This window comes from Syntrophales bacterium (assembly GCA_023228425.1).
In the GTDB taxonomy this organism is placed as follows: domain Bacteria; phylum Desulfobacterota; class Syntrophia; order Syntrophales; family UBA2210; genus MLS-D.
In genome coordinates this window covers 1-55007 of the sequence record JALOBE010000019.1, presented here as the reverse complement: position 1 = coordinate 55007, position 55007 = coordinate 1, and the positions used below count along the sequence as shown (strand labels likewise).

The 55007-nt window shown below is 55.2% G+C and carries 44 protein-coding genes, 1 tRNA gene and 3 pseudogenes; 32 read left to right on the top strand and 16 right to left on the bottom strand.

Annotation, left to right across the window (positions count from 1 at the left end; translation table 11 throughout):
- Positions 1–293 precede the first annotated feature (293 nt).
- The 7 genes and pseudogenes from M0Q23_08195 to M0Q23_08165 form a co-directional block, all read right to left on the bottom strand.
- Positions 294–3500, bottom strand: coding sequence for a DUF3883 domain-containing protein (locus M0Q23_08195; protein ID MCK9528601.1), 3207 nt, complete (start codon positions 3498–3500; stop codon positions 294–296).
- A gap of 249 nt (positions 3501–3749) precedes the next feature.
- Positions 3750–4214, bottom strand: coding sequence for a hypothetical protein (locus M0Q23_08190; GenBank protein MCK9528600.1), 465 nt, complete (start codon positions 4212–4214; stop codon positions 3750–3752).
- A gap of 82 nt (positions 4215–4296) precedes the next feature.
- A pseudogene (locus M0Q23_08185) lies at positions 4297–4520 on the bottom strand (tyrosine-type recombinase/integrase).
- A 562-nt stretch (positions 4521–5082) separates the two neighbouring features.
- The gene (locus tag M0Q23_08180; protein ID MCK9528599.1) at positions 5083–5643 is read right to left on the bottom strand and encodes a hypothetical protein; all 561 of its coding nucleotides are present in this window, start codon (positions 5641–5643) and stop codon (positions 5083–5085) included.
- 279 nt (positions 5644–5922) lie between these two features.
- Positions 5923–6116: pseudogene (locus M0Q23_08175) on the bottom strand (tyrosine-type recombinase/integrase).
- A 179-nt stretch (positions 6117–6295) separates the two neighbouring features.
- Complete coding sequence (locus M0Q23_08170) at positions 6296–6913, bottom strand: nucleotidyl transferase AbiEii/AbiGii toxin family protein (GenBank protein ID MCK9528598.1); 618 nt, start codon at positions 6911–6913, stop codon at positions 6296–6298.
- Positions 6879–7214: a hypothetical protein gene (locus tag M0Q23_08165; protein ID MCK9528597.1), complete on the bottom strand. Its 336-nt coding sequence runs from the start codon at positions 7212–7214 to the stop codon at positions 6879–6881. Before M0Q23_08165 ends, M0Q23_08170 begins: the two co-directional genes overlap by 35 nt.
- A gap of 154 nt (positions 7215–7368) precedes the next feature.
- On the opposite strand from M0Q23_08165, the gene M0Q23_08160 reads away from it, so the two are divergent.
- Positions 7369–7518, top strand: a complete 150-nt coding sequence (locus tag M0Q23_08160; protein ID MCK9528596.1) for a hypothetical protein — start codon at positions 7369–7371, stop codon at positions 7516–7518.
- A gap of 172 nt (positions 7519–7690) precedes the next feature.
- Here M0Q23_08160 and M0Q23_08155 read toward each other — a convergent pair whose 3' ends face one another.
- The 3 genes and pseudogenes from M0Q23_08155 to dcm form a co-directional block, all read right to left on the bottom strand.
- On the bottom strand, positions 7691–8926 hold the full coding sequence (locus M0Q23_08155) for a type II restriction endonuclease (protein MCK9528595.1): 1236 nt from the start codon (positions 8924–8926) through the stop codon (positions 7691–7693).
- Positions 8923–9369 (bottom strand): DNA mismatch endonuclease Vsr, encoded by a 447-nt coding sequence (vsr, locus tag M0Q23_08150; protein MCK9528594.1) that lies wholly within the window; start codon positions 9367–9369, stop codon positions 8923–8925. The genes M0Q23_08155 and vsr overlap by 4 nt, the downstream gene beginning before the upstream one ends.
- Positions 9366–10442 (bottom strand): annotated as a pseudogene (dcm, locus tag M0Q23_08145) (DNA (cytosine-5-)-methyltransferase). Before dcm ends, vsr begins: the two are co-directional and overlap by 4 nt.
- A 664-nt stretch (positions 10443–11106) precedes the next feature.
- On the opposite strand from dcm, the gene M0Q23_08140 reads away from it, so the two are divergent.
- From M0Q23_08140 to M0Q23_08125, 4 genes are all read left to right on the top strand, one after another.
- Positions 11107–11256, top strand: a complete 150-nt coding sequence (locus tag M0Q23_08140) for a hypothetical protein (protein ID MCK9528593.1) — start codon at positions 11107–11109, stop codon at positions 11254–11256.
- A 157-nt stretch (positions 11257–11413) separates the two neighbouring features.
- Positions 11414–11806 (top strand): nucleotidyltransferase domain-containing protein, encoded by a 393-nt coding sequence (locus M0Q23_08135; GenBank protein MCK9528592.1) that lies wholly within the window; start codon positions 11414–11416, stop codon positions 11804–11806.
- Positions 11799–12233, top strand: coding sequence for a DUF86 domain-containing protein (locus tag M0Q23_08130; GenBank protein ID MCK9528591.1), 435 nt, complete (start codon positions 11799–11801; stop codon positions 12231–12233). Before M0Q23_08135 ends, M0Q23_08130 begins: the two co-directional genes overlap by 8 nt.
- Positions 12234–12856: 623 nt before the next feature.
- A complete protein-coding gene (locus tag M0Q23_08125) occupies positions 12857–14947 on the top strand; it encodes a tetratricopeptide repeat protein (protein ID MCK9528590.1) in 2091 nt (696 codons plus the stop codon).
- A 95-nt stretch (positions 14948–15042) separates the two neighbouring features.
- Here M0Q23_08125 and M0Q23_08120 read toward each other — a convergent pair whose 3' ends face one another.
- Positions 15043–15426 carry a type II secretion system GspH family protein gene (locus M0Q23_08120; protein ID MCK9528589.1) on the bottom strand — a complete coding sequence of 128 codons (384 nt, stop codon included), beginning with the start codon at positions 15424–15426 and terminating at the stop codon, positions 15043–15045.
- A 737-nt stretch (positions 15427–16163) separates the two neighbouring features.
- On the opposite strand from M0Q23_08120, the gene M0Q23_08115 reads away from it, so the two are divergent.
- The 12 genes from M0Q23_08115 to M0Q23_08060 all read left to right on the top strand — a co-directional run bounded on the left by M0Q23_08115 (position 16164) and on the right by M0Q23_08060 (position 32056).
- Positions 16164–18053: a hypothetical protein gene (locus M0Q23_08115; GenBank protein ID MCK9528588.1), complete on the top strand. Its 1890-nt coding sequence runs from the start codon at positions 16164–16166 to the stop codon at positions 18051–18053.
- Positions 18050–18604 carry a hypothetical protein gene (locus tag M0Q23_08110; GenBank protein ID MCK9528587.1) on the top strand — a complete coding sequence of 185 codons (555 nt, stop codon included), beginning with the start codon at positions 18050–18052 and terminating at the stop codon, positions 18602–18604. The genes M0Q23_08115 and M0Q23_08110 overlap by 4 nt, the downstream gene beginning before the upstream one ends.
- Before the next feature lie 47 nt (positions 18605–18651).
- Positions 18652–19149 carry a general secretion pathway protein GspB gene (locus M0Q23_08105; GenBank protein ID MCK9528586.1) on the top strand — a complete coding sequence of 166 codons (498 nt, stop codon included), beginning with the start codon at positions 18652–18654 and terminating at the stop codon, positions 19147–19149.
- Between the two features lie 6 nt (positions 19150–19155).
- On the top strand, positions 19156–20802 hold the full coding sequence (gene pilQ / locus M0Q23_08100; protein ID MCK9528585.1) for a type IV pilus secretin PilQ: 1647 nt from the start codon (positions 19156–19158) through the stop codon (positions 20800–20802).
- 40 nt (positions 20803–20842) lie between these two features.
- Positions 20843–22579: an AAA family ATPase gene (locus M0Q23_08095; GenBank protein ID MCK9528584.1), complete on the top strand. Its 1737-nt coding sequence runs from the start codon at positions 20843–20845 to the stop codon at positions 22577–22579.
- Positions 22580–22629: 50 nt separating this feature from the next.
- Positions 22630–24345 carry a GspE/PulE family protein gene (locus M0Q23_08090; protein MCK9528583.1) on the top strand — a complete coding sequence of 572 codons (1716 nt, stop codon included), beginning with the start codon at positions 22630–22632 and terminating at the stop codon, positions 24343–24345.
- 77 nt (positions 24346–24422) lie between these two features.
- Positions 24423–25643 carry a type II secretion system F family protein gene (locus M0Q23_08085; GenBank protein MCK9528582.1) on the top strand — a complete coding sequence of 407 codons (1221 nt, stop codon included), beginning with the start codon at positions 24423–24425 and terminating at the stop codon, positions 25641–25643.
- A 620-nt stretch (positions 25644–26263) separates the two neighbouring features.
- On the top strand, positions 26264–27664 hold the full coding sequence (locus tag M0Q23_08080) for a sigma-54 dependent transcriptional regulator (GenBank protein MCK9528581.1): 1401 nt from the start codon (positions 26264–26266) through the stop codon (positions 27662–27664).
- Positions 27665–28843: 1179 nt separating this feature from the next.
- On the top strand, positions 28844–29008 hold the full coding sequence (locus M0Q23_08075) for a hypothetical protein (GenBank protein ID MCK9528580.1): 165 nt from the start codon (positions 28844–28846) through the stop codon (positions 29006–29008).
- Positions 29009–29012: 4 nt separating this feature from the next.
- Positions 29013–29867 carry a 3-hydroxyacyl-CoA dehydrogenase NAD-binding domain-containing protein gene (locus M0Q23_08070; GenBank protein MCK9528579.1) on the top strand — a complete coding sequence of 285 codons (855 nt, stop codon included), beginning with the start codon at positions 29013–29015 and terminating at the stop codon, positions 29865–29867.
- Between the two features lie 323 nt (positions 29868–30190).
- Complete coding sequence (locus M0Q23_08065) at positions 30191–31342, top strand: acyl-CoA dehydrogenase family protein (protein ID MCK9528578.1); 1152 nt, start codon at positions 30191–30193, stop codon at positions 31340–31342.
- A gap of 417 nt (positions 31343–31759) precedes the next feature.
- Positions 31760–32056 carry an integration host factor subunit alpha gene (locus M0Q23_08060; protein MCK9528577.1) on the top strand — a complete coding sequence of 99 codons (297 nt, stop codon included), beginning with the start codon at positions 31760–31762 and terminating at the stop codon, positions 32054–32056.
- 9 nt (positions 32057–32065) lie between these two features.
- Here the strand turns inward: M0Q23_08060 and M0Q23_08055 are convergent, their stop codons facing one another.
- The 3 genes from M0Q23_08055 to mnmA all read right to left on the bottom strand — a co-directional run bounded on the left by M0Q23_08055 (position 32066) and on the right by mnmA (position 35686).
- On the bottom strand, positions 32066–32686 hold the full coding sequence (locus M0Q23_08055) for a hypothetical protein (protein MCK9528576.1): 621 nt from the start codon (positions 32684–32686) through the stop codon (positions 32066–32068).
- A complete protein-coding gene (purB, locus tag M0Q23_08050) occupies positions 32676–33983 on the bottom strand; it encodes an adenylosuccinate lyase (GenBank protein ID MCK9528575.1) in 1308 nt (435 codons plus the stop codon). Before purB ends, M0Q23_08055 begins: the two co-directional genes overlap by 11 nt.
- Before the next feature lie 614 nt (positions 33984–34597).
- Entirely contained in the window at positions 34598–35686 is a 1089-nt protein-coding gene (mnmA, locus tag M0Q23_08045) for a tRNA 2-thiouridine(34) synthase MnmA (protein MCK9528574.1), read from the bottom strand.
- A gap of 874 nt (positions 35687–36560) precedes the next feature.
- Between mnmA and M0Q23_08040 the strand changes: the two genes are divergently transcribed.
- The 5 genes from M0Q23_08040 to M0Q23_08020 all read left to right on the top strand — a co-directional run bounded on the left by M0Q23_08040 (position 36561) and on the right by M0Q23_08020 (position 42643).
- Positions 36561–38672, top strand: a complete 2112-nt coding sequence (locus tag M0Q23_08040; GenBank protein MCK9528573.1) for a ribonucleoside triphosphate reductase — start codon at positions 36561–36563, stop codon at positions 38670–38672.
- 1 nt (position 38673) lies between these two features.
- Positions 38674–39366 carry an anaerobic ribonucleoside-triphosphate reductase activating protein gene (locus tag M0Q23_08035; protein MCK9528572.1) on the top strand — a complete coding sequence of 231 codons (693 nt, stop codon included), beginning with the start codon at positions 38674–38676 and terminating at the stop codon, positions 39364–39366.
- A gap of 808 nt (positions 39367–40174) precedes the next feature.
- The gene (locus M0Q23_08030; protein MCK9528571.1) at positions 40175–41188 is read left to right on the top strand and encodes a KpsF/GutQ family sugar-phosphate isomerase; all 1014 of its coding nucleotides are present in this window, start codon (positions 40175–40177) and stop codon (positions 41186–41188) included.
- 11 nt (positions 41189–41199) lie between these two features.
- Positions 41200–41781: a thioredoxin domain-containing protein gene (locus M0Q23_08025; protein MCK9528570.1), complete on the top strand. Its 582-nt coding sequence runs from the start codon at positions 41200–41202 to the stop codon at positions 41779–41781.
- Positions 41765–42643, top strand: a complete 879-nt coding sequence (locus M0Q23_08020; GenBank protein ID MCK9528569.1) for a CoA pyrophosphatase — start codon at positions 41765–41767, stop codon at positions 42641–42643. The genes M0Q23_08025 and M0Q23_08020 overlap by 17 nt, the downstream gene beginning before the upstream one ends.
- Positions 42644–42732: 89 nt before the next feature.
- On the opposite strand, the gene M0Q23_08015 is transcribed toward M0Q23_08020, so the two are convergent.
- Together M0Q23_08015 and M0Q23_08010 are read right to left on the bottom strand one after the other, a co-directional pair.
- The gene (locus M0Q23_08015; GenBank protein MCK9528568.1) at positions 42733–43023 is read right to left on the bottom strand and encodes a helix-hairpin-helix domain-containing protein; all 291 of its coding nucleotides are present in this window, start codon (positions 43021–43023) and stop codon (positions 42733–42735) included.
- Positions 43024–43408: 385 nt separating this feature from the next.
- Positions 43409–44737 carry an amidohydrolase gene (locus M0Q23_08010; protein ID MCK9528567.1) on the bottom strand — a complete coding sequence of 443 codons (1329 nt, stop codon included), beginning with the start codon at positions 44735–44737 and terminating at the stop codon, positions 43409–43411.
- Between the two features lie 191 nt (positions 44738–44928).
- Between M0Q23_08010 and M0Q23_08005 the strand changes: the two genes are divergently transcribed.
- From M0Q23_08005 to M0Q23_07960, 10 genes are all read left to right on the top strand, one after another.
- Positions 44929–45016: transfer RNA gene (locus M0Q23_08005), tRNA-Leu, on the top strand.
- A gap of 782 nt (positions 45017–45798) precedes the next feature.
- Complete coding sequence (locus M0Q23_08000) at positions 45799–46512, top strand: hypothetical protein (GenBank protein MCK9528566.1); 714 nt, start codon at positions 45799–45801, stop codon at positions 46510–46512.
- A 61-nt stretch (positions 46513–46573) separates the two neighbouring features.
- The gene (locus tag M0Q23_07995; GenBank protein ID MCK9528565.1) at positions 46574–47140 is read left to right on the top strand and encodes a hypothetical protein; all 567 of its coding nucleotides are present in this window, start codon (positions 46574–46576) and stop codon (positions 47138–47140) included.
- Between the two features lie 280 nt (positions 47141–47420).
- Entirely contained in the window at positions 47421–48653 is a 1233-nt protein-coding gene (locus M0Q23_07990; protein ID MCK9528564.1) for an outer membrane beta-barrel protein, read from the top strand.
- Between the two features lie 53 nt (positions 48654–48706).
- Positions 48707–49576 carry an SLBB domain-containing protein gene (locus M0Q23_07985; protein ID MCK9528563.1) on the top strand — a complete coding sequence of 290 codons (870 nt, stop codon included), beginning with the start codon at positions 48707–48709 and terminating at the stop codon, positions 49574–49576.
- Positions 49577–49635: 59 nt separating this feature from the next.
- The gene (locus tag M0Q23_07980; GenBank protein ID MCK9528562.1) at positions 49636–51909 is read left to right on the top strand and encodes a polysaccharide biosynthesis tyrosine autokinase; all 2274 of its coding nucleotides are present in this window, start codon (positions 49636–49638) and stop codon (positions 51907–51909) included.
- Positions 51910–51933: 24 nt separating this feature from the next.
- Positions 51934–52914 carry a UDP-glucose 4-epimerase GalE gene (gene galE, locus M0Q23_07975; GenBank protein MCK9528561.1) on the top strand — a complete coding sequence of 327 codons (981 nt, stop codon included), beginning with the start codon at positions 51934–51936 and terminating at the stop codon, positions 52912–52914.
- Between the two features lie 702 nt (positions 52915–53616).
- Complete coding sequence (locus M0Q23_07970; GenBank protein ID MCK9528560.1) at positions 53617–53850, top strand: type II toxin-antitoxin system Phd/YefM family antitoxin; 234 nt, start codon at positions 53617–53619, stop codon at positions 53848–53850.
- A complete protein-coding gene (locus M0Q23_07965; protein MCK9528559.1) occupies positions 53847–54242 on the top strand; it encodes a type II toxin-antitoxin system VapC family toxin in 396 nt (131 codons plus the stop codon). Before M0Q23_07970 ends, M0Q23_07965 begins: the two co-directional genes overlap by 4 nt.
- A gap of 508 nt (positions 54243–54750) precedes the next feature.
- Complete coding sequence (locus M0Q23_07960; protein ID MCK9528558.1) at positions 54751–54924, top strand: DUF4258 domain-containing protein; 174 nt, start codon at positions 54751–54753, stop codon at positions 54922–54924.
- Positions 54925–55007 lie beyond the last annotated feature (83 nt).

Sequence of the window (55007 nt, the reverse complement as noted above, 5' to 3'; positions counted from 1 at the left end):
TGTTTTTGCTTTCTGATTGTCTTGGTTTCATTTGTGTAATTTGCAAGAAAAATGAGGGTTAATGGTTAAAATCTTGCAAATTACATAGCATTAAAAAGATATATTGTCAAATAATATTCGCCGGTTAGAAGGTTCTTCAGAGGCGACTAATTATACTGAACTATCGACAAATAGGGTGTCAAACTTCGGTTTACAAAACCCGCCTCCTTCTTTCAGGGCAAATGAAACCTGTTTACTACTAATTATCAAATAGTTATACACACTCACCAGTGTGCGAAAGTTGAGTTAAGAAATCAAATCTTAAATTTAACGGAAGAAGCAATGAGTTTACTTTCTCTCCATTGTTTTATGGGATTCTGAATAACCATTTCAATTTTGATTTCTTTAGATTTAACGTTGGACACGATATAGAAGAAATACTTTTCTCCTGCTTTGCCAGCAAATCTGAATTGCGTCTCTGTAACTTCAAATAATTCAGGTTTATTACTGACTTTGCCTTTTACTTCGATAAATTCAATTGCTTTGTTATCTTTCTTGATTCTTATGTCGTATCCTCTTCCCTTTTCACTTTTCTCATTTAACCATTCTATAATTATGTCGTCAACATCTTTATACTTATTATACAATTGCCAAACGACGTACTCCTCCGCCCAGCGGCCATATATTTTTTTGTTGACCTGACTATCCATTTCTCCATTATCACGATTATAGCCTGTGCCTTGATGCTCGTTATCTTCTGAATCTTCTTCTGTGCCGGGTGTTTGATTTTCCAGCCCATTTAAACCACGATTACCCGTTGGCGTAAATGTGTTTGGCTCTGGCACCCTACGTATCTCTGTATCCTTTGTTTTATATTCTCGTATCGGTATTTTTGTGGACTTTTTCTTTTCATATTCGCTAAGCTTTATTTTAAGTTGTTTTATTTGTGCGTCTTTTTGACTTAATTCTGCCTCTTTTTTAGATAATAGCCTATCAACTTGTTCCTTTGTATAAGTTTCAGGCTTAAGCCCTAATGCTTGTACCAATTTACTAACATTATCGTGATCCCTGTCATAATGACCATGCAAATCTTCAAGGGCTATTTCAGAATTCAGCCTCTGAATTAGATTGCCCTGTCTATCATATAGCCAATACCTTTCCTTCAAATATTTGCCTACCTTTGATTCTAATGTTTTCTCTTTAGGTATTTCACGTGGATTATCATTATCATAATTACCACGCAAAGAACGTTGATATAATGCAGATCTGATTTTACAGGTTGTAATGTGCGTAACCTTTGTCAGAGCAATATTCCATATTATCTTTGATCTCCCTATGTTAATATTGTCTAGCGCATAATCTAAGCCTTCAATGTAAAAGTCGGGCCGGAACTCCCTTGGCTCAAATTCCACATATTTGTGATAGTCTTCGCATCTATAAATTTGCTTGTTGATTTTTAAGGGTTCGATATACTTGATTTGATTTGATACTCCTATGGCAGATAAAAACCCTTCGAAATCATTTTTCTCATTCGCATAATGTCGACATATCTCTTCATATACAAAGTAGGCTTGGTTATTGCCCTTAAACCATATTTCTAGTTCTTTGTTCGGCAAATACACTTCATTAGGCTTTCTAAACAGCACATTCCCGGTATTTACATTCTGAGATTTAATCAAAAAGAGAGATTTCATTGTATCAACGAAGTTACCGTTCTCGTCCGGCTCATTTCGATATTCCCGATATGCTTCACGGGCCATCAATATATCTTCTAAGTATTTATCAAGTTCCACATTGGTTCCTTCATCGGCATATGTCGGGGCAATATACTTTTTGAATTCTGCCATCTTATTCGGTCTTTTCAAGCCAAGACTTGTTAGAAATTGTTTTGCCTGCTCATCCTTGGTCAACGCAGGTTTAACTACATCAAAGTAGGGTTTCGACTCTGATGGTAACCAAGCATGAGGATTGCCCTGTTCGTCATAGGGATTAACATGTTTATTGTCACTCAAACGAATAATAGGCCTTTTTTTCCATATTCCATCTGTTTGATTATCCCACGGATGTATCTCCCATGGATTCTTCTGCCATAGTCGTTTTTGATTAGTTAATAATGTCTGATAAAAGCTCGTAATCCATTGATCGTTCTTTCTTTTTATAAACTTTTTTGTAAATAGTTTAGCAAATTTTTCAAATCCAATATCTTCAACGTTCAAATGTTCCTTCAAATACCTATGCACATCTCTTGTGCTTTCTTTTGTAGAAGTAATTTCACTATTGATCCAATATTGCCTACCGAATAGTTGTTCTGTATCTGTTGCGTTCAGCAATTCAATCAGTGATGAATTTTCCGCCATTAACACATCCCTGGCGGCGGCAAAGCCGGAATTCTGAACAGGCAACAATCTGTTCTTTGGGTTAATCATAAACGATTTGATTGTCTCAAAAAATATTCTGTATATTTTATTTTGAATATCTTCTTTAAGTGGAATTATATTTGAGTAAAAAGATACATTAAGTAAATTCGGATATTGTTTCTGAATAAATAATATGCTATCCGCAGCTAACCGTGACAACTCTTCCAACACACTAGCATCTTCATTGTTTTCAAGCTTTATATTTTCCCGATTCGCTGTTGTCCTGAAAGGAGCATTAAGCAAAAAGTTGAGATGTGTTTCTTCTGTAGTGGGGAAGTAGACGTGCAACTTACGATTTTTTAGGGGGATAATCCTATTTTGAACGGGATCATAACCATAAACTATATCAATGTCTAGATTCTTGCCGCCTATCTGTATCTTTCGTTGAAAAACCAAGTATTGTTTAGATTCCCCTGATAATGCATTTCTTATTTCTACTTTTTTGTAATTAAGGTCATTGCCCTTAATTTCATCCAGTGATATTTTACTTAAACAAGGAACTTTGGTTGTTTTCTCGTCTTCATGCCATGTAATTGAATCAATATTGGGTAAAAATAGTATACTCTCAAATTCGATTTCATTAAGGTAGGAATATATAATCTCTTGTTCAAAACCTTTCTTGAACGGCAAGACAATTGAGGTATTATGAATATTATCATTCCGAGGTAGACTGATAGGTATTCTAAATTCAACTATTTTAAAATGAAATGTTCCAGAATAAATATGAGGTTCATCCGTAATTTGATAGACTGACTTGAAACCAATACCAAAGGTTCCAATGTCATCATTTTTTTTTGTAGAAACTCCAATCCCAGTAATACTAATTACATCCTTTAGATCAAAGTCTTTACCAGAATGTGTTAATTCTAATTTGTCACTGGAAAGTCTGAATATGACGTCAGTGTGCTTGGCCGCTTTTCGTGCTGCATCTTGGGCGTTTTGTAACAACTCGTCAATGAACCGAGCAGGGTTACTGTACATATCCTCAGTCAGTATTCTTTGAATTCCGTCATGATCTCCACCGGCTCGTTCGATCTCAACTTGCCTCTGCCTAATCTGTTGAACTTCCTCAAGAGTGTTTGCGTCTTTAATATCGCCTATCATAGTCCAGTACACCAACAAATATATGGTTGAATAATATGATCCGCATCGGTTTTCCCGGAGCTTATCTCAGTTGATTCATTCTAAAATGGCAGGGATTTCCTGACTCTGATAGTAGATAACTTGCTTTAACCTTCTATTAGAGTGATCAATTCACTAATTGACTTCCATGGCCTTGCACGATGAAGCATCCGGTGACAATTAGAATAAACAATAGCACAAGATCTCCCAAAGTTGTAGTTTTTGATTCTATCAATTCAGATAAAGGTTTGCGGTGGTGGCATTCTGCAAAGCCATAGCCGAGTTCTCAATAAACGACAAAAAAATCAAATCTACATGCTTCACAAGATAATGAGCCAGATTCTTCAAGAACCTTTTTCTTTTTTTCTGAACTAACTTTGGATTTCTCTCTCGGCGTTTATGCAGCTGTGTTAAAATCCTTCCTTCTGGGAATTCTTCCTCTTCCTCTGCGGCAGCATCGACTTCATCTTTGGGGGGTGAAACATATTGAGAACCATTACGAATAGCTGTTGCTATAGAGCTGAGGCACTTATGATCTTGTGCAAATTCATTCCAAATGACTTTCTCTGATTTGCCGCCACGCTGAAGCCCCGCACCTTTATAGCTTGGGTCAAGCCGCAAGAAATTACATAGCTTCATGTAAACGCCATTTGCATTTCTGAATTTATTGTCGACGGTCTTTTCAAACTGAGCCACCCTGTCCTCATGACTGGCCCATTTCCACTCCCTCCTTTCCGGCTTTTTCACGGAGCCTGTAACTGTTGCCCCGCATGCCCCCTCACGCCTGGCCGCCACGGTTCAAAACGTGCGTATACACCATGGTTGTTTTACGTCCTTGTGGCCGAGAAGCTCTTGCACTGTTCGAAGGTCGTATCCATCTTCAAGTAAATGGGTCGCGAAAGAATGTCTGAAGGTATGGCAGACAGCTCTTTTTGTGATTCCTGCCTTTCGCACCGCATTGCTGTCCGCCTTTTGGATGATGGATTCGTGCACATGATGCCGTCCCTGCTCACCGGTCCTTGGATTTTCCCAACGGTTTTCCTGGGGGAATACCCATTGCCATCCGGCAATTCCCTAACCGAAAATTGCTGGTCCGGCTTCCCTTCAAATCCTAAATCTTTTACGTGTGCGAAGACGCTTTGAGGGAATGTGATCCGGTCTTATATTTCTACCACCATCCGATTCCTCAACGATTCCAAGATATTGAATGTAGCCATGGTTCCGGCGTGAATCTCCCAGAAGAGGATCGACACCGGACACCCCTCCTTCACCTCCCACGGCAGACCGATCCCCATCTCGGATAGTGGCTCTGCACTTATGGGTCGGCAGCGGTATCGTATACGGTTGGCGCGGCTTGATGTGTCTGTGGTTGTATCGCCGTCGCCGTTATCGTTATCGGTTTAGGCAAGACTGTGAGTGTGTGGCAGATTCAGGTAAAATCTATGGCAAAAAAGGAAAGGGATTGCAAGGTGTTTTTAAGAATCCCGGAGGGACATCGCGTCCCCGAGCCGGTTACATCGGGAGTAAGTTAAATAGGTAAGTACGTCCCCCCTATGGGTTCCTGTTAGAAGTTAAGCGCGGACTGGCTTGACTGCGCGATTTCCCTGAGCTGAGACTTAAGGCCAACTTTCTTTTTTATTACATCGAGATTATCAGGAGAACAATTGGCCAAAAGTGCCTCCAAGTCGTTCAGGGAGGTTACAGAGATAAAAGTTTTTTTTGGAGAGAAGTAAACCAAAGATTTCTTATGTCTCTTAAGTAGCTCTATCACATTGTTAATTGTTCCTGAACTCTTTCCATCCCAAAGCATTAGGCCGTAATCCGCACCTTCGGCCATTTCTACATCCTTGTATGTGTAGAACGCTCTTCCGGCAATTCCAGATGGGACGTCAACGTTGTGCGTCGGCCATGTTCCTAAATTATTACGACATTTGGGCCCAGAGCAAAAGACCACAACGTTTTCATATTTCTGTTCGGAAAGGAAGGATTGAATCGCCTTGTCGGCACCGTCGGCATCACCAACAAAGACTCGGTAGGACCCTGCAATGATATTTCCCAACCGCTCTCGGACTTGGTCATTAAGTCGCCCAAGTTTTCGAGAGCCTGCTACGAATACGGATGTCATCTCTTGCTCCTTGTCTTTGTCATCGTTAGTACAAAGACATCTTTGACGCCCAGGTAAGTGCTACTCAAGGTGTGAACGTCGAACGCGAGCCCACGCTTCCAATTTCCCTCCAGCTGAATCGACACGTCTGACTCCTTCTTCTTGACTTCCGAGAATGTTTACACAGTTTCTTTATAAGGCGCCGCGCTTGTCCGATCGCGGCATATACCCCCGGATGCCGATCGACGATGCTTCCGTACATTCAGGGTGTTACGTCATCGTTGACACATATTCGGCGGTTTATATGGTTTCTATATAAGCCCCGCATGGTACCTCCTGCAATCCATCCACAGGACTTCTCACGCCTGTGCCGCCGCGGTTCAAAACGTGCGTATACACCATGGTTGTTTTACGTCCTTGTGGCCGAGAAGCCCTTGCACTGTCCGAATGTCGTATCCATCTTCGAGCAAATGGGTCGCGAAAGGTGGTTGTATCGCCGTCGCCGTTATCGTTATCGGTTTAGGCAAGACTGTGAGTGTGTGGCAGATTCAGGTAAAATCTATGGCAAAAAAGGAAAGGGATTGCAAGGTGTTTTTAAGAATCCCGGAGGGACATCGCGTCCCCGAGCCGGTTACATCGGGAGTAAGTTAAATAGTTAAGTACGTCCCCCCTACTAGAAGCCGGTTGTTGCCACGTCTCTGAGAAATTGCTTGATTTCACTGTCAGGCACCGGTTGTGCGACAAAGGCGATCTTTTCTGAATAGTCGATATCGGCGAAGTAGCACAGTTGCTCACGGAAAAGCTTCTCATTGAAAAAAGCGCCGAACAGATCCTTTGAACGCATGGAAACCTGGTGAAGGGAAAAGTGATCCCTCAAAAGAAAGTACAGGTCCACATAGTCTTTCCATTTTGCCCTGCCGCCGAGGGCTAGCGCCTTCATTGCCGCAAGGGTGAGGAGATCGGGAAGGTCAATATAGTCTTCGAATGTGACTGACTTTTCAATGTCATAGGGAAAGGAGCAAAAGGTGACTTTTACGCCGTCGATCACAAGGTGAATCTGGTCGGAATCCTCAAAGAGAAGATCGGTGACCAGGCGGTTATGGTTGTCGATTGTTTTCTTGATTGATTGCTTCTTTATTCCCCCTGTCGTGAAAAGATCGAAATCGATTGATCGGCGATGTCCGAGATAAAGGGCAATAGCCGTGCCGCCCGCCAGATAATAGTCCCGGGCGAACGCTCTGAGGAGAGGCAGAAGCTCAGTCTGATCCGGATTCAGTATTTCTTTTCGCATGCCTCTGAAAGTAGAGCCTGAAAAAGTTAATCGTTCTGGGGCGGTAATTGGTTCGTTGTCCTGAAACCTGCCGGTAGAATATGTCAGCCACCGTGTCGACGCCCACTGTGTTGAAAAGTAGCCGGATCATTTCTTCATCACCGTTGCTGAGTACGGCCTCGACAACTGCCTCGACGCTCAAGCCGGCCCTGTCTTCCCTGGGAACCCACCAGAACAGGTGGCCGACCACGGGAAGCAGTATCTTGAGATTGTCCGATGATTTCAAGTTGTTCTGATTCAGATCCATGCCTGAACCTATCACGCCGCCTACCATAAGGCAAGCTGTTCATGGGCCGGCAACGGCCGAAGGTTTGGGAATGATAGCACAAGAGCTACAGATGCCGGGCGACGGAGCTTTCTTTTTACAACGACGCGCCTGAAACAGCAATGGCCTGTGCCGGTCCGGGCTGCAGGACGTGATTGATCAGGCGAGTGAAGCGACGAGGAATCCTTTCTCTTCCGTGGCGGCACGGGCCCATGAAAAAGAAGGCTGTGTCGGCTCCTGGTTGTTTCGCTGTTTTCTGGTGGTCCGGGTTGTTCTTGACGCCTTCAGAGCCGGTCTGTGACCCGGCCGGGCCGGGGACGGCGCGTCCCAGAGCCTGTTACATCGGGAGTAAGTTAAATAGTTAAGTACGTCCCTCCAGGGTCCGTCCCTCCAGGGTCGGCCCGGTGCGGACCCGCACGCCGGGTGGTGTGGGGGCTGGGGGGCGCATCCCACCGGCTGCCCGATTAGAGCATTTATCCATGATCTCTCTGTCGTTCCATAACAAGATCCGTAAACGCTGTTACATCCATTAGCCAGCTTTGTTGTTCTTCGGAATATGTAGAGTGCAACATACGCGGGAGAACCAACTGCAAATTCTTTGACTGCATTCCATCAGTTTGGCCTTTGCTTATCGCTGCCTCCAGTGTGAGCAGATGCTTCCTTTCAATGCGATCTGCCTCAGCGAGTATTTGCCGCCACCTGTCCTTGCATGATGATTTGACTCCCAGCATCGTAAGGCGTAAAGAATCAAAGTTTTTGTCGTGATATTCATTTTCCCCTGGAAAAATAAAGTCTGGCTTTGATTTGTTCTCGGTAACAGGCGTTCGTGAATAACGAACGCCGCATTCCCTGAACATGATTTCCAGATGATTCTCAAGCGCAAGGCCGGCACGGCTTTTTCTACGATTTTGTACAGACAAGGAAAATGATATAAACCCGTCTACATCACCATCAAATCCCTGCGACAGCCTTTCGCCGATAATATGTTTTTCGAGAGTACGAAAAAGTATTTCCTCTCTTTCCATCCAGGCCATAAGAACTTCATCGCGATCATCTTGGGCCTGAATATCAGACAGCGTGCTTCTGGCGAAGGCTGAAAATTCTCTGGTTGTCGGAAATCCACCCGAAAATTTCCTGATCATTTCATCAAGATATGTGTCTTCTGAAATTTCGACCGGTATTCCAATGCTTTCCAGAATAAATCTGGACGCAAACTCGATACGATCCTGTTCCGTTTCGAGTTCATCACGGACAGAAAATCCCGGATGAGACAAGTCTGAAACACCAAACAGCCACAGAATCTGCTGAGATATTGTTGTCCCGGCTTCCGCAACGATTGAAAGCAGTGTTTTATCCGGTCGTTTTGCAATTACAAGGATATCTCCCGCATTCCCGCATTGTGAAACAAGATTTGTGGGGAAGTAGAGCCTGTACTCCCGTCGCATTACTCCACGTTCCAGGCGGGCCCTTTGTCTGGCGTCATACCATGTAAGAAACCCTTCTTCCATAACAGGCTCATCTTCGCTATCCGTCAGATACAGAAATTTTGCCGGATACCTTTCCTTCCCCTCCGGTTCGCCGAGGATATTTCGTAGTCCTTCTACTCCGTTAAACTCATGCTGATTGGAAGTAAGTACATCTGCTTCTACAGTACTCAATGTTTTGACTGCCACGCCCTCGAAATACTGTGACAAATAACCTTTTTTCACTCTGAAATCTCCAGCACGGGTTTATTGCTTTTCAACCAACGCGCTATGGTTTTTGCAATTTCTTGTATATTCTTCTCAGCACCCTTTATTGAGCATTCCCAGACTATACATACTCGCCAGCCAGAGGATTTGAGCTTCTGAAGTGCTTTAAGGTCATTTTCGTGGTTGCGATTGATTTTTTCCTTCCAGAACTCTGGGCGTGTCTTTGGCCATTTAAACAAATGGCAGTTATGTCGGTGCCAAAAACAACCGTGTACAAATATTACTGCATGGTATTTTTTTAGGACGATATCCGGTTTCCCTGGTAACTGCTTGTCATGAAGCCTGTATCGGAATCCAAGCCTGTGTAATTGGTGTCTAATTTCCAGTTCAGGTCTGGTATCCTTCCCTCGGATACCAGACATCATCCTGCTACGTGTTTCCGAATCAACTACATCCGTCATGAAAACAATGATACCTGCTTGATAGCACCACGCTCTTCATCACACAGTCTTTGAACATGCGGCACCATTATACGGGCCACTTCTTTTATGGCGGGCATAACCACACTGTTACCAAATTGTCGGTAGGCTTGCGTATCACTTACCGGAATAATGAAGCTGTCGGGAAAGCCCATTAACTTTGCACACTCTCTAGGTGTAAGGCGTCGTGGTCGTTTCCGCTTTCCCTGCGATACAAGTATTTCAGAACCGTCCTTGTAATATCTCGCTGACAACGTTCTTGCTATATCATCACTATCCACGAGACCAAAGCCGAACCCGTTACCTGCCTGTCGGTGCTTTTTTGCATAGTCCTGCAGGTATTTCCATAGTTTCGGGGTTAATGTGTACTTGCTGTTTACTGTTGCGTCTTTTCCTGTGGTGTACGGTTCTTCGGGTGCCTCTGTGCCATCCTGGGGATGAAGAATAGAGGATAGTGTTATGGAGCCCTTTTTTGGCAGCAATAAATCATCCCAGGTAAACCCCGTTTTGCCATTGAAGCCGACGATCAAAATACGTTCACGATGTTGCGGTACAAAATGCTGTCCATCAATCACCTTGTAATGAACCTCGTAACCAAGCTCGTCACGGAGAGTCTGCAGGATGACCTTAAAGGTATTCCCCTTGTCATGAGAAAGAAGATTCTTGACATTTTCCAATAAAAAGGCCTTTGGTTTCTTCCCCGCGATAATTCTGGCCACATCAAAAAAAAGTGTTCCCTGTGTGGTGCATTCAAAACCATGCGGTCTACCCAAGGCGTTTTTCTTGGATACGCCGGCGATACTGAACGGTTGACAAGGAAATCCGGCCAACAATATTTCATGATCAGGCACATCCTTTTCATCAACCTTCGTTATGTCGCCGATAAATGTGTGATTGGGGGTTTCCGGAAAGTTGGCAAGATAGGTTTTCTGTGCAAATTTGTTCCATTCGCTTGTAAACACACAGTGCCCGCCATGTGCATCGAAACCCAAACGAATGCCTCCAATACCGGCGAAAAGATCAATGAACCTGAATGCGGCGTTGTCATTGGCAGCTCCGTCCACCAATGGGAGGATTCTTTGTCTGATTGCGTCAGAAAGATATGCTGGAGGGTCGTTTTCCCGAACTTCCCAACGCCGAATGGTTCTTACATCAACTTCAAGAATTTCAGCTAGTTGCTTCTGTGTAAATCTGGTTCTTGCGGTACGAAGCAGATCTAGAGGGGCAGGTTGGTACATGGCAGCTTCCTTCCGGGATTATTTTCGGCTATTATGTCCGCTTTCTGTCCCTTTTGCAAGCGCAATTCTGCCTGAATACGATTGTGATTCGTTGCTTTAACGCTACGCCTGACCAGCGGGCGCTGTTTTTAGCCCGTCTGCGTCCAGGCGCTTGTGTACGTCCGGCATGGGCGTGAACTTATGGGGTGAAAGTCCCCTGTACATGAATCCTGTCAATGGTTCTCCATTGACACAAGTACCAGCCGAAGGCAAGGCCTAAATCCACCACCATCTTTCTTCAAACAAAGATAGCCTGTCACCCTGTTATTACAGGGCCAACGAGGTATTTTTATTGTTTTGGTGGTGGATTAAGGGGGCCGGCAACGGCCGAAGGTTTGGGAAAGATAGCACAAGAGCTACGGATGCCGGGCGGACCGGAGCTTTCTTTTTACAGCGACGCGCCTGAAATAGCAATGGCCTGTGCCGGTCCGGGCTGCAGGACGTGATTGATCAGGCGAGTGAAGCGACGAGGAATCGTTTCTCTTCCGTGGCGGCACGGGCCCATGAAAAAGAAGGCTGTGTCGGCTCCTGGTTGTTTCGCTGTTTTCTGGTGGTCCGGGTTGTTCTTGACGCCTTCAGAGCCGGTCTGTGACCCGGCCGGGCCGGGGACGGCGCGTCCCAGAGCCTGTTACATCGGGAGTAAGTTAAATAGTTAAGTACGTCCCTCCAGGGCTGGCTTTTACCCTTGAAGCCCGTCCGTAAAGATCGTATAGTCAACGCGGTAATTCGCGCAGCGGGAGCATTCCACCATGCAATCCTTTGAGAACAGTGCAAAGGCACAGGTCGAAAGGCATGACGACATTGTCCTGGCCTTCCTGTTTGGATCGGCCGCCGCAGGACGGGAGACTCCCGCAAGCGACCTCGATATCGCTCTGCTGTTTCGAGAGGCGCCTTCGCGGGAACGGGTCGAAGCTATCCGCCAGGCATTGGAACAGGCGACAGGCAGGGAAATCGACCTGGTGCTTCTCAACGATGCGTCGCCGATTATCCGTATGCAGGTGCTGAAAAAGGGGATCCCCCTCATCCGGCGCGGAAGGGCCTATGAAGCGTTTTTCACCCGCACCGTCAACGAATATGAAGACCTGAAGTACCAGCGCCGGGAAATCGAAAAAAACATCCACAGAGGAAGAATCCATGCCTGAAAGCGACATTGTCCTCGCGAAGGTTGCTATCATCCAGCGTTGCCTGAAGCGCATTCAGGACACCACCAAAGGTGACCCCGACAGCCTTGAGGATATAGACAGGGAAGATATTTTCGTTCTCAACCTGCAGCGAGCCGTCCAGGCCGCCATCGATCTCGCTTCCCATGTTGTCGCCTCGGAAGGACTTGGATTGCCCGCAACAATCAGGGAGCATTTTGATCTGCTCCACCAGTCGAATGTCATATCAGCGTCGATGGCCGGGAAAATGAAAGCCATGACAGGATTCAGAAACATCGCCATTCACGATTACCGGAAAATAGACAAAGACATCCTCAAGTCGATACTTACGCACAACCTGCCCGACCTGGAACAGTTCTACATGGACGTCATAGAGCGCTTCGACATACCCGGACGGGGACGCCCGTGATGCGTCAGGTTGAAAGGGGCGGCCGGGGAGCATACATGGAGACCTTTATGTGTCATTTCGAGGAACATCGCGATTGTGTCATTTCGAGGAGCGAAGCGACGAGAAATCCATGTCGAGGAGCATCGCAATTGTGTCATTTCGAAGAGTGTAGCGATTTTGTCATTTCGAGGAGCGCCTTAAGGTCCGTCATTTCGGGGAGCGAAGCAATTTTGTCATTTCGAGGAGCGTAGCGACGAGAAATCCATGTCCCGAGCACAGCGAGGGATCTTTCAGACTTCTCACATGCGTTCGAAGTGACGGGGGAACGTTCGAAGTGACAGGGGAGAGGTCGAAATGCCCCAATCGACAGGTTTCGATACAGGTCTCACGTGATGATTCATGCCACGGTCAGGCGCCGTGGAGGCACGGACTCATGAAAAAGAAGGCTGTGTCGGCTCCTTGTTGTTTCGTTGTTTTCTGATAGTCCGTGTTGTTTTTGACGCCTTCAGAGCCGGTCTGTGATCCGGCGGGGCCGGGGACATCGGGAGTAAGTTAAATAGTTAAGTACGTCCCCCATCGGTCCCCCATCGACAGGGGTGAAGAATTCTGTTAAGGTGCGCTCTATTACGGTCGGGGGGGATGGTATGATCACCGGTGCCGATGGGTTTGATCTGCATGTCCGGTGGCGGTTTCCGGGTGGAAGGCAGTATGTCTTCGCCTGTATCGCCCTGTTTGTTTTTCTGTTCGTCATTTATTCGAACAGTTTTCAGGGGGCGTTTGTATTCGATGATGCGCATAATATCGTTGAAAACAGGCATATTCACCTGAAATCTCTCGATTGGAACAGCATCAAGCAGACCTTCTACGGCATTGAAGGGCGGAAAATCAGCAGGCCCGTCTCGTATTTCACCCTGGCCCTCAATTATTACTTCCACGGTCTCGATGTGTTCGGCTACCATGTGGTGAATTTCATCATCCACTACCTGGCTGCCGTCTTTTTGTTTCTCCTTATTCACAACACCCTCAATCTTCCGTCCCTCCGGGAACGATATGGCCCCACGGCCTACAGCACCGCCCTGCTGGCCGCCCTCTTCTGGGCGACCAGTCCCCTGCAGGTGACGGCGGTCACCTACATAGTGCAGCGAATGGCAAGCATGGCGGGCCTGTTTTATATCATGGCCATGTATTTGTACCTGAAAGGGAGGACCGCCGAGGGGAACCGAAGCAGGGCCCTTTTGTGGGGGCTCTGTCTCCTGTCGGGCGCCCTCGCCGCGGGTTCCAAGGAAAACGCGGTGCTTCTTCCCTTGGGCATCTGGCTCTTCGACCTGCTTCTGATCCAGGGGGCGAGCCGTGAAAACGTCATCAGGAACCTGAAGGTTTTCGTGCCCGTGGCCCTGGTCGTCGGTGCCCTGGGACTCTGGTATGCGAATATCGGGGCGATTCTTTCAGGCGCCGCCTACGAGAACCGGCCCTTTACGCTTGTCGAGCGGCTTTTGACGCAGCCGAGGATCGTCATCTGGTACCTCAGCCTTCTTTTCTATCCTCTCGCATCCCGTTTGACCTTGATCCATGATATCGAGCTTTCCACCTCGCTCATAACGCCCTGGACGACAATGCCGGCCATGGCCCTGATCCTGGGCCTTGTCGTACTTGCACTGTACCTGGCCCGCAGGCACCCTTTGATATCGTTTTCGATCCTCTTTTACTTTCTGAACCACATCGTTGAAAGCACCTTTATTCCTCTCGAATTGATTTACGAGCACCGGAATTACATTCCTTCGATGTTTTTGTTTGTCCCTGTTGCCGTAGCGATGATCTATACCATGGGCTATTTCTCCTACAGAAAATCAGTTCAATTTATGGCTGTCATTGTGTTCGCCTTTCTTCTTTACGCCCAAGGCCATGTGGTGGTCGAACGTAATGCTCTTTTTCACCATCCTGCATTGCTGTGGTCTGACAATGTGGATAAAGCACCCAATCTGAGTCGACCTCACAAAAATTTAGGGCAGATATACAGTCTGCTTGGATTACACGATAAAGCCTATGAACTTTATACAAAAGCCCTGCTGCTGAATAATTATAGCAACCTGTTGAATGAGGCAGTCACTTTGAATAACTTGGGCTCGTACTATTCTCATGTAAAAAAAGATTTTAACGGTGCGCTTATGTTTTTTGAAGCAGCACTCAAGGTCCACCCGGCCTACTGGCCGGCACATCACGGATCGGCGGGTGCGCTCGCTAACAAAGGTGCTTTTGCTGAATCCGAGGCAAGGCTTGTGGAAGCTATTAATATATGGCCTGATAACGATGCGTTGCGATTATTATACGCATTTGTTCTGCTCAAACTGGAAAAGCATGAACAGGCCATGCAAGAGGCGCGTTATGCTCTGTCCCTCAACTCGGGTGCATCATATGCTTTCTGTATTCTAGGAGAGACCTTACGGAGGGGTGGTGAAATAGAGCGATCGGCACTCTTTTGGGAAAAATTCATTGAGCGCCATCCAGACAGTATCCAGGGGCATCTTGCCCTTGTTGAACTTTACAACATACTGCAAGAAAGGGACAAGCTCGCGCAATCAGTTGGAAGATTAATTATTTTGAAAGGATCAAAGCGCTGGTCCGAGTTCATACGTAATTTCAAGGTGGGCGACCCTGCACACGTCTATTGTCCGGACCCAGAACATGTTATCTCAATCATAAGCGATAGTTGTCACGAGCAGTTACAACAGCGATAAGGTATTGGCTGTATTCGATCAAAAAACGGAGCCGGACTGCCTTGCAGACCGGCTCCGTTACGATATACATCACGCAGGGTGTATTCATCGTTTCGTCATGGGGTTTTCCATGTTCCTGTTTTCGTACTCGAGCTTCCTCCGTCATATGTCACAGTTATTGTAACTTCCCCGCCTCCCCAAGACGTGCCCTCGCAAGCGATATCAGTAATTGTATCCCCTGTGAGCTCGATATCACTGCATGCTTTTGCAGGGCTATCGGGGGCTTGAGGATTTCCGATCAATTTGGCAGCGTAGCCCATAGATAAAGCCGAGTAGGCCGACGCAAGGGCTGAATCGGCTACCTTATCTGCGGCATCCTTTTGCATAGAAAAAAATCTCGGAATCGCCACGGATGCTAAAATGCCCAGGAGCACGAGCACGGCGATGATCTCGATGAGGGTAAAACCTCGCTGTCCTTCTTTGCGTCGCATCAGTTTCATAGGTGTTCCTCCTTACTGTATTTATTTTTGGATTATCTGCTGAAACCTGCCTTTGGTATATGCATTGTGTGTGCCACGTTCGCACGCACTTGACACAGCCGGCCCGTTGTGGAGGATGGTTGTCCGCCGGAAGCGGGGCAAGTCGTTGTATATACGTATGTTGTAGTTTTGTGGTGGTCCCTCCCGCCCGGCGGCGGGGAGGGATGCCCGCGGTCGCGCCCGGAGGATATCTTCACGGCATGGTGGTGATATCTACACAATATGTTGCTTTTTTGTGGTGCCTTGACGGGAATTGATGGTTTTTGGGGGCCGCGAATCGGACCGTTTCTTCCCTGTGTTCGGTCTTTATCGGCACGGAACGTGCGTGACCGAAGGAAGCACGGCGTAACGGAACACAACCGGAGCGGCCGGAGGTGTGCCGGAAAAGCGACGAGAAATATTTCTTTACTATCGATATGTTGGAAGATTTCTCCCTTCGGTCGAAATGACGGCAGGGGCGGTCGAAATGACACGAGTGATCGTTTTTTTAACGGTCTCAGTGGACCATTCGGCTGCAGTATGGTACGAGCCTGTTGCCTCATAAATAAATGTTACCGAAGGGAAGAAGGTTTTGTTGAAAAACTGCTTGACATAGTGATTTCTTTTCTTTACTATTCTTGGCAACTTGAAGTCTGTCGTCATGTGTCGTCATGTGTTGTTGGGGGCTGATCTGAAAATTCATCGGGGGCGGGAATATCGTGGCTTCAGATAAAGAGATAACTTCCACTGAAAAGCTTCTTGATGTCATCCGGGGGGGAGTTTCCCCCGAAATACAGGACCCGCCGAAACCTGAAACTCCCATACGGCCTCAGATCCCCGTCACCGCCGGTGCCGGGCCCAGGCAGAAAGGCCTGTCGGCGGGCGTCGATATCGGCTACACGGAGGTACGGATCGTCAAGGTCGAGCCGACGGCCGCCGGGGGGTGGCGCCTGGTCGATTACAGAGCCGTTCCTTTCCCGGAGGGGGTGGAGCGGGGCACACCGGCCTTTCAGCTTTTTCTTAAAGAAACACTTGGAGCATACTGCGGTCCGCCGAGAACCGTCAGCCTCTGGGCCATGATGTCCGCGGCGAACGCCGAGGTGCGCAACATCAGCGTTCCCAAGGTCGCCAGGCGGGAATTGAGGAATGCCGTTTTCTGGTCGGCGAAGAAGGAACTTGAGTTTGACGAGGAAACGACGGTCTTCGATTTCGAGATTCAGGGCGAGGTCGTCGAGAGCGGCATCGAGAAATACAGCGTCCTTTTCTACGTGGTCCCCCAGAAGGACGTCCGGGAAATGAGCGCCCTCTTCAGCGCCGCGGGCTATCCCCTTGCGGGGCTGACCATCGCTCCTCTCGCCGTCCGGAACATCTTCCGCACCGGATGGGTTCCGGCTCTGGATCGCACGGTGGCATCCCTCTACATCGGGCGCGACTGGTCCCGGATCGACATCTACTCGAACGGCAACCTGGTCATGACCCGCGGTACCAAGGCGGGCCTCGGCAGCATGGTGGAATCCCTGGTGGACGAGTATGCCGGCCGGCGGAACATGCGGCCGGGGTATGAGCCCGCCGACGCGCCGGAATCGGCACCCCTGGAGATGAGCCTCGATGACGCCGGGAGCCTCCTGAGGGCCCTGAGTCCCGATTCGGCGCCTGAGAAGGAGCTGATGGGGCAGTACGGCCTGGACGAAGAGACGATATTCCGGTTCGCCGCCCCGGCGGTGGAGCGACTCGTCAGGCAGGTGGAGCGGACCTTCGAGCATTACACGGTGAATCTGGGCCGGGAGAGCATCAGCGAGATATACGTTTCCATGGGCATGAACATCTACCGGCCCATGGTGGACTACATAGGGTCGCAGATCAACATTCCCGCCACGGTCCTCGACCCGCTCAATCCGGCCCATCCCTGGGTTCTCGGGGTGACGGCCGGCGACAGCCTGTCGGTGCGGTCCGGTCTCGTCCCCGTGCTGGGAGTCGCGCTCTCCCATTCCTCCCGGTCCCTCAACCTGATATTCACCCGGAAAGACCGGGACAAGAGGAAGAGGTTCCTCGTCGCCAACGCGGCGGTAGCCGCCGTGCTGGGTGTGCTCCTGCTGTCGGGTATCGGCTGGTACGCCTGGATCCTCAGCGAGAAATCGGACAGGAACGCCCGCGTGGCGGCCATCGAGGCGGATCTCGCCCGGGGAGTCGCGGTGAACGAGACGATGCTGGCGGGAATGATGGCGGACCTGCGGGGGAAACGGCAGATCGTGTCCGAGACGAAAGCGCGGTTCCTTTCGGTAGCGCTCTTCGGCGAGGTTTCGGCGATTACGCCGGAGAGCATACGGCTCATGAGCGTCAGGGCCGATCTGGGAATGAACGGTGCCGGGGGGGCGACGCCGGTCCTCCCCAGGACGGCCCGGAACGCCATGATCGACGGTTTTGTCCTGGGACGGCCCGAAAGCCCCGTGGACAGCCTGGAGGCGGACCTGATCGCCTATGTCATGAACCTGCAGACATCGCCGCTCTTTGACCGGGTGGTCATCAACGCGAAGAGCAGCGAGGTCATGGACGGGAGAAGCGTCCTTCGCTTCACCCTGACGGCTGCCATGAAGGGAGCGTCCACATGAACGGACAGGGTGCCCGCACGCTCGTATCCCGCAACGGCCTGGCTCTCATAATCGTCATCGGCGTTCTGGTCCTGGCGCTCTTTTTTATCCTGCTGATCCGGCCCGCCGCGGTTTCCGTCGCATCACTGGACCGGACGATCGAGGAACTCGAGCTTCGTCAGGAAAAACAGCGGCGTCTCATGCCCGTGTACGAACGTCTCGCGAGCCGGACGCCCCTGGAGATTCCCCCGGCGCTCATCATCGATGAGAAGACCCGCTTCCCGAGGGAAGACATAGCGGATATCATTCCCCGGTTCAGGGAACTGGCCGGCGATGCGGGGGTGTCGGTCATTTCCGTGGTGCCGCGGCTCGAAACCATGGACGAGACCCCGGGGCTTCTGGCCGTTGAAATGGCGGTCATGGGAGAGTATTTCGCCTTTCGTGAACTGCTGATGGCGATGGCCCGCCTGTCCTACATGGGCGGCATCGAATCGGTGTCCGTCAGGAGACCCGAGGCCGGGGGGGCCAACAAGCACATAACGCTGAAGATGTGGGTCCTGACGACACAATGATGAGGGAACCTCATGGGTGGGGCTGAAGGGAGGCCGGGGGTCATACGGTGAAGAAATTCAGTAAGCGAGAACGGATTATCCTGATTGTCGTGGTCGTCGTCCTTCTCTACGGCCTCTACGACGTGGTGCTGAAGAAGAGGATCGCGCCGCCTGAACGAGACACGGTGTCCCGGGAACAGGCGCTGCGCCAGACCGACGAACTGGTAAGCTCCATGGCGACCGCCATGAAAGAGACCGAGGTTTCGCCCGACGACGCCTATGCCATCGAACTGGCAGGCACGGGATGGACCCGGGACCCCTTCTTCACCGGGATAGTCACGGCGGCGGGCGTTCCGGTCGTGTCGGACATGGCGGAGATCGGTTTCCTGTACACGGGCTACCTCGAGGTGGGAGCAAGGCGGATGGCCATTATCAACGGCATCGATTACCACACCGGTGAATCGATGGACGTCCCCGGTTACATCCTGCGGAGCGTGACGCCCCGGCAGGTTGTTATTGTAGATCAGGAGGGACGGCAGATAACCGTTCCCTTTGTGGAGGAGTAGCCACTCATGAAAGCTATTGGACAGGCAGGCGCTGACTGCCGGGAGGGTTCGATCGTGAAGAACGGCATCGAGACGGGGACTGTGGGTTTGCTTCTCTGCTGTGTTCTGCTCTTTTTCCTCGCGGGATGCGCGGCGAAACAGGAGACCGCCATCGATCCCTTCTTCGAAAAGTGGAGCACCATGGCCGAGGAAAACCAGGGGGCTTCGCCATCGGCGCGCAAGAGGGTGATGGATATCCCCGGCGATCCCGCAGAGTTCCAGCCCCGATCCCCGGCTCTTGCGGCCGTTGAAAAGACGCGGGATCTGCCCGACAAGTCCGTCAGCCTGAAGATGCGCAATGCCGATGTGGCCACGGTCCTTCGGGCCCTCGCCCGGGCGGCGGACCAGAACATCCTCATACGGTCGGAAGTGGGTGGGGTCATAAGCGTCGATTTTAACAAGGTCCCCTGGAACGAGGCCTTCGTGGGCATCCTCCGCTCCCAGGCGCTCACCTATATGTGGGAGGGGGATATTATCAGGGTCGCCACGCTTCAGGACCTGGAAAGCGATCTTCAGATGGAGGCAATCCGGGAGCGCCGCCTGGAGCAGGAGGTTTTGAGGTCCAGGCTCGCGCCGCTCCACACCATGGTGATTCCCGTGGATTACGCCAATGCCAAGCGGTTGAAGGATGAACTGATGATATTCCTGACGCGGAAGGAGGATAACACGTCCCACGGTTCAATAGAGGTAAGCGAGCACACCAACTCGCTGATTGTCCAGGCGACCCGGGCGGACTTCGAGAAGATCATTCCCCTCGTCGAAAAGATCGACCGGCCCACGGCGCAGGTGCGCATCGAGGCGAACATCGTGGAAACCACGAGCGACACGGCTCGTGACCTGGGCGTCCGGTGGGGCGGCCTGTACCGCAACGTGGTCGGAAGCAGGGATTACTGGATTACCCCCGGCGGTGCGGGGAGTACGACGCCGGCCGACCCCGTCGGCGGCGGCTACACGCCCGACTACGGAAGCCCGGGTCTCAGCGGGCACGGCCTGGGCGTGAATTTTCCCGCGAGCGCCTCCGCGATTGACGCGGCGGGAGGCATGGGATCGCTGGGCCTGATGTACGGTATTTTGGGCGGCAGCATCCTGGAACTGCAGCTCCAGGCACTGCAGAAGGCGGGACAGCTGAACATCCTGTCCAGGCCTTCCATCACCACCCTGGACAACCAGATGGCCTTCACGGAAAACGGCGAGAAGATACCCTTCGTCACCATCGAGGATAACGACCGGACCGTGCGGTTCGAGGAAGCGGTCCTGCGTCTGGAAATCACGCCGAACGTCATCGACGACGACACGCTCAAACTGAAGATCGTCATCAAGAAGGACGAGGTGGATTTCACCAGGACTGTGGACGGCAACCCCGTGATCATAAAGAAGCAGACCGACACGTCTCTGATCGTAAACGACGGGGAGACCATCGTGATCTCCGGTCTGAGCAAGCAGCAGAACCGCCGGTTGGATTCCGGTGTTCCTGCCCTGAGCACCATTCCCGGCCTGGGATGGCTTTTCAAAAGCCAGGGCCGAAGCCGTCAGATGGAAGAAGTGCTGATCTTCATCACGCCCCGCATTCTCAAAACCCGAAACGCCGGATTCGAAGCGGAAGAAAGGGGATAGGATTCAGAGGGGGTGGGCGGGCCCGAGAGAATCGAGAGCCATGGAATACTACCGCATCCTGAATCTTGTCCGGGAGCCATTCTCAAATTCGCCGGAGCCGGATTTTTTCTACGAATCCCGGCACCATGTGGACTGTCTCCAGAAGCTCGAGGTGGCCCTGCGACTCCGCAGGGGGCTGAACGTGGTCATCGGGCAGGTGGGGGCAGGTAAAACCACCCTGTCGCGTCAGCTCATTCGAAAATTATCGGGGGACCCGGCGGTCAGGACGTACCTGCTTCTCGATCCCCACTTCAGCACCGGGATGGAGTTCCTCACGTTCGTGGCGGGGCTCTTCGGCCTCGAAACGGACGACGCGGAAGAGGCCGGCGCCTGGCGGATGCGGGAGAGGATAAAGAATTTTCTCTTTCAGCAGGCCGTCGAGGAACAGAGGCTCATCGTCCTCATCATCGATGAGGGCCAGAAAATCCCTGATTTTGCCCTGGAGAGCCTGCGGGAGCTTCTGAACTACGAGACCAACGAGTTCAAGCTGCTGCAGATCGCCATTTTCGCTCAGGAGGAGTTTCGGCAGAGTCTTGACCGGAATCCCGGTTTCACCGACCGGATCAACCTGCTCTACAGCCTGGGCCCGCTCAGTTTCAGCGATACCGAGGCCATGGTCCGTTTCAGGGTGCGGCAGGCCACGGAGCGGGGCAGGGAGGTCCCCATAGAATTCACGAAGGGGGCCATGCGGGCCGTGTACCGGGAGACCAGGGGCTATCCGCGGAAAATCGTCCGGCTCTGCCACCAGGTTCTCCTGGCCCTGATCATACACGGCAAAAACAGGGCCGACAGGTCCCTGGTGAAGTCGGTGATACGCAGAGCGGGGGGCGACAGGCCCGGACCGGTGTTCACCTGGGCCCGGGGCGCCGTTGTTGCCGGGATTCTTCTGGCCGGTGCGGCCGTCGTGCTGTTCAGTTTTCAGTACGGTCTGATTTCCGTCGCCGCCTGGACGACACCGGCAGAAAAGGAGCGGCCGGCGGTTTCGGCCGGGGGATCGCCGTCGGTCCCGGCGCCCGCGGTGACTGTGGTCGCCGACTCCGGCAACGGGGTCCCGGAACCCGGAGAGGTCTCCGAGGAGGATCCGGCTGGAGCGGAGCAGGTTCCGGCGGCGGCTCCGGAAGAAACGATCATCGCTGAAGAGCCGGTCGGGATACAGGCGGAACGTCCGGAGGAGCCCGTGACCGTCGCGTCGCTGTCCGTAATCGACGAGGCACCACCGAAAAGGACGGCGGCCCTCGGTGGAAATGGCGGCGGTGAAAGCAGGGCGCCGGCTATTCTGGGCCATATCCGGATCGCGAGGAACCAGTTTCTCGGCCGGGCAATGCGGGAAGTGTACGGTTACTGCGATGAGGCGCTCCTGGGCGCCCTGGTTGCCGTGAACCCGAGGATCAACGACCCCGACTTTGTCCTGGCCGGTGACCTGGTCGCCATTCCGGCCATTCCGGCCGTCCGCCCCGAGGCGTACCGGTACCGCTACTGGGTACGTATTGCCGACGGAGACGACCTGGAAGAGATGAACCGCCGCTTCAGGGCATACCAGTGGCGGGAGGGAACTCTGCGCATGGTTTCCTACTGGACCGGGGAGGATGGTCTTCGCTTTTCGGTTGTCATGAGAAACAGTTTTCCGGACGAGGCATCGGCGCGGTTCGCCCGTGAGAGGCTGCCCGCCGACATGGCCGCGTCCGCCGAAGTTTTCGCCGGCTGGCCCCCGGAGACGCTTTTTTTCGGGGACCTGTGATGACGGCGGCGTGAGCGCCGCACCAACGGAAACCTCCAGGAGGATCAAAGGTGAGAGTACGGAAGAAACTGGGTGAAATGCTCGTTGACGCGGGTCTCATCAGTGACGACCAGCTTCAGAAGGCCCTGGCGGGCCAGAAACGGGAGCGGCTGAAGCTGGGGGAATATCTCATAAAACACGGGATACTCATGGAAAACCAGATCATAGACCAGGTGAGTGCCCAGTTGAGGATTCCCAGGTACAGCGAGACAGAGTATCCTCCCGACAAGAAGATGGCCGATCTGGTTCCCCTTGATATAGCCTACAAATACCGGATTGTTCCGGTACGGAAGCGGCCCAATCTGCTTACCCTGGCCATGACGGATCCCATGGATATGACCAGTGTCGACGCCGTGGAGGAACTGACCAAGCTGGAGGTTGAAGCCGTCGTCTGCTCCGTCCGCGAGCTGGACCAGCTCATGGATATCACCTACGGTTCCAGGACGGAACTGGTGGAACTCATGGAAAACCTGGGTGATGTGAAGGTCGACGTTCAGGCCGAGGAAGAGTCCGTGGAAGACCTGAGGGTCAGTTCACTGCAGGACATGGCCGAAGAAGCGCCGGTTATACGACTGGTCAATTCCATCCTTGCCCAGGCTGTCCGGGAGAAGGCGAGTGACATTCACATAAGCCCCGAGGAAAAGTCGGTCTCCCTGCGGTTCCGCATCGACGGCAATCTGGTGGAGATGCCGGCGCCGCCCAAGACGATGGTGCTTCCCATCATATCCCGCCTGAAGATCCTGTCACGCATGGATATCGCTGTTTCCCGGGTACCCCAGGACGGACGGTTTACCGTGAAGATGGAGAACAAGGACATCAATATCCGTGCCTCGGTGATACCGACGGTTTACGGCGAAAACCTGGTCCTCCGGCTTCTTGACATGAGTGCCGAAGTGTACACCCTTGACCGGCTCGGCATGTCCGCCGCGGACCGGGAAAAGATCGAAGTCGCGAGCCGGAAGCCCTACGGGCTGATTCTCAGCACGGGGCCCACGGGAAGCGGTAAAAGCACGAGTCTCTTCGCGATCCTCAAACTCTTGAATTCCCCGGATATCAACATCATAACCCTGGAAGATCCCGTTGAATACCGTATAGCGGGTATCAGGCAGGTGCAGTTGAACCGCAGGGCGGGCATGACCTTTGCCAGCGGTCTCCGGTCGATTCTCAGACAGGACCCCGACGTGGTCATGGTGGGTGAGATCAGAGACGGCGAAACGGCGGGGATTGCCACCCAGTCGGCCCTGACGGGCCACCGGGTTTTGAGTACCGTTCACACCAACGACGCGGCGGGGGCCGTGACCCGCCTTATCGACATGGGCATAGAGCCCTTCCTCGTTTCGTCGGTTCTTCTGGTTTCTTTCGCCCAGCGCCTGCTGAGAACGGTCTGTTCCCACTGTGCCGAGCCCTACCAGCCCGACAGGAAAATAATAGAGGCCTGGGGAATGGATAAATATGAAAATCCGCGTTTCCTTCAGGCGGTCGGGTGTCCGCGCTGCATGTTCACGGGCTACCGCGGCAGGACGGGGGTGTTCGAGGTGCTCATGGTGGACGAAGACATTCAGGCGCTGATATTGAGAGGGGCCACCGCCCATGAGATCAACCGCGCCGCCGTGGAGGCGGGGACACTGCGGATGCTCAGGGAAGACGCTGCTGAAAAGGTGGCCCGGGGCATCACGACCCTGGAAGAGGCCGCCTCGAAGGTTATGAACGTGGATGGTAGCGCCTGAAGAAGGCACAGCGGGACAACGGCGCGCCTGCAACGACGCGCCGTGTCGCGGGGAGTGATACACAGAGGGGATGATACATGCCGAAGTTCGCCTATAAGGCCATTAACCAGGCCGGGACACAGGTCTCCGGAGTCATCGACGCCGACTCGGCGGGAACCGCCGGGATGCTGCTGAGCAACCAGGGCCTCATACCGACGAAGGTTGAAGAGGACAAGCCCCGGAGGAGCGGCTCGGTGCTTCACGAGATCAAGCTCCGGCTCGGCGGCGTCAAGGAAGAGGAGATCATCCTCATGACCAAGCAGTTCCGGACCATGCTGGTCTCGGGACTGTCCATCGTCCAGCTCATTGACATTCTTCAGAACCAGACTCAGAACCCGCGCCTGAGGAACGTGCTTGCCCAGATCAGTACGGACATCAGGGCCGGCAATTCCCTGACGGAGGCCTTTCGTCGTCATGAGAAGGTTCTGTCGCCCCTGTACGTAAACATGGTGAATGCCGGCGAACAGAGCGGAACCCTGCCGGATGTCCTGCAGCGGCTTGTCTATATCCTGGAGCACGAGTACAAGGTGAAATCCGATATCAGCGGGGCACTGCTGTATCCGAAAATCGTCTTGGTAGCCCTCGCCATCGCCTTCACGGTTCTTCTCACCTTCGTCATGCCCACCTTCATCGGTGTCTTTGCTTCCGCGGGCCTCGATCTTCCCCTGCCAACGAAACTGGCACTGGGACTCTACGGTTTTCTCAAGAAGTTCTGGTATGCGGTTCTCATAGTCCTGGTGGGCGGCATCGCCGGGTACCGGTGGTATGTGAATACTCCCGCCGGGAAATATATCAGGGACTCGCTGTTGCTGAAGATCCCCATTCTGGGGACCCTCTTCCAGAAAGCGGCCATGTCCCGGTTCGCCAGCATTTTTTCCATTCTCCAGGCCAGCGGCATCCCCGTGCTGGTTTCCATGGACATTCTTGTGGGAACCATCGGAAACGAGGCGATTGCCCGGGAGTTCAGAAGAATCAGGTCGCTCCTCGGGGAAGGAAGGGGCATATCGAGCCCCCTGCGGTCGGCGAAGTACTTTACCCCCATGGTGGTGGACATGGTGGCTGTGGGGGAAGAAACAGGCGCCCTGGACGACATGCTGCAACAGGTGTCGATGCACTATGACGACGAGGTGGCCTACGCCGCGTCGAAACTCTCCCAGGCCGTGGGGCCGATTCTCGTAGTCAGCCTCGCGGTCGTCGTAGGTTTTTTCGCCCTGGCCATATTCCTTCCCATGTGGGACCTGACCAAGATGGTGCGATAAGCGATCCCGCGGTCGATTCAAGCAGAGAGGCCACGATCCCTGAACGGCGAAGGCTTCGAGGGTCATGCCCTTTACCTGCCGTAGAGTCGATTCAAGCAGAGAGGCCCGCGATCCCTGAACGGTGTCCATTTCGGGGCCGAAGTGCGAGACAGGGCCGCGCGGATGGGGGCTCAAAGGGGCTCACGATCCCTGAACGATATCATTTCGGGGAGCGCCCAGCCCCGTCATTTCGAGGAGTGAAATAAGGTCCGTCATTTCGAGAAGCGGAATAAACCCCGTCATTTCGAGAAGCGAAGCGACGAGAAATCTTTCTTTTTCATTGTTCCGTCGTTTCTCTTTGAAAGATTTCTCCCTCCGGTTCCCTCCGGTCGAAATGACAGAAGGGGGGCGGTCGAAAAGACGAGGAGAGCGGTCGAAATGACAGAAGGGGGCGGTCGTAAAGACGAGGATGGACGCCGTAAAGCCGGTAAGGAGTGGCTGAAATGACGGCAAGGAGTGGCCGAAAAGGCGGCCGGGCGCTTTACCTGACGGGCGGTCGAAATGACGGCAAAGAACGCCCGAAATGGCACGACCGATAGTTTTGCAATGATCGTTGTCCGCAGATAGCGGGAGGGTTCGCCGTGAACGAGCACATCTTCAAAAACGGGACGACCCGGAAAGAGCACGATAGGCAGTTCTCCCCCGGGGGCTTTCTGCCCTTCCACGTGAGTCTCTTCATCCTGGTCCCTTTCATTTTTGCCGGACTGGCGCTTATGGCCTTTCTGGTGGCCGGGCAGGTGACGGGAGGCTACTGGATCTGGGGGGGCTTCGCCGTCATACTCTTCGCGGCCCTTGCGGGCGTCGCCGTCACCGTCGCCCTGCTCCGTCCACTGAGAAAATTCCTCGAAGATCTGAGGCAATTCCCGGTTTTCCCCCGCGAGGCCATCGAGGGACGCAGCAACCTGTTGAAACGAACCGACTTGAGCCGTTTCGAGGCCGTCTTCGATGAGGTGACCAACCTGATCAGCAAGGTCGACGCCCGGGAACGCTTCCCGGGCGTTTCCGGGCAGAGTACGGCCATTCGCACGATCCTCAGCCAGGTCATCAAGGTGGCTCCCACGAACACCACGGTCCTGATTCTCGGGGAAAGCGGCGTGGGGAAGGAAGTGATTGCCGAGGCGATTTATCGGGAAAGCGAGCGGCGGGACAGGCCCTTCATCAAGCTCAACTGCGTGGCCATACCGCAGGGGCTTCTGGAAAGCGAACTTTTCGGTCATGAAAAGGGGGCCTTTACCGGTGCCGTGGCGCGGAAGAAAGGCAAGTTTGAGCTGGCTCACGAGGGAACGCTCTTTCTTGACGAAATCGGCGACATGCCCTTGGAAACACAAGCGAAACTGCTCCGGGTCCTCCAGGAGCGCTCCTTCGAGAGGGTGGGCGGAAACGAAACCATCTCCGTGGACGTTCGATTTATTGCCGCCTCGAACAAGAACCTTCAGCTCATGGCGGAGGAGGGCCTGTTCAGGGACGACCTGTTCTATCGGTTGAACGTCTTCTCCATCTATATTCCCCCTCTGCGGGATCGAATCGAGGATATCCCCGTACTGGCGGCCCGCATGCTGGAGGAATTGCCCGGTCCGCCCCATGTGTCTTCCGGGGCGATGCGGGAGCTGATGACCTATGACTGGCCGGGCAACGTGCGGGAACTGAAGAACGTGCTGGAACGGGCCGCAGTCATGGCCGACGACGGGCATATAACGTCAACGGGCCTGGAGCGCCGCGGGACGGTCAGGGAACCGGCCGTGCCTCCCCGATCACAGCGAGTGACCGAGTCCTTCGGCACGGCGGATGTCCTCGAAGAAGACTTCCATCTCGATCAGTGCCTGGCAGACTATGAAAAGAAACTGATTCTCGCGGCGCTTACCGAAGCCGGCGGCGTGCAATCCCAGGCGGCCCGCATCCTCGGTATCAACCAGCGGAGCCTCTGGCACCGCATCAAGAAATACGGTATCGACCCGAAACAGATAAAGGAGCAATGCTCCTGACCGGCGAGAGTCGGCGGGGAAGGATAGCGGGAACGGCAGAGGTCGAATCCTTGTTTCTGGCGATCATCCATTCCGAACACTGTGAAGGTTTTCCGTTGCCGTGAGGTCCACTCTGTGATAGGTGAATGCTGGTCAGCCCCCGCGGTCGAAACAAGACCATAGAGAGGGACCTTCCCGTTGTGATTTGTGATGTTTCGGGGAGCGCTGAAAACGCCGTCACTTCCGGGAGCGGCTTAAACCCCGTCATTTCGAGGAGGCGAGGGTGGTATAAACCCCGTCGTTTCGAGGAGTATTCATATTCCGTCATTTCGAGGAGCGGAATAAACACCGTCATTTCGAGGAGCGAAGCGACGAGAAATCTTTCTTTTCCATTGTCCCGTCGTTTCTTTTTGAAAGATTTCTCCCTCCGGTTCCCTCCGGTCGAAATGACAGAAGGGGGCGGTCGTAAAGACGGAAAGGGGTTGGACGAAATGACAAGGAGGGACGGTCATAAACCCCGTCATTTCGGGGAGGCGAGGGTGGTATAAACCCCGTCATTTCGAGGAGGCGAGGGTGGTATAAACCCCGTCATTTCGAGGAGTGTTCATATTCCGTCATTTCGAGGAGCGGAATAAACGCCGTCATTTCGAGGAGTGAAGCGACGAGAAATCTTGCTTTTCCTGAGGAGTGCCCCCGGCCCCGTCATTTCGAGGAGCGAAGCGACGAGAAATCTTTCTTTTTCATTGTCCCGTCGTTTCTTTTTGAAAGATTTCTCCCTTCGGTTCCCTCCGGTCGAAATGACGGAAGGGGGCGGTCGTAAAGACGGAAAGGGGTTGGACGAAATGACAAGGAGGGACGGTCATAAACCCCGTTATTTCGAGGAGGCGAGGGTGGTATAAACCCCGTCATTTCGAGGAGTGTTCATATTCCGTCATTTCGAGGAGCGGAATAAACACCGTCATTTCGAGGAGCGAAGCGACGAGAAATCTTGCTTTTCCTGGGGAGTGCCCCCGGCCCCGTCATTTCGAGAAGCGAAGCGACGAGAAATCTTTCTTTTCCATCGTTCCGTCGTTTCTTTTTGAAAGATTTCTCCCTCCGGTTCCCTCCGGTCGAAATGACAGAAGGGGGCGGTCGTAAAGACGGAAAGGGGTTGGACGAAATGACAAGGGCGGTCGGTGACGACGACAAGGAGCGGTCGACGTGACGGAAGGAGCCGTCGGCATGGCGACAGGGGAGCGGTCGGTGCCGGCAGGGGCGCCCGAAGTGACACAATCGGTGGTTTTTAAAAATCTCGTTTTTCACTGGCCCCGTAAGCGTTTCACGGGCATCATGTGTGACGGTATAAACAATCTGAAGAAGGAGTAAGACTATGGAAATCAAAAAGATTTGTGTTCTCGGAGCCGGTTTGATGGGAAGCGGCATCGCCCAGGTCTGCGCCCAGGCAGGGTACGATGTCAGTATGCGGGACATCGAGCAGCGGTTTATCGACAGGGGCATGGACGCCATCCGGAAGAACCTTGAACGGTCTCTTGACAAGGGAAAGACAACCAGGGAGGAGGTCGACGGGGTGCTGTCACGGCTGCATCCGACGCTGGACATGAAGGAAGCCGCCGAAGGGGCCGATGTGGTCGTGGAAGTGGTCCTGGAGATCATGGACCTCAAGAAACAGGTGTTCGAGGAACTGGAAACCATCGTGCCGGCCCACTGCCTCTTTTTCACCAACACCTCCGGCCTGAGTATCACCGAGATGGCGAGCATCACAAAGCGTCCCGACCGGTTTATCGGTACCCATTTCTTCAGCCCTGTGCCGGTCATGCGGCTCCTGGAGATCATCAGGGGATACCAGACTTCCGATGAAACTCTTGAAATCGCCAAGGAGTGGGGGAAGAAGATCGGTAAGGAAGTCATCGTGGTAAACGAGGCACCGGCCTTTGCCGTGAACCGGCTGCTCTGCGTCATGCTCAACGAAGCCTTTTTCGCTCTGGCCGAAGGCGTGGCCAGTGCCGAGGATCTGGACAAGGCCATGACGCTGGGCTGCAACCATCCCATGGGTCCCCTGGCCCTCTCCGACGCCGTGGGCCTGGATACGCTGTTGCGCATCATGGACGGTCTCGAGCGCGAACTGGGAGACAAGTACCGGGCGGCTCCGCTTCTGCGTCAGCTCGTCCGAGCCGGACGCTTCGGGAAGAAAACCGGGGCCGGTGTTTACGACTACAACAAATAAGACGGCTTCGTACAAAGCGCCCCAGCCCTTCTCTGAAGGTCCTGTATCATACAACCAACATGCCGTAAGCGGGCATCGTTGAGTATGGACGCGCCAGCGAATTCCAGAATTGTGTGCTTAATGATTTCATGTGCTTACGGCTATGTTCGTTAGAAGTCCGGATGCTTGATTGCGCTCTCTCCTTCGTTACTGTGGCGTACCGCTCAGTACGCCTCATTCCTCAGGATGTGCGCGCTGTGCCTCAAGGAGCTTTTTACAAAGCCGTCATCAATCAGACGTTTTCCCGCTTTTTACGGAACCCTTGCCGAGAGGAGATTTCAGGAATGGATTTTTCGTTGTCCGATGAAATGAAGATGTTGCAGGAAATGTCCTGGAAGTTCGCTCAACAGGAGATTGCCCCGTTGTCGCACAAGCACGACCTGGAAGAGTCCTACACGCCTGAGATCAGAAAAAAGGCGGCCGAAAACGGGCTCGTGGCCGCCTGGGTTTCGGATGAGTACGGCGGCGCCGGCGTCGGCATCCTGGGAAATTCGCTGATCGTGGAGCAGCTTTCGAGGGTTGACATGGGTATTGGTCTGAACGTCTATGCCGCTTGTTTCGGCCTGGAAGCCGTGAGCATTTTTGGTACCGAGGAGCAGAAGAAGACCTGCCTGCCTCCCTGCTGTGCCGGCGAAACGGTTTGGGCGGGAGCGTACACGGAGCCGAACGCGGGAACCGACGTGGCGGGTTACGCCACCCGGGCCGTCAGGGATGGCGACGAGTACGTCATCAACGGCCAGAAGATGTTTATCACCAACGGCACCATCTGCGACTTTATGCTCTGCCAGTGTATAACCCACCCGGAGGAGAAACGGCACCGGCGGTTCAGCCAGATTATCGTGCCGGCCGACACACCGGGAATAACCCGGAACAAGATCAAGGGGAAAATGGGCATTCGGGCAAACGACACAGCCGACATCGCTTTCGAAGATGTGCGGGTTCCTGTGGAAAACCTGGTGGGCGGTGAAACAAAGGGATTCTACCAACTCATGAGGTTTTTCGACATCACGAGGATCATGGTTTCGGCTCAGGCGCTGGGCCTGGCCCAGGCCTGCCTCGATGAATCCGTCAAGTACGCCGGGGAGCGCACCACCTTTGGCCGGCCCATCGGTACTTATCAGATCACCATGCAGAAACTGACGGAGATGGCCATTCGAATCGAGGCGTTGAGGAACCTTGTGTACAAAGCCTCCTGGTCCGCCGACAGCGACAGCCCCGATTACATGCTGGGGTCGATGGCGAAGTATTACGGCGGCCAGACGGCGGTTTTCTGCGCCAACGCCGCCGTTGAAATACACGGCGGCTATGGCTACATCGATGACTACAAGGTCCAGAAGTGGTACCGCGACGCGAAAATTCTGGAACTGTACGAAGGAACGAAAGAAGCGGAAATACTGGCCGTGGGACGGTACCTGCAGCGCCAGGCGTCCCGGTAGCGGCTGATTCTTCGGGGGCGGGTACAGGCCCGCGTTGCCTCGTTCCGGGAGGTATATCCGTGGAAGGGAACCGGAGGGAGAAATCGTTCACAATGCCGGCGGGATGGCTACGGGGAAAGATCCCTCGCTTTGCTCGGGACATGGATTTCTCGTCGCTACGCTCCTCGAAATGACGGACCTTAAGGCGCTCCTCGAAATGACGGAATGTGGGTGTCCTCGAAACGAAGGTATGCGGGCGCCCCCTGAAATGACGGAATGCGGGTACTCCTCGCAATGGCGGAATGTGGGCGCTCCTCGCAATGACAAAATAAAGGTCTCAAGTCGGAAAACATCTGATTGAGGACGGCTTTGTAAAGAGTTCCGGCTGTCATGCCTCCGGTACCCTTGTACGAAGCCGTCGAAAGAAAGGAAGGGTTCATGGCACTCACGAAGGCTGAAATCGTACAAAACCTCTATGACAATTCAAGTTTTTCAAAAGAGCGTTGTGTCGATCTGGTTGAAAGTGTTTTTGATCTGGTCAAGGACGAGCTTGTCACCGGGTCGCCGGTCCTGATTTCCGGTTTCGGCAAATGGTCCGTCAGACATAAGGGTCCCCGCCGGGGCCGGGACCCGCAGACGGGCAGGGAACTGACGCTGGATTCCCGCCGGGTTGTGACCTTTAAGTGCTCCAGGAAGCTGAAGGAGAGCCTGGAAGGGACTTCATCCGACCTGTGAGGGCTGTCTTCAGTTCCACTGAAGTTCAACCCGGGCGATGACGCCGGTAACGACGAGCGTCACCGGCAGTTCCGTGCCTCCCTCCCTCAGGGGGGCCGCATCGAATGTCAGCAGGTAGATCTTCCCGTAGGCCGGGTTGACGTAGGGATAAAACTCGGTGATCCCGGGACCCGCGTCCCGGAGTTCCTGTATGTCACGAGGATTCAGGCGATCGCCCCCGGGCGTGACGAGAAACACGCGCCAGACCGATTCGGGCTGGTCCAGGTCGATGGCCTCCCGGTCGGGAACATAGGCATAGAGAAGAAACTCGGCGGTGTCTCCGGCGTGTTCTGCGGCCGGGCGGACAGCCGGCAGGTCCTGTTCGTCCTGCCGGTACAGGCGCGCGTACTCCGCCAGGTAGGCATCGACAAACGTGCGGCTTCTGAAGGTCGCCGCCATTTTTGCCCGGGTCGAGAACTCTGAATAGACCGTCGTGTCCCGGGTCCATTCCTGAAGGGCTGCCCGGTATTCCGGAGAAAAGTCCCGGGGACGGGCTATATCGACATAATCTCCGACGACGGCACAACCGGCAAGGACAAGGACGAGGACGAGGGATATCATCGCTGCCGGAAGGGATGTTCTAGGTCGCATCGCTCTCTCCAAAAACACGGTTGAATGATTCATCGAGGTGCTTCAGGTACTGTTCCGCCCGGAAGGTTTCTTCCAGGTCGCCGCCCGAAAGGACTGCCATCACGGCGTCATCTTCCAGAAGAAGGTCCTTGAAGTCACGCCCCTCCCGCCAGGACTGCATGGCCCGCCTCTGCACGACCTCGTAGGCCGCTTCACGGGACATGCCGCTTTCCACCAGCTTCAGCAGCACCATCTGTGAAAAGACCAGGCCGCGGGTCATCTCCAGGTTTTCAAGCATCCGTTCCGGGTACACCTGGAGTGTCTCCATCATGGACGTGAAGCGGTCAAGCATGAAATCCAGGAGAATCGTCGCGTCGGGGCCGATGATCCGTTCGACCGAGGAGTGGCTGATGTCCCGTTCGTGCCAGAGGGGAATATCCTCGAGGGCCGCCAGGGCATAGGACCGCATGAGCCGGGCCAGGCCCGTCAGGTTTTCCGACAGCACGGGGTTGCGCTTGTGGGGCATTGCCGACGATCCCTTTTGCCCCGGGGAGAAGAACTCTTCAGCCTCCCGGATTTCCGTTCTCTGGAGGTGCCTGATTTCCGTGGCGAACTTTTCTATGGAAGATGCGCAGATTGCCAGCGCCGTAAAATACTCGGCGTGCCGGTCGCGCGAAACGATCTGGGTCGAGACGGGTGCGGGTTTCAGACCCAGCTTCCGGCAGACATGGACTTCGACGGAGGGGTCCACAAAGGCGTAGGTTCCCACCGCCCCCGATATTTTGCCGTAGCTCACGGTTTCCCGGGCCCGGACAAGGCGTTCACGGTTGCGCTTCATTTCCTGGTGCCAGAGGGCCATCTTCAGGCCGAAGGTGACCGGCTCGGCATGGATGCCGTGGGAGCGGCCGATCATGACGGTGCGCTTGTGTTCGAAGGCCCGCTTTTTCAGTACGTCCAGGAGCCGGTCAACGCCGGCAATGAGCAGGTCCGCCGCTTCTTTGAGGAGGACCGCGAAGGCCGTGTCCAGGACGTCCGACGAGGTCAGCCCCAGGTGAATATACCGGGCGTCCTCTCCCACCCGCTCCGCGAGGCAGGTCAGGAAGGCGATGACGTCATGCTTGACCGTTGCCTCGATCTCGGCGATCCGTGCCACGTCGAAGGAGGCCTTCGATATGATGGTCGCCAGAGAGGTCTCGGGAATGATTCCCCTGGCGGCCTGTGCCTCGCAAACGAGCAATTCCACGTCAAGCCACTTCCGAAAGCGGTTTTCATCGTTCCAGATGTCCGTCATCGGCTGCCGGGAATAGCGTGGTATCACGGGGATGATCCTCCTCTACCTGTTCTGTCGTCTCGCCCGCTCTTCGTCGTCAACCGACGGCTCCTGTCGCCATGCCGAGCGCTCCTGTCCGTCATTTCGACTGCCCCCCTTCCGTCATTTCGGCTGCTCTGTGCGGTTCCTTCGGCCGCTCCTTGTCGTCACTGACGGTTCCTTCCGTCCCTTCGACCGCCTCTTGTCGTCGCCGACGGTTCCTTGTCATTTCGACCGCCCCCCTTCCGTCATTTCGACCGGAGGGAACCGGAGGGAGAAATCTTTCACGATGCCGGCAAGGTACTGGAAAAAGAAAGATTTCTCGTCGCTTCGCTCCTCGAAATGACGGTATGTGGGTGCCCCTCGCAATGGCGTCATTCACGCGTTCTTTGCGATGATGGCATTCACGTATTCCTCGAAACGGCGGTATGTGAGTATCCCTCGCGATGACGTCATTCACGCACTCCTCGCAGTGACGGATTTTATGACGTTCCTCGCAGTGGCGTCATCCATGCGTTCCTCGCGATGACGTCATTCACGTGCCTCTCGCGATGACGGAATATCGGGTTCGTCGACGGCATGGAGGTTACAAAACCTAATACGACAGAACGAAGTGAGTCAAGTTATTTTACGTTTTCGCCCGGCCGGCAGTTCCTGTCGTCCGGGGCTTTTTCGATAACACCGCCGCCCAGCACCAGGTCGCCTTGGTAGAGAACCACCGCCTGGCCCGGGGCGACGGAGGTCTGCGGTTCGCTGAACTCCAGCCGGACCCGGCCGGGAGCGACCTTTGTGACGGTGCAGGGGGATGCCTGTTTCCGGTAGCGTATTTTGGCCTGTGCCCGCCCGGGAAGAACGTCGACGAGCGTGATGAAATCACCCGCATTAAGCACCGACGACCGGAGATCCTTTCCGGAGCCCACCACGAGTTTGTTGTGTTCGGCATCGATGGATACGACATAGAGGGGTTCTTTCGCCGCGATGCCCAGCCCCCGCCTCTGGCCGATGGTGTAGAAAGCGATGCCCCGGTGGGTCCCCCGCAGCCTGCCGGCCACATCGACAATGGGCCCCGGGTCCTCTTCAACGCCTTCTTTCAGCAGAAACGAGCGGTAGTCCTTTCCCTCGACAAAACAGATATCCTGGCTTTCCCTGCCTCCGGTCACGGGGAGAGCAGCCCTGTCCGCGACGGCCCGGACCTCCTCTTTGGTCATGTTCCCCAGGGGGAAGAGAATCCGGGACATGTTCTCTGTGCCGATGACATAGAGAAAGTAGCTCTGGTCCTTTACTCGGTCACGGGCCCGCATCAGCCGGAGGCCGTTCCCGGTTTCCTCGATTCGCGCGTAATGGCCCGTGGCGAGATAGTCGAAGCCCATGGACCGGGCCGTGTCAAGCAGCCTGCCGAACTTCAGGAGCCGGTTGCAGTCAATGCAGGGATTGGGTGTCCGGCCTCCGCGGTATTGGCGAACAAACCTGTCGATCACCTCGCGCCGGAGAGAATCCCTGAAATCGACAACGTGGTGATCGATGCCGAGGATGGCGCACACCGTCCGGGCGTCTTCAAGGGCATTCCGTCCGTGCCTGTCCCGGTGGTCCTCACCGGTGCTGTCCAGGCGCATGGTTATCCCCGTAACGTCGTAGCCCGCCTCGACCAGCAGACAGGCGGCCACGGATGAGTCGACACCGCCGCTCATGGCGGCCAGGACTGTTTTCTTCATGGCGGTCTCCCGAATCTTCCCGGCATCAAACCTCTGATGAATTCGTACAACGTCGAAAAACGTCCGATAGAGGACGGCATTGTAAAAGCTCCTTGTTCCGTCATGACGAGGGGCACCCACATACCGTCATTTCGAAGGGTGCCCATAATACCGTCATTTCGAGGAGCGAAGCGACGAGAAATCTTTCTTTTTCCAGTGTCTTGCCGGCACCGTGAAAGATTTCTCCCTCCGGTTCCCTCCGGTCGAAATGACGGAAGGAGGGGCAGTCGAAATGACAAGGAACCGTCGGTGACGGAAAAAGCCGTCGGTGCCGACAGGAGGCGGCTGAAGTGGCGGAAGGAACCGCTGGTGACGGCAGGAGGCAATCGAAGTGGCGGAAAGAGCCGCTGGTGACGGCAGAGGCGGTCGAAGTGACGGAAGGAACCGCTGGTGACGGCAGAGGCGGCCGAAATGACGGAAGGAGCCGTCGGTGACGGCAGAGGCGGTCGAAGTAACGGAAGGAACCGTCGGTGACGGCAGAGGCGGTCGAAATGACGGAAAGAGCCGCTGGTGACGACAGGAGGCGGCCGAAGTGACGGAAGGAACCGTCGGTGACGACAGGGAGCGAGTGACACCATGACGTTGGATATTTTCTCTTCGATTTATCGTACGGATTTTCTCCATTATTCTTCATCCGGGCGCAGGAAAAGAGGGGCGCCCGGATTGCACCCGGGCACGGCGCTCTTAATCAAGTTCTCGGCATCTGAATGCCGGCCAGTCTGTAGCATATAGATATGTATCTTCCTGTCAAAGAAAAAAGCTTGACAATATATTGTGTGTTAATTAGGATCCTACACTATATATTGTGCTTTAAAGCCTGGGGGGAGGGTGTCTCATGCACACGGTTATAACAAAGCGCGACGGTCGGGAAGTGCCTTTTGTGGCGGAGAAGATTACCGCCGCCATCGCCAGGGCGGGCGCCGCCACAGAGGAATTCGACGAAAAAACGGCCCTGCGCCTGACCATCAGGGTGCTGAACCTGGCGGACACACTCTTTCGTGACGCTCCCTTGGACGTGGAGGGGATCCAGGACATCGTCGAAGAGGTTCTCCTGGACTCGCCCTACCGGAAAACAGCCAAGGCCTATATCATCTACCGGGACCAGCACGCCCGCCTCCGGGAAATCGCCAACACCATGGAGGTTGATCTGGTCGATCAGTACCTGAAGAAAACCGACTGGAAAATAAACGAAAACAGCAATATGGATTTCTCCCTCCAGGGTCTGAACAACTACATCTCCTCGGAGGTCAGCAAGGTTTACTGGCTCAACAAGATCTACACCCCGGAAATCAAACAGGCCCAGGTAAGCGGTGATTTTCACATACACGACCTGAGCCTTCTTTCGGTCTATTGCGTGGGATGGGATCTTTACAACCTGCTCCTTGAAGGCTTCCGGGGCGCCTCGGGAAAGGTGGAAAGCCGCCCGGCGCGTCATCTGCGAAGCGCCCTGGGGCAGGTGGTGAATTTCTTCTACACCCTGCAGGGTGAGGCCGCCGGGGCGCAGGCCTTCTCGAACTTCGACACCCTGCTGGCACCCTTTATCCGGTACGACGGGCTGTCCCGCCAGGAGGTGCGCCAGGCCCTGCAGGAATTCATTTTCAACATCAACGTACCCACCCGGGTGGGTTTCCAGACGCCCTTCACGAACGTCACGCTGGATGTGAGGGTTCCTTCCTTTTACGCGAATCAGAACGTCATCGTCGGGGGAGAGCCCCGGGCGGAAACCTACGGCGATTTCCAGGAAGAGATGAACCTCTTCAACCGGGCGTTCCTGGAAGTCATGGCCGAAGGAGACGCCAAGGGCCGGGTATTCACCTTTCCCATTCCGACCTACAATATAACGAAGGATTTCGACTGGGATGACAAGAACCTGGAGTATCTCTGGGAGATGACGGCCAAGTACGGCGTTCCCTACTTTTCCAACTTCATCAATTCCGATATGAACCCCGAGGATGCCCGGAGCATGTGCTGCCGTCTGAGGATCGACAACCGGGAGCTGGAAAAACGCGGCGGCGGGCTCTTCGGCTCGAATCCCCTGACGGGGTCCATCGGCGTCATTACCATCAACATGCCCCGCATCGGCTACCTCTCCGGGACGGAAGAGGAATTCCTGCAACGGCTGGACCGTCTCATGGTCATGGCAAAGGACAGCCTGGAGACAAAGCGCAAGGTTCTCGAGTCCTACACCGAGGGCTGCCTGTACCCTTACACGAAACATTACCTGGCGGGTATCAGGGAGCGGTTCGGCGAATACTGGAAAAACCATTTTTCCACCATCGGCCTGGTGGGGATGAACGAGGCCACTCTCAACTTCATGGGAGTTTCCATCGGTGATCCCCGGGGTCTGGAGTTCGCCCGGCGTGTGCTCGATTACATGCGCGATCGTCTGGTCGATTTTCAACGGGAAACGGGCAACAACTTCAACCTGGAAGCAACTCCGGCGGAAGGGACTTCCTACGGGCTTGCCCGGCTGGACCGGCGGAAATACCCGGACATCATCTTCGCCAACGGCCGTCTCTCGGGGTCACCGGGGTCGGTCCTCGAACGGGAGGTTTTTTATACCAACTCAACGCAGCTTCCCGTGAACTACACCGATGACATCTTCGAGGCCCTGGACCTGCAGGACGACATACAGACACGCTATACCGGCGGAACGGTCTTTCACATCTTCGCCGGAGAGCGCACCCAGGATCCGGGGACCATCAAATCGCTGATCCGGAAAATCTGCCGGGACTATCGCCTGCCGTACTTCACCTTTTCGCCCACCTTCAGCGTCTGCGGTAATCACGGTTACCTGCCGGGAGAAAAGAAGCACTGTCCGTCCTGCGGAGAAGCCTGTGAGGTCTATTCCCGCGTGGTGGGGTACCTGCGGCCGGTAAAACAGTGGAACAAGGGCAAGCAGGCTGAATACGGAATGCGGAAACCCTTCGCCATCCCGCTTTCCTGAGATGGACACCGGGTACCTGCAGAAATTCTCGCTCATCGATTACCCCGGGCGGATCTGTGCCGTACTGTTTGCCGTGGGGTGTAATTTCCGGTGTCCCTGGTGCCACAACCCGGACCTTGTCCGGGGTTTTCCTCCTGACAGGCTCGTTCCCGTCAAGGCGGTCCTGGAGTTCCTGGAGACACGGCGGGGCAAGCTGGAGGGCGTCACCATCACCGGCGGCGAACCGACATTGCAGGGAGAGCGCCTGTCGAGCCTCGCCGCCGCGGTAAAGGATCTTGGTTTTGCCGTCAAGGTCGACACCAACGGGTCGCGGCCGGCGGTGCTTCGGGATCTGGCGGAAAACGGGCTCGTTGATTACATCGCCATGGATGTGAAGGGACCCCGGGAGGCCTGGCCGATCCTGGCGGGCGGTGCCGTCGATTATGGTGCCATCGATGAAAGTATTGATTTCATCATGACATCGGGGGTGGACTACGAGTTCAGGACCACCCTGGTGGGTCACCTTCTGACACCGGATGATATCGAGCGCGCGGCAGAGCGTCTCGCCGGCGCCGGCCGCTACGTCCTGCAGCGGTTTGTCCCCTCCGCGTCCCTTGACCCGGACTTTCCGAAACAAGACGCCTTCACCGGCTGGGAGCGCGCCGCTGTCCTGGAACGGGTCCGGCGCTGGGTTCCGTCGGCATTCCTGAGATAGCCGGCTGGGGCAGGGGCCTCGCGACCGACCCGGCATTCCCCGGGGGGCTAACGTCAAGAGTGTTGTGTCACCTCTGCAAGAAAGGCTGTACCCGTTTGTTGTTTCATGTTTTCATGGGCGAACACGGCGTAGAGGACTCGTTCCAGGCTGGTTGTATCGGCGAACACTCCCATGGGTCTGGTCCTCCGTTTGAAATGTACTTGTCAAGAAATATAAAACGTATTAAGAAGATACCCCGTTAGAGTAAAAAAACTTTGAACGGCCTCATGTCGAGGAACATGCCGGATTCCATCACGCTGGTGAGCATTGAAAGCCCGTCGTGCCGGTGAGCATGTTTTACTCCGTTGTTTCGGGAAGCGCTTTTACTCCGTCGTGCCGGGGAGCATTGAAAGCCTGTCATGCCGGGGAGCATGTTTTGCTCCGTTGTTTCGAGGAGTGCTTTTATTTCGCCATGCCGGGGAGCTTTGAAAGCCCGTCATTTCGAGGAGCGTTGTTATTCCGTCATTTCGAGGAGCGAAGCGACGAGAAATCTTTCTTCTCCAACACCACTGTGAAAGATTTCTCCCTTCGGTCGAAATGACAAAGTTGGACGATCGCAATGGCAAGTTGAGCGATTGTAATGGCATAGTGGGCCGATGAATGGCAAGTTGGGCGGTCGCAATGGCATAGTGGGCGATGAATGACAAGTTGGGCGGTCGAAATGACAAGTGGGGCGGTCGCAATGACAAGATTAAAGGTCTCAGGTCTGTGCCGACATCTCTGGGTATCCGCCCCGCCTTTGCGGGGATGACGGCAGGAGCACCTGAACGTGAGAAATGAAAAAAATATGAACGACGATTGCGTTGAACAGGCCCGGGAGGTTCTGAGGATCGAGGCCGAAAGCATTACCTCCCTCATCGACAAGGTGGGCGATGAATTCAGGCGGGCCGTGGAGGTTATTTCGTCCTGCCGGGGCCGCGTCATTGTGACGGGACTGGGCAAATCGGGTCTCATCGGGAAGAAAATCGTGGCGACTCTTACCAGCACGGGTACGCCCGCTCTCTTTCTTCATCCCGTGGAAGGTCTCCACGGAGACCTGGGGATCGTGACCCGGGACGACGTGGTCCTTGCCATATCCAACAGCGGCGAAACGCAGGAGCTGAACGCGCTCATCGACAGTTTCCACGACATCGGCGTTCCTCTCATCGCCTTCACGGCAAGCGGCGCCTCGACACTGGCCCGGGCAAGCGACATCTGGATCAACGTGGGAGTCCCCCGGGAGGCCTGTCCCTTCAATCTGGCCCCCACGTCAAGCTCGACGGCGGCCCTGGCTATGGGAGACGCCCTTGCCGTCGCGTTGGTGCGGGCGAAGAACTTTACCCAGGAGGACTTTTACAAGTTCCATCCCGGCGGCTCCCTGGGGCTCCGCCTCCTGGCGAAGGTGCGGGAAGCCATGATAACGGAAGACCGGGTCCCCCGGGTTTTCACCGGTTCGCCCATTGCCGAGGCAGTCCGTGAGATGGACGAAAAAAATCTTGGCTTCGTACTCGTGACACACCGGGACAACCGTCTTGTGGGCATCCTTACCGACGGGGACCTCCGGCGCTCCATCCGGCAGCAGGTGGAATTTAATGGAAAGGTCGTGGACGACTTCATGACCCGGGGACCGCGGAGCATCAGCGGCGGGGCGACCCTGGGGGAAGCCATCGAGATCATGCAGAAGCATGAAATCACCACGCTGGTGGTCCTGGATTCAGAGGGCATTCTCGAGGGATCGGTCCATCTTCACGACATCCTGGGACGGGGAGGGACCATACGGATGGCCCTGTCGCGGGAGGAATGAACTGATTTGGCATGACGTCACCGGAACAGAGTCTGATTATCCGCTGCCTCAAGTGCGGCCAGAAAAACCGGATTACCCGGGATCACCTCGACGATCGGCCGCTCTGCGGGCGGTGCGGCGCCTCGCTGGACGAGTTGTTCATCCGGTGCCTGCGCTGTCACCGGGTGAACCGGATTCCGGGACACCGTGTCCACGATCTTCCGCTCTGCGGGCGGTGCGGTGCCGGTCTCTACACGGATTACCTGGCCGATGTGTCGGACGGAACGTTCGAGGAAGAGGTGCTGAAACGGGACGAAACGGTTCTGGTCTGCTGCTGGGACCGGGAATGCGTTTTCTGTCACAGGGCCATGCCGACGCTGAAGAAGCTGGCACCGAAATACCTGGGCGAACTGAGGCTGGTCCGCCTGGATGTCTCGCAAAACCCTGTTTTGAAGGAGCGCTATGCCGTGACGACCACGCCGACCTACCTGCTGTTTACAAAGGGAGTCCTCCTGGACACCATGGTGGGCATCACGACCCTGGAGGAACTTGAATCGAGCCTGCGCGCCATATCACGAACCCGCCGCAGCCAAGATAATGAACGTCCCGACTGACAAAAGGGATCTCCTTGACCTGGCCGGGAAACGGCTGGCGTCCGAGCCTGTGGACTATGCCCGCCGTATGTCGGCTATCCGCTCGGAGAACAGGAAGGGTGTCCCCTGGCAGCCTGCCGGTGTCCTGATTCCGCTGTGCTTCAAGAATACGGCGCGGCCGGGAACCCCGGCGCGGGAGGAGTTCGTGGTGCAGCTTATCCGCCGCTCGTCGGCCGTCGCCCAGGCGGGGGACCTGAGCGGGCCCGGGGGCATGTTGAACCCCCGGCTGGACGGAATCCTGCGCATCCCCCTCCTGCTGGGAATGACTCCCGTATTGAGAGGGTTCCCGCGGAACAGTGCGAAAACACGGGGATCGGAAGAGTTCGCCGCCATCGGGCTGTTTCTGGCAAACGCCCTGCGTGAGGCCTGGGAAGAAATCAGGCTCAATCCCCTAAACGTTGAATTTCTCGGCCCCCTGCCGTTCCGCAATCTCATTCTGTTCACCAAGACCATTTTCCCGGTCCTGGGATACGTAAAAAAGGACGCTCCCTTTCGTCTCAACGAAGAAGTCGATCGAGTCGTGGAGATACCTCTGTCCGCTTTTTTCAGGGAAGAACACTACGGGACCTACTGCATCAACGATAACGTCAACGGATCGAAAAGCTTCTTTGAAACACCCTGCCTGATCTGGACATCGCCCGACGGCGAAGAGGATGTGCTCTGGGGTGTGACTCTTCAGATCGTTATGGATTTCCTGGCCATTGTTCTTGATTTCAAACCCCCTGGAATGGGGGGGAGTCGCCTGGTAACCAGGACCCTCTCACAGGCGTATCTGCGGGGCAACGGAAGACGGGAGGCGGGAAGGCCGGGCCATTCCCGGTAACTGTCTCTCCGGGAAGGCCCGATCCGGGCCCGTGCCTGCAACCTGCCGTCATTTACATGGTGCTGCCCTGTACGGGGCCGACCGACCCCTTATTCACTATCGACTTGTATCCGGTCGATGTTGGTCTCGAAAACATGCCTGCCTATGCCGGGCACATTCATGATGTCCTCGGGCCGCTGGAAGGGGCCGTTGTTTTCACGGTGCTGGATAATCCGCTGTGACAGGGCCGGGCCGATGTTCTTCAACGTGGCCAGTTCCGTGGCGGATGCCGTATTGATGTTAACCGGGGATCCACTCTCCTTGGCCGCCAGCATCGGCGCCCAGAGGGCGAGAAAACAGACAAAGACAACCAGACAGAAAACACTTCGAGAATACCTCATTTCCCTTTCCTCCTCCGTTGTTCGTTCAGTACAACTTGTGATTGCAGGCTTCCGGGCAATGCCCTTCCACAACGACACGGTCGGGGGAGTCCGGAAAAGAATCTGCGGGGAGGAGGAATCACAAACAAGAACGCGGCCGGTGAGGCCGCGGAAGAAGTCGGTGGTTCGTTTCACGTGGGGTGCGGAGAAAAAGCTGCGTAACGTGTGACGATAGTGCGCCGAAATCGATAAAAATGCAACAAAAAAATGCGGGACCATGAAATATAGTCCCGGGATTCGTCAACGCCCTGCCCGAAAGAATGATCCGACGATAATGAATGGCCTGACGCACCACGGTAAGGGGCACGAGGCATATACGGTCTTCATCTTTTGAAACGGCCGTTTTTTACGATCCCGTCAGGCCTGATTGTACCCTGCGGGCAATATCCCGGACCCGGCCCATGACGGCTTCCTCGTCGATGGTGGTAAGCCGGCGGTCTTCCATGACGATCCGGCCGTTGATGATGGAGGTGATCACGTCGTCCCCCCTGACGGCGTACACGAGGTGTGAATATGCATTGTAGAGCGGGGTCAGGTGGGGTTTGTTCATGTCGATGATGATGATGTCGGCCTTTTTGCCCGGCTCGAGGGAGCCCGTGATATGTCCCATGCCCAGCACCGCGGCGCCGTCACGGGTAGCCATCCGGAGCACCGCGGGGGCCGGCATGATGGTGGGATCCAGGCGGGCCACCTTTTCGAGCTTGGCCGCCGTGTCCATCTCGGCGAACATGTCCAGGTTGTTGTTGCTGGCGGCGCCGTCGGTGCCGAGGGCGACGGTGATGCCCCGCTCCAGCATGGCTGTTACGGGGGCTACGCCCGAGGCCAGCTTCATGTTGCTTTCAGGATTGTGGACTATTCCGCAGCCGTGATCGGCCAGGATATCCATGTCTTCCCCGTCCACGGCGACGCAGTGAAAGGCGAAGAAGCGCTCGTCCAGGAGGCCCAGGTCCTTGAGAAAGCGGGTAGCCCGGGTTCCGAGTCGCGCTTCCAGATCGATTCTTTCCTTTCCATTCTCCAGGAGATGCATGGCAAGGGGTGCCCCGTATTCGTCGGCCAGGGCCTTGGCGTCTTTCAGGAGCGGCGGCGAGCAGGTATACAGGGCGTGGGGTTCCACGACGATATTGACCAGCGGATGGCCGGCCCATCGGTCCAGAAGCATGCGGGTATACGTGATTCCCTCGGCGGGGGTTTTCACGCTGGGGGAGGGGAAATCGAAGAGAACCTCTCCCAGGAGACAGCGCATGCCCGCCTCGGCGGCGGCCCGGGCCGTCTCGTCCTCGAAGATGTACATATCGCAGAAAGTCGTCGTTCCGGACCGGATCATCTCGGCGCACGCCAGCAGGCTTCCCCAGTAGGCAAGGTCGGGATTGACGTTTTTCGCTTCCGCCGGGAAGATGAAATTGTTGAGCCAGTCCATGAGAGTCCGGTCATCGGCAATGCCCCGGAAGCAGGTCATGGCGGCGTGGGTGTGGGCGTTTACGAGGCCCGGCATGACGATACAGTTTTCCGCGGTGATGGTCTTCTTCGCCCGCCAGGTCCTGTTGATGTCGTCGGCCTTTCCCAGGGCGACGATGGTGTCGCCCCGAACGACAACGGCTCCGCCGTCAAGGACGTCTCCGCTCCCGTCCATCGACAGCAGCGTTCCGCCGGTGATGCGGATATCGGCGTCCTTCATGGTTTCCGCGACCTCCTGACCGGTCCGGATGATCTCTCCGGAACCTGCAATGTGATGTGCCTATCACAGCAGGATACCCTGTATCAAGAGCAAATAAGGGGGCTTGCGCCCCCGGCCGCGGAGGCAGTATGCCCTTGACACAGACCGACCATACATATTATAGGCAGACACTCCGAAACCTTCTGAAACGTGCCTGGGTGGCGGAACTGGTAGACGCAAGGGACTTAAAATCCCTGGGAGTTTGACTCTGTGCGGGTTCGATTCCCGCCCCAGGTACCAGAATCATCCAATTCGGGCAGGGCATGCCCCTGCGATCCGGTTGAGACGCACAATCTATCCGATTCCCATCGTCCGGGGGTTGCTTTGGATATGTTCGCATATTCGGTTCACATCCGTTTCATCTCGAATGATATGTTCCCCCTACCGCAACCCCCGGTTTGACATGGGGTATTGGGGATTTTTTTGCTTGCCATATGCTATCAAATATGGCAACCTCAAGTTTAAAATTACTTTTTTGGGGAAATTTGGACTTTTTACGGGACCATCAACACTACAACGTTTGACAGTCAGGAGACCTTTATAGACTTTTCACATGCGTTCGAAGTGACAGGGAAGAGGTCGAAATGACACAATCTATAGCTTTTCAAAGGTTTTAGCAACGAACAGATTTGTCCGCTTTATGTTCTATCCTTTTCAACAGGGGCAGAGCGGCGGACGGGCTCATTTTCAACGCCGGTCGACGCGGGGTACTTTGGGCCGGGCGTTGTTGCCATATGGCGGTAAGAACGATAGAAACGACGACGGCTCATCGGTTCGAGACCTTTAATTTTGTCATTTCGAGGAGCGCAGCGACGAGAAATCCATGTCCCGGGCAAAGCGAGAAATCTTTCAGACTTCTCACATGCGTTCGAAGTGACAGGAAAAAGGTCGAAATGACACAATCGATAGTTTAAAGGTCTCTTCTTGTAACCGAAGGGCCGGAGGTTTGCCGTACCGGAGGTGGGAGCCTGATTGACATACACTGTCACATTCTGCCGGGCCTCGACGATGGACCCGAAACCATGGACGATGCATTGGCCATGTGCCGCATCGCCTGGGATGACGGTATTCAAACGATCGTGGCGACGCCCCACTGCTACCGGGGCCGCTACGAGAACGATGCCGCCACCATCCGTCCGGTTTACGATCTCCTGAAACAGCGTCTTCAGGAAGAGGCCATCGGGCTCAACCTCCTGATGGCCGGCGACATACACGTCGATCCTGACATTGTGGCCTTCCTCGAAGATAATCCCGAGCTCTGCCCCGGGGGACATTTCGTGCTCATCGAACTGCCTTCGGAAGCGGTCCCGCCCTTTGTGGGTAATCATTTTACCGCTCTGCGCTTCAGGGGATTCACGCCGATCCTTACGCACCCCGAACGAAACCGCATGATCCGGCAGCGCCCCGACCTCGTCGGGGAATGGGTGCGGCAGGGTGTGTTCGTGCAGGTCACCGCCATGAGCCTCACCGGGGAATTCGGCGACGCGGCGCAGACAGCTGCCCTGACCTTGCTGGACAGCGGCCGGATCCATTTCGTGGCCACCGATGCTCACTCGCCCACCCGGCGGCGACCGGTACTCTCCGGGGCCGCGGTTCTGCTTCGGAAGAGGATCGGGGAAAAGGGGACGCGCCGCCTTCTGGAGGAGAACCCCCGGCGCATGCTCGCCGGCCTGGACCCGCTGGAGGTGGGCCTTGGTATTTTGCGCAATAGTGCCATAAGCGCCATAAATCAATAAACCGGAGACCTTACTTATACATCAACCCACACAACGCTGTTACCCATGAAAGGAGGGTGTCATGGTAAGAAGCTGCAGGTTTTGTATTCCCGGATTCGTTCTCATTCTCATCATTCTTGCGGCCCTGCTCCTGGCTGGTCCCGCCTCGCTCCAGGCCCAGGAGGAAGGAGCGACCCAGGGGGAGGTGGCCCTGAACCTTGCCCGGCTGCTCGCGCTGGACCTGCCCGAAGGGGCAACGGCGGACGATGCCATCAATGCGCTGACAGCAGCAGGAATTGCGCCCGCCGGAGGCTGGGATGCCGCCGCCCGGGCTGATTCAGCCTTTGTCGCCTCTCTCTACAGTTCCGTCGAGGCCGCCGTCGCCGAGGGCAAGGTGTCACCCGGAGTGCTCGGCAGCGCCGCCGCCGTGACAGCCGCCGCGGCGGCCGAGGCCGGCATGGCCCGCTCCGTCGTGGTGGCCGCCATTGTCGATGCCGGCGGGGATGCCGGTGACGCGACCGTCGGGGCCACAGCGGGAGGGACCTACGGTGACGCACCTGCCCCGGGCGCCCTTGGGGGCATCGGGGATACAGGTCCCGAAGCCGCAAGAGGCGGAGGCGGAGGCGGCAGCCCCTCCCCCAGTCGATAATCCGAGATCTTTAAAAACTATCGATTGTGTCATTTCGACCTTTCTCCTGTCACTTCGAACGTTCCCCCGTCACTTCGAACGCATGTGAGAAGTCTGAAAGATCCCCCGCTTTGCCCGGGACATGGATTTCTCGTCGCTGCGCTCCTCGAAATGACGGACCTTAAGGTGCTCCTTGAAACGACGGAACTTGAACGTTCTTCGTAATGACGGACCTTAAGACGTTCCTCGAAATGACAAAATAAAGGTCTCAATCCAAACCAAGCTGACGAGGTGAGAGCATATGATACGAAAATGCATGACAGTTTTCATAGTCCTGGTGTTCACACTGGCGGCTTTTCCCGTCTGGGGCCAGCCGCGGGCAGGGGAGGGGAACATAAAGGCCGGGCCTCTGGAGGTCCACCCTTCCATCGGTATCACCCAGACCTGGACGGACAATGTTTACCGAAGCTATGACGGGAAGGCAAAAGAGAGCGACTGGATTACCACCATATCACCGGGGCTCGAACTAATCCTTCCCCTGCGCAGGCACAGCGTGAAGGCGGGTTATTTCGCCGACATTTACCGTCACAAGGATCGTGACGAGAACAACTACACGCGACATCTGTTCACCGCCGGCCTGAACCTTGACTTTCCCGGCGGCCTCGCGGTTACCCTCAAAAACGACTACATCGATTCCGAGGTGACCCGCAAGTGGCGTGAACAGCCGGGCCTGGCAGGTTCCGCCGACCCCTATCGTGCCAAGCCCTACGCGTCAAACGATTTCCTTGCCAGGGCCCGGTACGGCTTCTCCGACCGGTGGGCCGTTGCGGCTTGGTACAACCTGTACGCCTATGGCTACGACAACGAGTTTGACAGGACCGGAGATTTTGACCGTCACCTGGGCGGCGGGTCCATCTTCTACCGCATTGCGCCAAAGACGGAAGTGCTGGTCGAGTATTCCCGCTCCACGGTGGACTACTCGAAGAGCCCTTCCAGTGACAACAAAAACGACACCGCCTACGTGGGTCTCCAATTCGACCCCACGGCGAAGCTCAGCGGGCACCTCAAGCTCGGCTGGACCCAGAGAAAATACGACACGCCTCAATTCGCAAACGAAACCAGGTTCGATACCTTCTCGACCCGGGTCGACCTGACCTACGGGCTGTCACCCTTCGATACGATCCGCCTCAGGGGATCGCGGACCATCGAGGAGGACATCGACACCAACGCAGCCTACACCCGCGATGACTACTCCCTGGGCTACAGCCACATCCTCTCCATGAACGAGAAGATACGCCTGAACGCCTCCATCGGCTTCGGACGGGAGCGTCACGAGGGCCCGTCCACCGACACGGACGGTCTTCTCAAGAACCGAAGCGACGACATCCTCTACACCACCCTCAGCGCGGACTACGTCATGCAGCGTTGGCTGATGTGGACGTTGAGCTACTCTTACTACGACAGGGATTCCACCTTCATCCGCTATGACGGGACCGAGAATGTCGTATTCCTCAAGGGCAGGATTTCCTTCTGACAGGCATCCACGGTGCACTGAAGGACCGACTCGGAAAGGACACCGAGACAGCAATGACTCAATCTCATTCTGACCGGACAGGGCGGGATCACCGGAACGGGGCCCCGCTCTTTCTCTTGTTCATCGCGCTGTGCCTGTTTATCCTGCAGCCGGCGTCCCTCACGGCCCAGGACGACTACATCATCGGCAGCGAGGACGTGGTGGAGATCATCGTCTGGGATCATAACGATCTCAAGAGGACCATGCCCGTGTCGCTGACGGGAATGATTTCCTTCCCCCTCATAGGGGAGGTCAGGGCTGAGGGTCTCTCAACCACGGACCTCGCCCGGGCCATCGCCGGCAGGCTTTCCGACGGCTACATCGTCAACCCCCAGGTCTCGGTCACCGTCAGGGAGTACAAGAGCCAGCGGGTTTTCCTCATGGGCGAGGTCAACAATCCCGGAACTTACGCCGTGACCCGGGAAAACAACATCCTCTTCGTGCTCTCCCAGGCGGGAGGCCCCACCAAGGACGCCGGAGAGGATGTCGTCATCATCAGGCCCGGCAGGTCCGTGAACCACGCTCTCACCCTCGATGACGCCCGGAGCGGCCAGGACCGGATCATCCGGGTGAACCTCAAGGACGCCCTGGCCGGTGACAGCGGCAACAACATCACCATCCACGACGGGGACTCCATCATCGTGCCCCGCATGCCCTTTTTCTTTGTCACCGGCGAGGTGGGCAAGCCCGGCAGGTACAACCTCGAACGCAACACCACGATTCTCATGGCCATCAGCATGGCCGGCGGCCTGACGGCCAAGGCGGCGCCGAAGCGCACCCGTATCGCCCGGGATCAGAACGGGACCAAGGTCGAGTTCAGGACCGACATGGAGGCCCGGGTACTGCCCGGCGACACCATCATCGTCCCGGAAAGTTTTTTCTGACAACGAGAGACCTTTAAATTTTGACATCTCAAAGGTCTCAACGCCCCCAAGGAATACCCATGTCCCTTAAAGAAAAAAGCACCATCATGGAGCGGATCGATGAAACGGTCGATTTCCTGGAGTACTGGCACACCATACGCAAGCGCCGCCGCCTGGTCATCCTCTGCGTTCTGGCGGCACTCACGGCGGCGGCCATCTATCTCTTTACCGCCGTCCCCGTCTACCGTTCCACCGCCAACATTCTCATCGAGCGAGCCAACCCGAACCTCTCCCTCCAGGAGGTTCTCGTCATGGACCCCGGCGGCCAGGACTTCTACCAGACCCAGTACAAGATCCTCGAGTCCCGGGCCATCGCCCGCGACGCCGCCGATCGCCTGAACCTGAACCGCCACCCCGAGTACCGGCCCGACGAGGTGAAAGGCTTCTCCCCCCGGAAACTTCTGAGGGACACCATTGCCGCCGTCACCGCCCAGCTGCCCTTCCTTTCCTCGGGACACGACCCGTCCGACGACGGTCCGGACATCCTGGTCGGCACGGAGCAGGAGGCCGACGCGGGGCTTGTGAACGCCTTCCAGTCGAACCTCTCCATCAAACCCGTCCGCAACAGCCGTATCGTCGAGGTGAGCTTCCAGTCCATCGACCCCCGCCTTGCAGCCCTGGGGGCCAACACCGTTGTCCAGGCCTACATCGACTGGAACCTGGGCCTCCGGCTCCAGAGCACCCGGTTCGCCACCCAGTTCCTGGAGGAGCAGGTCCAGCAAGCCCGGATCAAGATGGAGGCCTCCGAACAGGCCATCCAGCAGTACCGGGAGAAACACGGCCTCTCCCTTGCCGCGGGCCAGACCGAGGGCGGCCGCCAGACCGCGGACATCAGCCGCCAGCGCTTAAGCCAGGTCAACTCCCAGCTCATGGATGCCACGAACCGCCGCATCGAAGCGGAGGTAAAGCACAACAAGGCCCTGGAGCTGTCCCGAAACCCGGAGACCGCCGAGACCATCCCCGAGGTTGCCGCCAGCCCCGTCATGATATCCCTGAAAAACAAGGAGGTGGAACTACTTCGGGAGCGCACCGTAAAGTCCAACAGGTTCGGTCCCCGGCACCCGGAGATGGTGGCCCTCAACGAGGAGATCCAGAAACTCTCGGAACTCAAGAAGCAGGAGATCCTCAACATCGTCGATTCCCTCAAGGCCAACCTCGAGGTCTCCCTGGAGCGCGAACGGGCCCTCACCCGGGCCCTCCGTGAAAGCGAGAACGAGACCATCAGCCGCGACAAGATCGCTATCCAGTTCCAGATGCTCCAGCAGGAGGCGGAGTCCAACCGCCAGCTCTACGACATCCTTCTCCGGCGCCTCAACGAAAGCAGCGTCAGCGAGGAGGTACGCACGGTCAACATCTACGTCGTGGACCGCGCCGAGGTGCCCGGATTCCCCGCCCATCCCAAGAAGGCCAAGGGCATGCTCATCGCCCTGGCTATCGGCCTGGGCCTGGGCATCGGTCTTGCCTTCTTTGCCGAGTACATCGACGACACGATAAACTCCCCGGAGGAGCTGGAACGACAATTCGGCCTTCCCTACCTGGGGTCGATCCCCCGGTTCACCGCCCAGGCCGGCGACGGCAACGGCGCCCTCCCGGTACTCCAGGAGCCCACGTCACAGGCGGCCGAGGCCTACCGGGGCCTTCGCACGGGGATCCTCTTCTCCACGCCCGACCGGTCGCCACGGATGGTCCTGGTGACCAGCGCCACCGCCACAGAGGGAAAGACCGTGACCTCCACCAACATCGCCCTGGTCATGGCCCTTGCCGGCGAGAAGACCCTCCTGGTGGACCTGGACATGCGCCGTCCCCGCATCCACAAGAACCTCGACATTTCCAACGAGCAAGGCATTTCCAACGTCCTCGTGGGCGACGGCGACTGGCGCTCCTTCGTCCAGAAGACCGCCTCGCCGAACCTCCAGGTCATACCCTCGGGCCCCCTGGCCCCCAACCCGGCGGAACTCATCGCCTCGGGACGGATGAAGACCCTCATCCAGGAGTGGGGCCAGGCCTACGACCGGGTCATCATCGACACGTCCCCCATTACGGCCGTCACCGACCCGGTACTCCTCTCCCGCCTCGTGGACGGAACGGTGATCATCATCAAGGCCGGCTCAACCAGCCGCCGCATCATTGCCGCGGGAATACGACAGATCGAGGATGTCCAGGGCCGCGTCCTCGGCGCCGTCCTCAACGACGTGGACAGCCGCAACGGTGGCTACTACTACCACTACTACCAGCACTACTACTACGGAGAAGGCAAAACAAAGAGAAAGAAGTCCCGGAAGCACGCAACCTGACCACCCTTACCTGAAACGGATCCCATGACACTGCTCGTAACGGGCGGGGCCGGCTACATCGGCTCGGTCTGCGTTGAAACACTCCTCAACCACGGCTACACCGCCGTCGTCATCGACAGCCTTCAGACCGGCTTCAGGGAATCCCTCCCCCCGGAGGTTCCCTTCTACCAGGGCGACTGCGGCGACAGGGCCCTCCTTGACGTCATCTTCAGCTCTCACGCCATCGATGGTGTCCTCCACTTCGCCGCTTCCACTCAGGTCGAGGAGTCCATGGCCGATCCGGGAACGTATTTCCGCAACAACGTCGTCAAGGGTATCACACTTCTTGACACCATGCTCGCCCATACCTGCCGTCGGTTCATCTTCTCATCCACGGCAGCCATCTTCGGCGAACCCGCCTACCTGCCCGTAGACGAGGACCATCCCAAGGCCCCCGTCAACCCCTACGGCGCATCGAAGCTTCTCTTTGAAACCATTCTTGACTGGTATCACCGGGCCCACGGCCTGGCCTACGCGTCACTGCGTTACTTCAACGCCGCAGGAGCCACCACGCTCCGCGGCGACGGCCGTCGTAAACCGACCCTCATCATACCGGTCATCATACAGGTTCTCCTGGGACAGCGCGACCGCCTCACCATCAACGGCAAGGACTATCCCACCCGGGACGGCACCTGCATCCGGGACTACATCCACGTTATCGACCTTGCCGAGGCCCACATCCTCGCCCTTGAGAATCTCCAGGCCACCCCCGCGGCCTGCTACAACCTGGGAAACGGAAAAGGCTGCTCCAACCTCCAGGTCCTCCAGGCAGCCGAAGCCGTCTCCAACACCACCATACCCTGGTCCTTCGGTCCCCGACGGCCGGGAGACCCTGCGGAACTCATCTCCGCCTCGGACAAGGCCCGTGCAGAACTGGGGTGGAACCCCCGCTACGAAAACCTCGAGACCATCGTGCGGTCGGCCTGGGAGTGGCACCGGCGCCATCCGGAAGGATACCGGCAGTGACAACACCAGCCCCAAAAAGCAAACACCGGCAGTACCGCCGTCGTTTCCACAGGCACACCCCTCTTCGAGACCTCTGAATCGTGTCATTACGAAGAACGTTCAAGTTCCGTCAATTCGATTCGATGAGCGCTTAAGGTCCGTTAATTCGATGAACGTTTTATGTCCGATGTTACGATGAGTGTTTTGTTCCGTCATTTCGAGGAACGCCTTAAGGTCCGTCATTACGAAGGACGTTCAAGTTCCGTCAATTCGATGAGCGTTTTATGTCCGATGTTACGATGAGTGTTTTGTCCCGTCGTTTCGATGAGCACATTAAGGTCCGTCATTTCGATGAGCGCTTTTGTTCCGTCATTTCGAGGAGCGAAGCGACGAGAAATCTTTCTATTCCATCGCTGTCGTTATCGTAATCCCATGAGATTTCTCCCTGCGGTCGAAATGACGACAATAACCGTTCGAAATGACAGGGGAACGTTCGAAATGACAGGGGAGCGGTCGAAATGAAAAAGATAAAGGCCTCACAGCGAGGTTCTGCAAAGGTATCAAGGTCTCAAAACCTGTTCTTCAGGCCTTAAAAAAGCCTGCGGGTGTGGGGTTTTGGGTGGCCATCGGGGGATGGTGATGCAGTTCAATTTTTGGGTTGACAAAGTCATGTGACTATAGTCATATGACCATAGTCACTATCAAAAAAGGGGGTGTCTGAATATGGACCGTATAGTATCAAAGTCTCAATTTAAGCCGCGATCTCTGGAATATTTTCGTCTCATTGAAGAGAGCGGCGAGACGCTGATCATTACAGATCGAGGAAGACCGGTGCTGAAGGTTATGCCCTATACTGCTGATCCTGAGGATAGATTAAAGATTCTGCGCAATTCTGTTGTGAGGTATGACGATCCCCTGGAGCCTGCTACTGTGGAGGATTGGAAGGCGCTTCGATGATTGTTTTAGATACGCATGCATGGATCTGGTGGGTAGGCAGCCCGCAGTTTCTTTCTGAAAGGGCGAAACGAACGATAGATGAGGCGGTAACCGGGCGGAACATTTTTATTTCTTCCATCAGTGCTTGGGAGGTGGCTGTGCTTGTCGCGAGAGGTAGGCTGGTGCTGACGATGTCTCCTGATGATTGGGTTGCCGCCTCGGAAGCCCTCCCGTTTTTTCATTTTGTGCCCGTCAGCAACAGTATCGCTTTGAAATCAGTCCAATTGCCGGGTGAACTGCATAGTGATCCTGCGGATCGAATCATCATTGCCACGGCAATTTCCCTGGGCGCGTTTCTGGTTACGAAAGATGATAAAATCAGGAATTATCAACACGTCAAAACGGTTTGGTAGGGACTCTTTGCTGTTGGCTGAGGGCATGACCCATGCCGACCTGGAGAAAGGAGACCATTATCGATTGTGTCAGAGTTCGACCTTTCCCCCGTCACTTCGACCTCTCCCCCCGTCATTCCGAACGTTCTCCCGTCACTTCGAACGCATGTGAGAAGTCTCAAAGATCCCTTGCTCTGCTCGGGACATGGATTTCTCGTCGCTATGCTCCTCGAAATGACACGGTGAGGAGTTATAAAGCTTTTACTAAGTTTTTTGGGGGGCGTATATTATGCGAACAATAAATAGTCATGGGGAGTGGTGCAATAAAGGCCTCGACCTGTCCTGCGCAAACAACCTGGAAGCAAGGTTGATTAATATTCCCAGCAGTTCTTTTTTAGGGGAAAAGAGAGTATAAGGTATTTTAAGCGACGTTCACGCAAAAAAATCATGGAAGAAATGATTTGAAATTAAAAACATTATGAAATTCAAGGTATTAAAGATCGAGGCGTGATAGCCAAATGGATACAAAATGACCATAGAATGGATAAAAGAGCAGGTAAAAAAAGGAAATTATCAGCTTAAAGTCCACGCCATAGAAAGGGCATCTCTTCGAGGTATCGACCCTCTGGATATTAAAGCAGCCCTTCTGAACGGCAGGATTATCCCAGATTTTCCATTAGCAGATTTTGGTCATAATAGATAGCGTTAGTCGCTTTTAGTTGTGAGATTATCCTGAGTATGTTCTAATGGAAACCATTAGAAATAGGGTTTTGATTTCAGCGTGTT

Coding starts and splice junctions, on each gene's coding strand:
- M0Q23_08195 (MCK9528601.1), bottom strand. CDS start 3,500: ATGATAGGCGATATTAAAGACGCAAACACTCTTGAGGAAGTTCAACAG.
- M0Q23_08180 (MCK9528599.1), bottom strand. CDS start 5,643: ATGACATCCGTATTCGTAGCAGGCTCTCGAAAACTTGGGCGACTTAAT.
- M0Q23_08170 (MCK9528598.1), bottom strand. CDS start 6,913: ATGCGAAAAGAAATACTGAATCCGGATCAGACTGAGCTTCTGCCTCTC.
- vsr (MCK9528594.1), bottom strand. CDS start 9,369: ATGACGGATGTAGTTGATTCGGAAACACGTAGCAGGATGATGTCTGGT.
- M0Q23_08135 (MCK9528592.1), top strand. CDS start 11,414: ATGCAATCCTTTGAGAACAGTGCAAAGGCACAGGTCGAAAGGCATGAC.
- M0Q23_08130 (MCK9528591.1), top strand. CDS start 11,799: ATGCCTGAAAGCGACATTGTCCTCGCGAAGGTTGCTATCATCCAGCGT.
- M0Q23_08125 (MCK9528590.1), top strand. CDS start 12,857: ATGATCACCGGTGCCGATGGGTTTGATCTGCATGTCCGGTGGCGGTTT.
- M0Q23_08120 (MCK9528589.1), bottom strand. CDS start 15,426: ATGAAACTGATGCGACGCAAAGAAGGACAGCGAGGTTTTACCCTCATC.
- M0Q23_08110 (MCK9528587.1), top strand. CDS start 18,050: ATGAACGGACAGGGTGCCCGCACGCTCGTATCCCGCAACGGCCTGGCT.
- pilQ (MCK9528585.1), top strand. CDS start 19,156: ATGAAAGCTATTGGACAGGCAGGCGCTGACTGCCGGGAGGGTTCGATC.
- M0Q23_08095 (MCK9528584.1), top strand. CDS start 20,843: ATGGAATACTACCGCATCCTGAATCTTGTCCGGGAGCCATTCTCAAAT.
- M0Q23_08085 (MCK9528582.1), top strand. CDS start 24,423: ATGCCGAAGTTCGCCTATAAGGCCATTAACCAGGCCGGGACACAGGTC.
- M0Q23_08070 (MCK9528579.1), top strand. CDS start 29,013: ATGGAAATCAAAAAGATTTGTGTTCTCGGAGCCGGTTTGATGGGAAGC.
- M0Q23_08065 (MCK9528578.1), top strand. CDS start 30,191: ATGGATTTTTCGTTGTCCGATGAAATGAAGATGTTGCAGGAAATGTCC.
- M0Q23_08060 (MCK9528577.1), top strand. CDS start 31,760: ATGGCACTCACGAAGGCTGAAATCGTACAAAACCTCTATGACAATTCA.
- M0Q23_08055 (MCK9528576.1), bottom strand. CDS start 32,686: ATGCGACCTAGAACATCCCTTCCGGCAGCGATGATATCCCTCGTCCTC.
- mnmA (MCK9528574.1), bottom strand. CDS start 35,686: ATGAAGAAAACAGTCCTGGCCGCCATGAGCGGCGGTGTCGACTCATCC.
- M0Q23_08040 (MCK9528573.1), top strand. CDS start 36,561: ATGCACACGGTTATAACAAAGCGCGACGGTCGGGAAGTGCCTTTTGTG.
- M0Q23_08035 (MCK9528572.1), top strand. CDS start 38,674: ATGGACACCGGGTACCTGCAGAAATTCTCGCTCATCGATTACCCCGGG.
- M0Q23_08025 (MCK9528570.1), top strand. CDS start 41,200: ATGACGTCACCGGAACAGAGTCTGATTATCCGCTGCCTCAAGTGCGGC.
- M0Q23_08020 (MCK9528569.1), top strand. CDS start 41,765: ATGAACGTCCCGACTGACAAAAGGGATCTCCTTGACCTGGCCGGGAAA.
- M0Q23_08015 (MCK9528568.1), bottom strand. CDS start 43,023: ATGAGGTATTCTCGAAGTGTTTTCTGTCTGGTTGTCTTTGTCTGTTTT.
- M0Q23_08010 (MCK9528567.1), bottom strand. CDS start 44,737: ATGAAGGACGCCGATATCCGCATCACCGGCGGAACGCTGCTGTCGATG.
- M0Q23_08000 (MCK9528566.1), top strand. CDS start 45,799: ATGGACGATGCATTGGCCATGTGCCGCATCGCCTGGGATGACGGTATT.
- M0Q23_07995 (MCK9528565.1), top strand. CDS start 46,574: ATGGTAAGAAGCTGCAGGTTTTGTATTCCCGGATTCGTTCTCATTCTC.
- M0Q23_07990 (MCK9528564.1), top strand. CDS start 47,421: ATGATACGAAAATGCATGACAGTTTTCATAGTCCTGGTGTTCACACTG.
- M0Q23_07985 (MCK9528563.1), top strand. CDS start 48,707: ATGACTCAATCTCATTCTGACCGGACAGGGCGGGATCACCGGAACGGG.
- M0Q23_07980 (MCK9528562.1), top strand. CDS start 49,636: ATGTCCCTTAAAGAAAAAAGCACCATCATGGAGCGGATCGATGAAACG.
- galE (MCK9528561.1), top strand. CDS start 51,934: ATGACACTGCTCGTAACGGGCGGGGCCGGCTACATCGGCTCGGTCTGC.
- M0Q23_07970 (MCK9528560.1), top strand. CDS start 53,617: ATGGACCGTATAGTATCAAAGTCTCAATTTAAGCCGCGATCTCTGGAA.
- M0Q23_07965 (MCK9528559.1), top strand. CDS start 53,847: ATGATTGTTTTAGATACGCATGCATGGATCTGGTGGGTAGGCAGCCCG.
- M0Q23_07960 (MCK9528558.1), top strand. CDS start 54,751: ATGACCATAGAATGGATAAAAGAGCAGGTAAAAAAAGGAAATTATCAG.